The sequence below is a fragment of the Pseudomonas sp. S3E12 genome (genome assembly GCF_001702295.1).
Classification (GTDB): Bacteria; Pseudomonadota; Gammaproteobacteria; order Pseudomonadales; family Pseudomonadaceae; genus Aquipseudomonas; species Aquipseudomonas marginalis.
In genome coordinates this window covers 1-57,671 of record NZ_MBDT01000004.1, presented here as the reverse complement: position 1 = coordinate 57,671, position 57,671 = coordinate 1, and the positions used below count along the sequence as shown (strand labels likewise).

The following is a 57,671-nucleotide window of genomic DNA, read 5'->3' as shown; positions in this document are numbered from 1 at the left end:
TTCGAGCTGGCGAAAGACAAGATCATGATGGGCGCTGAGCGCAAATCCATGGTCATGTCCGAAAAAGAGAAGCAGAACACTGCTTACCACGAAGCCGGCCACGCCATTGTGGGGCGTGTCGTGCCTGAGCATGACCCGGTCTACAAAGTGTCGATCATTCCTCGTGGTCGCGCCTTGGGTGTCACCATGTTCCTGCCGGAAGAGGATCGTTACAGCCTCTCCAAGCGTGCGCTCATCAGTCAGATCTGCTCGCTGTACGGCGGTCGAATCGCTGAAGAGATGACCTTGGGCTTCGATGGTGTGACCACGGGGGCTTCCAACGACATCATGCGCGCCAGCCAGATTGCGCGGAACATGGTGACCAAGTGGGGTTTGTCGGAAAAACTCGGTCCTTTGATGTACGCCGAGGAAGAAGGTGAAGTATTCCTGGGTCGTGGCGGCGGTGGTCAAAACGCCAGTTTCTCCGGTGAGACAGCCAAGCTGATCGATTCTGAGGTGCGCAGTATCATTGACCAGTGCTATGGCACTGCCAAGCAGATCCTGACCGATAATCGCGACAAGCTTGATGCAATGGCTGATGCATTGATGAAGTACGAGACCATCGATGCAGACCAGATCGACGACATTATGGCCGGTCGGGCGCCTCGTGAGCCTCGTGATTGGGAAGGTGGTTCTGGTACTTCGGGCACCCCGCCTGTGGTTCAGAACGAGCGCCCTGAAACCCCAATCGGCGGCCCGGCAGCTGATCATTAAGGTTTGAGATGACTTTTGCTCCGTCCTCCCCCCGGTTGCCTTGCGGCAACCGGGTTCTTGATTTGGCCCATACGCATGTCATGGGCATTCTTAATGTAACCCCTGACTCCTTTTCCGATGGTGGCCGCTTCAGCCAGCTTGATGCTGCATTGCGTCACGCAGAAGCCATGGTGGCGGCCGGCGCGACCTTGATTGATGTCGGTGGTGAATCGACTCGGCCTGGTGCTCGCGCAGTTTCTCCTCTGGAGGAGTTGGAGCGCGTGGCGCCGATTGTCGAGCGCATCGCTCGAGAGTTGGATGTGATCATTTCGGTTGATACCTCCACCCCGGCCGTGATGCGTGAGACTGCGCGACTAGGTGCCGGCTTGATCAACGATGTGCGGTCCCTGCGGCGCGACGGCGCTCTGGATGCAGCTGCAGCTACCGGTTTGCCGGTGTGTTTGATGCATATGCTGGGTGAGCCCGGCAATATGCAGGACAGCCCGCACTATGATGACCTGGTTGGTGAAGTGAGTGGTTTTCTCTCCGAGCGCGTTGCCCAATGCGCTGCGGTAGGTATTGCGTCGGAAAGGATCATCCTTGATCCGGGGTTTGGTTTCGCCAAGACCCTGCAGCACAATTTGAGTTTGTTCAAACACATGGAGTCCTTGCATGCCCTTGGTCGGCCCCTGTTGGTCGGTGTTTCGCGCAAGAGCATGATAGGGCTGGCATTGAGCCGTCCGGTGGGTGAGCGGTTGTACGGCGGTCTTGCACTGGCGGCGCTCGCGGTGACCAAGGGTGCGCGCATCTTGCGTGTGCATGACGTTGCTGAGACCGTGGATGTGGTACGCATGATTGCAGCTGTGGAATCAGCCGAATAAGAATGATGGAGCACTTATGACTAAAAAATACTTTGGCACCGACGGTATCCGTGGTCGGGTCGGCGAGTTTCCGATTACTCCTGATTTCATGCTCAAGCTTGGATGGGCGGCGGGCATGGCGTTCCGCAGCATGGGGGCATGCCGCATCCTGGTGGGCAAGGACACCCGAATTTCGGGGTACATGTTTGAATCAGCGCTTGAGGCCGGCTTATCCGCCGCAGGCGCCGATGTGATGTTGCTGGGGCCAATGCCGACGCCCGCGATTGCATACCTGACGCGTACCTTTCACGCTGAGGCCGGTATTGTGATCAGTGCTTCGCACAACCCACATGACGACAACGGCATCAAGTTCTTCTCCGGTCAGGGCACCAAGTTGCCGGATGAGATTGAGCTGATGATCGAAGAACTGTTGGATGCGCCGATGACCGTGGTCGAGTCCAGCAAGCTGGGCAAGGTGTCGCGCATCAATGACGCGTCCGGTCGTTATATCGAGTTCTGCAAGAGCAGTGTGCCTACCAGTACCAATTTTGCTGGCCTGAAGGTTGTTGTCGACTGCGCCCATGGTGCGACCTATAAAGTCGCGCCAAGCGTATTCAGGGAGCTTGGCGCAGACGTGACAGTGCTGTCGGCTCAACCCAACGGATTGAACATCAACGAAAACTGCGGCTCCACCCATATGGAGCAGTTGCAGGCCGCTGTCCTGGCCGAGCACGCCGACCTCGGGATTGCCTTCGACGGTGACGGCGACCGCGTGCTGATGGTTGACCACACGGGTGCCGTGGTGGACGGCGATGATCTGTTGTTCATCATTGCCCGCGACCTGCACGAGCGTAACAAGCTGCAAGGCGGTGTCGTAGGTACGCTGATGAGCAACCTGGGGCTTGAGCTGGCGTTGGCAGACCTGGGTATTCCTTTTGTTCGTGCCAATGTCGGTGACCGGTATGTGATCGCCGAGCTGCTGGAGCGTAACTGGCAGGTAGGTGGTGAGAACTCCGGGCACGTGGTGTGCTTCCAGCACACCACCACCGGTGACGCGATTATTGCGGCGTTGCAGGTGTTATTGGCTTTGCGTCGCCGCGAAGAGAGCCTGGCCCAGGCGCGTCAGGCTTTGCGCAAATGTCCGCAAGTATTGCTGAACGTGCGTTTCGCAGGTGGGGAAAACCCGATCGAGCACCCTGCTGTCAAAGAGGCTTGCGAACGCGCGACCCTGGCAATGGCTGGTCGTGGACGGGTATTGCTACGCAAGTCCGGCACAGAGCCTTTGGTGCGCGTCATGGTCGAAGGTGACGACGAAATACAGGTTCGCGGTCATGCCGAGGACCTGGCAAAACTGGTAACTGAAGTTTGCGCCTGAATTCGGCTTGCCAGTGATGATGTGGTTGGGTAACATCTGCGCCCACTTTGACCGACGAGGTACAGCATGCGTCGCACTATGGTAGCTGGTAACTGGAAGATGCACGGTACCCGCGCCAGTGTCGCTGAGCTGATCAATGGCCTTCGTCACTTGGCCTTGCCTGGCGGTGTTGATATCGCGGTGTTCCCGCCTTGCTTGCATATCACCCAAGTGGTGGATGGCTTGAAAGGTAAGTCGATTCAGGTCGGCGCGCAGAACTCTGCGGTGGAAGCCATGCAAGGTGCGTTGACCGGTGAGATTGCACCGAGTCAGCTGGTTGATGCGGGTTGTTCCTATGTGCTCGTCGGGCACTCCGAGCGCCGTCAGATGATGGGCGAGCGTGATGGGACACTCAATCGCAAGTTCGCAGCAGCGCAGGCTTGTGGCTTGATTCCGGTGTTGTGTATTGGGGAGACCCTTGAGCAGCGTGAATCGGGCAAGACTCTTGAAGTTGTCTCGCGTCAGCTTGGCAGCATCATCGAGGAGCTGGGTGTTGGTGCGTTCGCAAAGGCGGTAATTGCTTACGAGCCGGTCTGGGCCATTGGTACCGGGCTGACTGCTACACCGCAACAGGCGCAGGATGTGCACGCAGCCATTCGCGCTCAGTTGGCGGCAGAGAATTCTGAAGTTGCACAAGGTGTGCGGCTTCTATACGGCGGCAGCGTGAAGGCGGCCAATGCGGTCGAACTGTTCGGCATGCCGGATATCGATGGGGGGCTCATTGGTGGAGCTTCCCTGAATGCAGATGAGTTCGGTGCGATTTGTCGCGCCGCGGGAAACTGAAAAAATGCTGGAAACAGTCGTAGTCGTTTTTCATCTGTTGGCTGCCCTGGGCGTAGTTGCCCTGGTTTTGTTGCAACAGGGTAAAGGTGCGGATGCTGGTGCGTCTTTCGGTGCAGGTGCTTCAAATACTGTGTTCGGAAGCCAAGGTTCCTCTACCTTTCTTAGTAAGTTTACTGCTATACTTGCCGCCGGTTTCTTCATAACCAGCTTAGGGTTAGGTTACTTTGCTAAAGAGAAAGCTCATGTGCTGACTCAAGTAGGTTTGCCAAATCCAGCAGTGTTGGAAGTTCCAAAAGCAAAACCGGCTTCTGATGATGTCCCGGTGCTTCAAGAGCAAAAGTCGGCTACTCCAGCGACTGACGTACCTCCAGCTCAAGAGCAGAAGTAAGAAGGGTTGTAAACGCTGTATTGCCGAGGTGGTGGAATTGGTAGACACGCAACCTTGAGGTGGTTGTGCCCATAGGGTGTAGGGGTTCGAGTCCCCTTCTCGGTACCAATTATCAGGAGAGCCCGCTGTTGCGGGCTTTCTTGTAGGTGGAAGGTTACATTGACCCTGTAAGGGATCGGTCGTATACTTCCGCCCCAGCTTTGTCGCGGGGTGGAGCAGTCTGGTAGCTCGTCGGGCTCATAACCCGAAGGTCGTCGGTTCAAATCCGGCCCCCGCAACCAGTTTTAGCGGAGCCCCTTTTAAGGGGCTTTTTGTTAGCTGGACACTTTCAACGCCGCTGTTCGACGGCGTTTCAAGGATGGGCGTTTCGCCCATTTTTTTATTTTGCACAGCATGCACATACATGCACGAGGGGGTTCAGGTGTCGAGCAAGCTAGAAGAGTTGCAGGCCTTGTTGGCCCCGGTGGTCGTGGCCCTAGGCTATGAATGCTGGGGTATTGAGTTTTCGGCTCAAGGTCGCCACTCAATGTTGCGCGTTTATATCGATAAAGAGGGCGGCGTGCTGGTGGACGATTGTGCCATTGTCAGCCGTCAGATCAGCGGTGTTCTGGATGTTGAAGATCCTATCTCCGTTGAGTACACCCTCGAAGTTTCCTCGCCAGGCATGGAACGCCCACTGTTCACTATTGATCAGTTTGCAAAATTTGCCGGTGAACAAGTGAAGATCAAGCTGCGATCCCCGTTCGAAGGGCGTCGCAACTTTCAGGGCCTTCTGCGCGGTGTAGAAGAACAGGATGTCGTGGTGCAGGTAGAAGACCATGAGTTCCTGTTGCCGATCGATATGATCGACAAGGCCAACATTATTCCCAGTTTTGACTGAGACGCGGATCCCGCGGATCCAATGGCTTGCGAAAGGCGAGGCGTACGATGAGCAAAGAAGTACTGCTGGTTGTTGAGTCGGTATCCAATGAAAAGGGCGTACCGGCAAACGTGATTTTTGAAGCGCTGGAGCTGGCCCTGGCCACTGCTACCAAAAAGCGTTTTGAAGACGAAGTTGATCTGCGTGTGGAAATCAACCGCCACACCGGTGCCTATGAGACTTTCCGTCGCTGGACGGTCGTCGAAGAAGCCGATCTTGATGATCCGGCCATCGAAACCTGGCCAAGCAAGGTTGCTGAAACGCACCCAGGCGCCCAGGTCGGTGATGTCGTTGAAGAAAAGATCGAGTCCATCGAGTTCGGCCGCATTGCTGCACAGACCGCCAAGCAGGTCATCGTGCAGAAGGTTCGCGAAGCCGAGCGCGCTCAAGTCGTTGATGCCTATCGCGAGCGTCTGGGGGAAATCATCTCCGGCACCGTGAAAAAAGTTACCCGCGACAATGTGATCGTCGACCTGGGCAACAACGCTGAAGCGTTGCTGGCCCGCGAAGACATCATCTCCCGCGAAACCTTCCGTGTTGGCGTGCGTTTGCGTGCGCTGCTCAAGGAAATCCGCACCGAGAACCGTGGCCCTCAGTTGATCCTGTCGCGTACTGCGCCGGAAATGCTGATTGAGCTGTTCCGTATCGAGGTGCCGGAAATTGCCGAAGGCCTGATCGAAGTCATGGCTGCGTCCCGCGACCCGGGTTCGCGTGCCAAGATCGCGGTCCGCTCCAAGGACAAACGCATCGACCCGCAAGGCGCTTGCATCGGTATGCGCGGTTCGCGCGTCCAGGCAGTGTCGGGCGAATTGGGTGGTGAGCGTGTGGACATCGTCCTCTGGGACGATAACCCGGCGCAGTTCGTGATCAATGCCATGTCGCCGGCTGAAGTGGCGGCAATTATCGTTGACGAAGATGCCCATGCAATGGACATCGCCGTTGGCGCAGACAATCTGGCCCAGGCCATTGGTCGTGGTGGTCAGAACGTGCGTCTGGCCAGCCAGTTGACCGGCTGGACCCTGAACGTAATGACCGAATCGGACATCCAGGCTAAGCAGCAAGCTGAAACCGGTGACATCCTGCGCAACTTCATCGACGAGTTGGAAGTCGACGAAGACCTGGCGCAGGTGCTGGTAGATGAAGGCTTCACCAGCCTGGAAGAGATTGCCTACGTACCGTTGGAAGAAATGCTCAACATCGACGGCTTTGACGAAGACACCGTCAACGAGCTTCGCGCTCGGGCCAAGGATCGTTTGTTGACTAAAGCCATCGCTACTGAGGAAAAGCTGGCAGACGCCCATCCGGCCGAAGACCTGCTCTCGCTTGAGGGTATGGACAAGGATTTGGCGATGGAACTGGCGGTGCGCGGCGTAATTACCCGCGAAGACCTGGCCGAGCAGTCTATTGACGATCTGCTCGACATCGACGGCATTGACGATGATCGTGCCGGCAAGTTGATCATGGCCGCCCGAGCCCATTGGTTCGAGTAATTAGGCGCGGCCTGAGGAGAGAAGTGCATGACGCAAGTCACGGTGAAACAACTGGCCGATGAGGTCAAAACACCGGTAGAGCGCCTGTTGCAGCAGATGCGTGAGGCAGGTCTGCCGCACACCGCCGCCGATGAAGGTGTGAGCGATAGTGAGAAGCAGTCTTTGCTGACTCACTTGAAGAGCAGCCACAAGGCGAAAGTGGAAGAACCGCGCAAGATTACATTGCAGCGCAAAACCACCAGCACCCTGCGGGTTGCGGGTAGCAAGAGCATCAGCGTTGAAGTGCGCAAGAAGAAAGTCTTCGTACAGCGCAGCCCGGAAGAAATCGAAGCCGAGCGCAAACGCGAACTGGAAGAACGTCGCGCAGTAGAAAATGCTGCACGTCAGAAGGCTGAAGAAGAAGCCAAGCGTCGCGCCGAAGAAGAAGCGCGTCGTCAGCCTGCTGCTGCGCAAACGGCTTCCACTGAAGCGGTAGCCGCGCCTGGCGCTCCTGCAGACGCTGTGCGTGAGGCCGCTCCGGTTGCCGCTGCACCAGCACCTGCTGCCGATGCCCGCAAGCGCGAGGAACCTCGTCGTCCGGATAAACCACGTGCCGACGATAACAATCGTCGCGGTGGTGGTGGCGATGGCGAGCGCAAAAACGCTCCCCATCGTGCTTCGGTCAAAGAGAAAGCGCCTGCTCCACGCGTTGCTCCACGGACTACCGACGAAGAAAGCGATGGCTTCCGTCGTGGTGGTCGCGGCAAGGCCAAGCTGAAGAAACGCAACGCCCACGGTTTCCAGAGCCCAACCGGCCCTGTCGTGCGTGATGTGCAGATCGGCGAGACCATCACGGTTGGCGATCTTGCCAACCAGATGTCGGTCAAGGCTGCTGAAATCATCAAGTTCATGTTCAAACTGGGTACTCCAGCGACCATCAACCAGGTGCTTGATCAGGAAACTGCTCAACTGGTAGCCGAAGAACTGGGCCACAAAGTGACCCTGGTCAGCGACACCGCCCTGGAAGACTCCCTGGCAGAGTCCCTGAAGTTTGAAGGCGAGACATTCTCCCGTGCGCCAGTCGTGACCGTAATGGGCCACGTTGACCATGGTAAGACTTCGCTGCTCGACTACATCCGTCGTGCCAAGGTAGCTGCTGGCGAAGCCGGTGGTATCACCCAGCACATCGGTGCGTACCACGTTGAAACCGAGCGCGGCATGGTCACCTTCCTCGACACCCCAGGTCACGCCGCGTTTACCGCAATGCGTGCCCGTGGTGCCAAGGCGACTGACATCGTGATCCTGGTCGTTGCAGCGGACGACGGCGTGATGCCGCAGACCATTGAAGCTGTCCAGCACGCTAAAGCCGCTGGTGTTCCTCTGGTTGTTGCCGTGAACAAGATCGACAAGCCGGGCGCCGATCTCGATCGCATCCGTAGCGAACTGTCGGTTCATGGCGTGACGTCTGAAGAGTGGGGCGGTGATACGCCATTCGTTTCGGTTTCGGCGAAAGTCGGTACTGGCGTGGACGAACTGCTCGAAGCTGTCCTGCTGCAAGCTGAAGTACTTGAACTGAAAGCAACCCCATCGGCCCCAGGTCGTGGTGTTGTGGTTGAGTCGCGTCTCGACAAAGGTCGTGGCCCGGTTGCAACCGTACTGGTTCAAGACGGTACCCTGCGTCAAGGCGACATGGTACTGGTCGGTTCGAACTATGGCCGTGTACGTGCCATGCTCGACGAGAACGGCAAGCCAATCAAGGAAGCCGGTCCTTCCATCCCTGTCGAGATCCTCGGCCTGGACGGTACTCCGGACGCTGGCGACGAGATGAGCGTGCTGTCTGACGAGAAGAAAGCCCGTGAAGTGGCTCTGTTCCGTCAAGGCAAGTTCCGTGAAGTCAAACTGGCTCGCGCGCATGCCGGCAAGCTGGAAAACATCTTCGAGAACATGGGCCAGGCCGAGAAGAAGACGCTTAACATCGTCCTCAAGTCTGACGTTCGTGGTTCCCTCGAAGCGTTGAACGGCGCCTTGAATGGCCTGGGTAACGACGAAGTGCAAGTGCGTGTTGTGGGTGGCGGTGTCGGTGGTATCACCGAGTCCGACGCCAACCTGGCACTGGCTTCCAACGCTGTACTGTTCGGCTTCAACGTGCGTGCCGATGCTGGTGCTCGCAAGATCGTCGAGCAGGAAGGCCTGGACATGCGTTACTACAACGTCATCTACGACATCATCGAGGACGTCAAGAAAGCCCTCACCGGCATGCTTGGCAGTGACGTCCGGGAGAATATCCTGGGTGTCGCCGAGGTTCGTGACGTGTTCCGCTCGCCGAAATTCGGTGCGATCGCCGGTTGCATGGTTATCGAAGGTACCGTGTACCGTAACCGTCCAATCCGTGTACTGCGTGAAGACATCGTTATCTTCGAAGGCGAGCTGGAATCCCTGCGCCGCTTCAAGGATGACGCTTCCGAAGTGCGTGCCGGCATGGAATGCGGTATCGGCGTCAAGAGCTACAACGACGTCAAGGCTGGTGACAAGATCGAAGTCTACGAGAAGGTTCAGGTTGCTCGCAGCCTCTAACTCGCGCACTTCAGGAGCCACGCCGCGTGTGGGCATGCAAATGCCCCGCGCAGCGTGCGGACTCTAAACGCAACGCCCGGTCTGGCTTTTGTCAGGCCGGGCGTTTGCCGCTTTCAGACCCCATGGGTTTCACCGTGTGGCAGTAACAGGTAACAAGACATGGCAAAAGAATACAGCCGTACCCAGCGTATCGGCGATCAGATGCAGCGTGAGCTGGCCCAACTGATCCGTCGCGAAGTCAAAGACCCCCGCGTTGGCCTGGTCACCATCACCGCTGTTGAAGTGAGCCGTGACGTGGGTCACGCGAAGATCTTCATCACCGTGATGGGGCAGGACAACAGCGAAGAAATCGCGCAAAGCATCAAGGTGCTCAACTCGGCGGCAGGTTTCCTGCGCATGCAGTTGGCCCGTGAAATGAAGCTGCGCAGCGTGCCCCAGTTGCACTTTCACTACGACGAAAGCGTCGTGCGTGGCGCGCATCTGTCGGCACTGATCGAGCGCGCCGTGGCTGAAGACAGCCAGCACCCATCCACACCTGAAGACGCCAAGGAGTAAGCGGTGGCTCAGGTCAAACGTATCCGTCGCAACGTCAGCGGCATCATTCTGCTCGACAAGCCGATTGGCTTCACCTCCAATGCCGCGTTGCAGAAGGTCCGCTGGTTGCTCAATGCCGAGAAGGCCGGACACACCGGCAGCCTCGATCCCCTGGCCACCGGTGTACTGCCGTTGTGCTTTGGCGAGGCCACCAAGTTCTCGCAATACCTGCTCGATTCCGACAAGGGTTACGAAACCCTGATGCAACTGGGCAAGACCACCACCACGGCAGACGCCGAAGGTGATGTTTTGCAGGTTCGCGACGTGACCGTTGGTCGTGCTGATATCGAAGCTGCTTTACCTGCTTTTCGTGGACAAATCAGTCAGATACCGCCGATGTACTCGGCGCTCAAGCGTGATGGGCAGCCCCTTTACAAGCTGGCACGTGCGGGCGAAGTAGTGGAGCGCGAACCGCGTTCTGTTACTATTGCGCGCTTGGAATTGCTCGCCTGTGAAGGTGACACCGCACGCTTGGCCGTAGACTGTAGCAAAGGCACTTATATCCGTACCCTGGTGGAAGATATTGGTGAACAGCTCGGTTGCGGCGCGTATGTAGCTGAACTGCGACGCACCCAGGCCGGACCTTTCAGCCTGGCCCAGACGGTCACGTTGGAAGAGTTGGAGGCGGTACACGCCGAAGGTGGCAACGAAGCGGTTGATCGCTTCCTGATGCCGTCGGACAGTGGTTTGCTGGATTGGCCATTACTGCACTTTTCGGAACATAGCGCGTTCTACTGGCTAAACGGCCAGCCGGTACGCGCCCCGGATGCCCCGAAGTTCGGCATGGTGCGGGTACAGGATCATAACGGTCGCTTTATCGGTATCGGTGAAGTGAGCGAAGACGGGCGCATCGCGCCACGTCGACTGATTCGGTCAGAATGACCGAACGAGTGTGGCTGTTAACAGGCACGGTCAACACTCATTTTTAGATACAGGGATTTGTCCCTGGCCTGTTGAAACTGCCCTTTGGGTGGTTTCCTGAAAAAAGGATTGCCTCATGGCTCTCGACGTTCAAGAAAAAGCACAAATCGTAGCTGACTACCAGCAAGCTGTTGGTGACACTGGTTCGCCAGAAGTGCAAGTTGCACTGCTGACCCACAACATCAACAAGCTGCAAGGTCACTTCAAGGCCAACGGTAAAGATCACCACTCCCGTCGTGGTCTGATCCGCATGGTAAACCAGCGCCGTAAGCTGCTGGACTACCTGAAAGGCAAGGATCTGGGTCGTTATCAGGCTCTGATCGGTCGCCTGGGTCTGCGTCGCTAATCAGCGATTGCGCTAGAGGTTGGTTGTCTGCCGTGTGTCAGTGGGATTCCCGCTGGCCCATGGTAGGCTCCCAGCCTCAAGTTTTATCTGGATACACGTTTTACCCCTGGACAAGGGTTGGGCCGATTCCCGACATTGCCCACGAATTTCGCAAGAAGACAAGTTCCCCAAGAGCCACAAAGAAGGTAGGACACCGTGAACCCGGTTATCAAAAAATTCCAGTTCGGTCAGTCGACCGTTACCCTCGAGACAGGCCGTATCGCCCGTCAAGCCTCCGGCGCAGTGCTGGTTACCGTTGATGACGACGTTACCGTATTGGTGACCGTTGTTGGCGCCAAGCACGCTGACCCAAGCAAAGGCTTCTTCCCTCTTTCCGTTCACTACCAGGAAAAGACTTACGCTGCAGGTAAGATCCCTGGCGGTTTCTTCAAGCGTGAAGGCCGTCCTTCCGAGAAAGAAACCCTGACTTCCCGACTGATCGACCGTCCGATCCGTCCGCTGTTCCCAGAAGGCTTCATGAACGAAGTGCAGGTTGTCTGCACCGTCGTTTCCACCAGCAAGAAAACCGATCCTGACGTCGCTGCGATGATCGGTACTTCGGCAGCCCTGGCCATCTCCGGTATTCCTTTCGATGGCCCGATCGGCGCAGCCCGCGTTGCTTTCCACGAAAGCACCGGTTACCTGCTGAACCCGACTTACGAGCAACTGAAAGCATCGAGCCTGGACATGGTCGTTGCCGGTACGTCGGAAGCCGTATTGATGGTTGAATCGGAAGCCAAAGAGCTGACCGAAGACCAGATGCTGGGTGCAGTACTGTTTGCTCACGACGAGTTCCAGGTTGTGATCAACGCTGTTAAAGAACTGGCTGCCGAAGCTGCCAAGCCGACCTGGGCCTGGGCTCCGCAAGCCGAAGCCACCGAACTGCTGGGCGCTATCCGCTCCGAGTTCGGCACTGCGATCTCCGACGCCTACACCATCACCGTCAAGGCCGACCGTTACGCTCGCCTGGGTGAGCTGAAGGACCAGGTTGTTGCCAAGCTGTCCGGCGAAGAAGGCCAGCCTTCTTCCAGCGAAGTCAAAGCAGCCTTCGGTGAAATCGAATACCGCACCGTTCGCGAAAACATCGTTAACGGCAAGCCACGTATCGACGGCCGCGACACCCGCACCGTTCGTCCGCTGAACATCGAAGTCGGTGTTCTGCCGAAGACTCACGGTTCGGCACTGTTCACCCGGGGTGAAACCCAGGCACTGGTCGTTGCGACCCTGGGTACTGCCCGTGACGCACAGCTGCTGGACACCCTGGAAGGCGAGAAAAAAGACCCCTTCATGCTGCACTACAACTTCCCGCCGTTCTCGGTGGGCGAGTGTGGTCGCATGGGTGGCGCTGGTCGTCGCGAAATCGGTCACGGCCGTCTGGCCCGTCGTTCGGTCCAGGCCATGCTGCCTGCTGCTGACGTGTTCCCGTACACCATCCGTGTGGTGTCGGAAATCACCGAGTCCAACGGTTCCAGCTCCATGGCTTCGGTCTGTGGTGCTTCCCTGGCGCTGATGGACGCGGGTGTGCCGATGAAGGCGCCGGTTGCCGGTATCGCCATGGGCCTGGTTAAAGAAGGCGAGAAGTTCGCCATCCTGACCGACATCCTGGGCGACGAAGACCACTTGGGCGACATGGACTTCAAAGTAGCCGGTACCGCCAAAGGTGTTACCGCGCTGCAGATGGACATCAAGATCAAGGGCATCACCGAAGAAATCATGGAAATCGCCCTGGGCCAAGCCCTGGAAGCGCGCCTGAACATCCTCGGTCAGATGAACCAGATCATTGGTCAGTCCCGTACCGAACTGTCGGAAAATGCTCCGACCATGATCGCGATGAAAATCGACACCGACAAAATCCGTGATGTTATCGGTAAAGGCGGCGCGACCATTCGTGCGATCTGTGAAGAGACCAAGGCTTCGATCGACATCGAAGACGACGGCTCGATCAAGATCTTCGGCGAAACCAAGGAAGCTGCAGAAGCTGCGCGTCAACGCGTCCTGGGCATCACCGCTGAAGCCGAGATCGGCAAGATCTACGTCGGTAAGGTTGAGCGCATCGTCGACTTCGGCGCATTCGTCAACATCCTGCCAGGCAAAGATGGTCTGGTTCACATCTCCATGCTGAGCGACGCTCGCGTTGAGAAAGTGACCGACATTCTGAAAGAAGGCCAGGAAGTGGAAGTGCTGGTACTGGACGTGGACAACCGCGGCCGTATCAAGCTGTCCATCAAGGACGTAGCAGCAGCCAAGGCTTCGGGCGTTTAATTACCCCAGGCTAACGCTGAAAAAAAGGACTCTTCGGAGTCCTTTTTTTACGCCTGAAGGAAAATGCCGAAAAATCAGACGCTTAGTAAATCGCAAAAGCCGCAACTTGCACGCAGGCACGATTGCGTTCATGCAAGTTGCACGATTCCGAAATTCGGGTGTTTTTATAAGTGTATGATTTTTAACGATTTAATCTTCCATGGCGACTTGGCACACTGCCTGCAATAACCCTGTTAACGCTGCAGCATCAAGGTTCACACACTGCAGACTTTTAATAAAACAGGAGTTACTCGTATGAAGAAGTTCGCTCTCGCTACTGCTACCGCTCTGACCCTGGCCATGGGTGCTAACGTGGCCTTTGCCCAGACTTCCCAAGCTCCAATGACCCTGGCGGCCGGTGAAGCCACCAAGGCAAAAGAAAGCGTTTCGGATACTTGGATCACCACCAAAGTTAAATCCGATCTGCTGACCGAAAAAGGCATTCCTGGTTCGGACATCAAGGTTGAGACCAACAAAGGTGTGGTTTCCCTGTCTTCGACCGTAGCCATTTCGGACGCGCAGAAAGAAACTGCCGTAGCGATCACCAAGAAAATCAAAGGTGTAACCGCAGTTTCTGCTGACGGCCTGTTGGCTGGCGGCGCTACCAAGGCAGACAACATCGACAAAACCAAAGGTGCAGCGGCTGACGCCAAAGGCGCAACCTCCGATACCTGGATCACCACCAAAGTCAAAGCTGACCTGGTCACCGAGAAAGGCATTCCTGGCACCGACATCAAAGTCGAAACCAACAAGGGTGTAGTTTCCCTGTCCTCTTCGGTCGCTGTGACCGAGGCACAGAAAACGACCGCGGTGAACATCACCAAGAAAATCAAAGGCGTTAAAGCTGTATCGGCCGATGGCCTGAAAGCAGAGTAACGCTCAAGCACTCGTCTGAACTAGCGGCGGCGGCGCGTGAGTTAGATATCCACTCAATGCACCTCTAAGTTTCATGCGACCGACCACACGGATGTGGTCATTACAGGCCCCGGCACTTCTGTGTCGGGGCCTGTTCTATTGGGGCGGGAAAGTAATGCGGTAGGGGCTTGCCGTGGACGCCTACTCGGCGTCCAGGTGCATCGGCGTTATCACTCGACCGTCTTTCTCTGCCTGGCCCAGTTGCGCGTCAATGAAGTAGACCCGGTCGTCCTCCAGTTGGGCTTTATCCACCAGGTAGTCCTTGATCGTGCTTGCACGGTCCTGGCCCAACTGGCGCAGCAGCACGTCACTGCCACTCCAGAACTTGATCACGCCCTCTTTCAACTTGGCCGAGCGGTCACTGCTGCTCAGGTCCTTCCATTCTGCCGGAGGCTGCTGTTTCAAGCGGGTGCGGTAAATACCTTCGAGCAAGGGGGCTTTTTCGCTCTCAGGGACTTCCAGCAAGGACGCCTGCGCCGGGACTTTATCGCCACGGCGCTGCAGCATTTTGTAGTAGTTGTATTGGTATTCCCGCTCCAGCCGCTGGGCCGCCAGGAATGGGCCGTCGCTGCTGGCTGCGGCCGTGCCTTCGATTTCCAGGCGTAGGGCAGGGCGTTCTTTCAAAGCTTTGGCCAAGGTGTTGAGAGCGCCTTCGGCGTCTTTGTTCAACTCGCTGGAGCCCGGCGCGAACGACACGCTGCCCAGGTCCTGCGCTCCGCCTCCGGTGACCAATCCGCCAATAAACTTGAACGGGGCAGTGGCCGCCCGCACCACCAGATTGCGCAGGGTTTGCCACACAATGGGCATCACGCTGAATTGCGGGTTATTCAGGTCACCGGATACCGGCAGTTCGATGGAAATCTTGCCGTCGCTGTCCTTGAGCAAGGCGATTGCCAGACGAATCGGCAGGTCCACGGCATCGGCGCTGTCGACTTTTTCGCCCAGTTGCAATTGCTCGACCACCACTTTGTTCTCTGCCTTCAACTGGCCCTTGGTGATCACGTAGTGCAGGTCCAGGTTGAGGCGGCCCTTGCGGATGCGGAAACCGGCGAACTTGCCCGAGTAAGGCGTCAGGGTGGTCAGCTCGACACGTTTGAAGCTGGTGGCGATGTCCAGCGCCGCCATCGGGTCAAACGGGTTCACGCTGCCTTTGATGGTGACCGGTGCATAACGGTCCACCTTGCCCTTGATGTCAACACTCGCCGGCTTGGCCTGGCGACTGTCGATGGTGCCGATCTGCCCATTGAGCTGCTGGATCGCCGTGGCGAAGTTGGGGGTGAGGCTGAAGTCGGCGAAGTTGGCCGAACCGTCGTTGATCGCAATTTGCCCGATATGGATGCCCAGGGGTTTTTCTTTGCTCGCGGCAGGTTTAGCTGACGATTTGGCGCCACTGTCGGCCGGCTGCGGGATCAGCAAGTCGTCGACGTTGGTGGTGCGGTCATCGTTGATCATGAACCGCGCATAGGGCTGCAGCAGGTTGACCTTGTCGATCGACAGGCTGTCGCCGTGTTGGTAGTTCACGCCTTCGAGCACCAGGCGCTGCCACTTGAGGAAGTCGCGGGTCTTGAGGGTGTCGAGGGTATGCAACTGGTCAACCTGCGCGCGGCCGGTGATCTGCAGCGCCAGAGGGTCGGTGCTTTTCAGGTTCACGTCGAGGTCGCTGCCAAGCATGCCGCTGCGCAGCTCCAGACGGATAAACGGGCTGATATAGGACTGGGCGACCCGCAGGTCGATGTCCTTGGTATTGACCTTCAACTTGGCGCTGACCGGGTTGAGGTTAACCGTGCCGGTTGCCTGGATCTTGCCCTGCTTGCCCAGGCCGGTGTCGACCTTCAGGGTAAAAGGGCTCTGGTTGAGGCTGTCGAAGTTCTGCACGTCGACGTTCAACGGGCCGAGCTCCAGCGCCACTGCAGGTTTGGCCTGGCGGTCGGCCAAGTGCACTTGGTAGTTGCGCAGCTGTACATCCTTGAGCAGCACTTGCCAGGGCTTGCTTGGGGCGACGGGCGCAGGCTTTGGCGAGTCGGCAGTGGCGGGTGCAGTAGCAGGCTCCGGCGCCTTGGCCGGTTTGGTCGGCTGGCCGGCGAACAGTTTTTGCCAGTCCAGTTGCCCATCCGCTTCACGAGCCGCCCAGGTCTCGAGTTTATTGCTGCGGATCTTGCCCACCACCACCTGCTGTTTGGCCAGGTCCACCGTGGTCTCGCTGACGTCCAAACGCTCCAGGCGCACCAACGGCCGGCCATCCGGGGCCTTGATCGCGAACGGTGCGATGCTGGCGGCGGTGTTGGTCAGGTTCAGCTCGGTCTCTTTGGCCAGGCTGAATCTGTATTCGGTACTGAAGTTGAGCACGCCGTCTTCAAGTACCAGGGGTAAGGCGTCACGTACATAAGGCCACCAGGCTTTCATTTTGCCGCCGGTGACTTTGAGCGTACCTTCGGACGTGATCGGCACCAGGCTGAAGTTGCCTTTCCAGTCGATCTGTCCGCCTTCAGGGCCGGCGGCGACCAAGGTCATGTCCGCATTGTCTTCCGGCAGGGTGCTGAGATTCTTCAGTTCGAAGTCGAGGGTGTCGTAGAGGAATTCGATGGGTTCGCTGGGGCGCAGGTCTTGGAAATGCAAATAACCGCCAGCCAGCTTGATGCTGTCGACACGCAGCGGGAACGGCTTGGCGTCAGGGTCTGCCGGGGTCGGCTCGCTCGGTGGCAGCTTGAACAACTGCGCCAGATTCAGCTGGCCTGACTTGTCGAACAACAACTCGGTCCTGGGCTTGTCCAGTTGCACATCCGCCAGGTGCAGGGCGCGGGTCCACAGGCTATCGGCCTGCAGGTTGGCGTAAAGCCGTTCGAAACCTACCTGTTCCTTACCCGGTTCGCCGATTTTCAAGCCCCAAACCGTGACTTCCAGGCTGAACGGGTTAAGTTCAATCCGCTCGATGCGTGCCGGCACCGTGGCGTAATTGGCTAACTGTTGGTTGGCAATACGAAGGGCGATGCCAGGCAAAATCAGAAAGCCCAACAAGCTGTACAACGCGAGGGCAGTCAACAAGGCGCCAGTGGCGCGAATCAATCCTTTGGGCATGGGGCGGCGCCATCTATGTCAAACAGGAGTGCCTTGGAGTATGGCACGGGATTTCGGTTCCGAAGCACCGAGGAACATGGGAAAAGTACTACAACTGCAGGATCAGGGTCTTCAACGGTGGCTGTTGATCCTGTGAAGGGAAGTCCGCGCCAGGCGTCATGATTTGCCAGTCGCGTACCGGACGCCCGGCTTTCTCGGCGCAGCGCAAAACCTGGTCACGCCAGTCTTCCATGCTGACTTTCGCCAGGTTGTTACAGCAGATCAGCACGCCATTGTCGGCGGTAGCGAGCAGTGCCGGCTTGAGCAGGCTCTGGTAGTCACGCAACAGGTCAACGGTACCGAAGGCACTCTTGGCCCAGGCCGGCGGGTCGAGCAACACCAGGTCATATTGACGCTGCTCGAGGCGCGGATAGCTCGGCAGTTTCTGCCCGCGACGCTGGGTGATCGGCAGCCCGGCCAGTTGGCGAATCGCCGGGAAGTAGTCCGATTGCACGAACTCCATGGTGGGAAGCTGTGGATTGAGCTGGCCGTTTTCTCGCCCCACCGCCAGGTTGCCCTCGGCGAAGTCCAGGTTGCATACCTCGCGCGCACCACCGGCAGCGGCGCTCAGGCCCACCCCACAGGTGTAGGCAAACAGGTTCAGTACGCTTTTGCCGGCGCTGTGGTCCTTGACCCAGCCGCGGGTATTGCGCAGGTCGAGGAACAGCAGTGGGTCCTGGCCGGCATGGCGCCCACGGACACGGTAATTGAGGCCCCATTCGTGGCCGACCAGGTCTTCCAGCGCGACAGGTTCGGCGCGGTAAACCGAATCTTCGCGATCGACTCGCGAGTTGCCGCGGGAGCGGTCGTTGTAGACCAGCAGCAACTCCAGGCCCATGTACTGGTTGATCAGTTGGTGCAGCTCCAGCAGGTCGGCGGTTTCCAGCGACTGATGGAAGCTTTGCACCAGTAACTGCGGGCCATAGCGGTCGATGGTCAGGCCGCCGGCGCCTTCCTGGCTGCCATGGAACAGCCGATAGCAGTCGGTGCCCTGAGCGTGCAGTTCGCTGATCAGATCCTGGCGATGATCGAGGGCGGCGCGCAGCGCCTGATTCAATGGAGACATGGAGCGCGCCTTGCTTAGGTAAATGGGGGAAATAAGGGCGCGGAGTTTAGCAGCTATGGCGCGTTGCCTACATCAACCCCATCCGCCGGTGTGCACGCTGCACCGAACCATTGCGCATCGCCCAGCGCAACAACGGCGCGCTGCGCTTGACCCCGGCGCGGATCATCCGGCGTTGCAGCGGGCTCTGGTGCTGATCGAGCAGGGTGCTGGCCCAGTCCGGCAGCAGGTCGATCCCGGCTTGCATCATCAAGGCACCAAAAGGCTTGGCCAACAGGCTGGGGGAGGGCGCGTTCAGCAACAGGCGCAGCACTTCGCGGCTGCGCTCGTCGCACAGCAATTGCGGGCGGATATTCTCAAGGTAATCGGAAATTTCCTGGCGTGAATGCGGCACATCCTGCGCGCCGAGCCGTTCTGCGACGACGGCGATCTCGCTGTAGTAACGGTCCTGATCAGGGCCGGAGAGGTGTGGGTTGCGGTAGCGCAAGTGGGCAGCAAGAAAGTTGCTCACCTCCGCCACATGCACCCAGGTCAGCAGCGCTGGATCGCTGGCCGCGTAAGGCCTCCCGTCCGGGGCATGGCCCACCACCTGCAGGTGAATGGTGCGCACTTTTTCGATCAGCCAGTCGGCGTCTTTGCGCGCGCCGAACGTGGTACCGGAAATAAACTGCGAGGTACGGCGCAGGCGCCCAAGCATGTCCTGGCGAAAATTCGAATGGTCCCACACGCCGGCCAGGGCCAATGGGTGCAAGGCTTGCAGCATCAAGGCGCTGATACCGCCGATAAGCATGCTGCTGAAGTCGCCATGGACTTGCCAACTGATCGAGTCCGGCCCGAACAGGCCCGGATCGCCCTTGGGGTTTTCCAGGTCCAGCTGGCCCAGTGACAAGCCGGTGAGGCTCATCAACTGGGTTTCGATACGGCTGCGGATAAATTCCATGGCGACTCGGGTTTCCTAGCGGTTCAGGCGTTTGTCGATCAGGCCGTCGACGACGCTGGGGTCGGCCAGGGTCGAGGTATCACCCAGGCTGTCCAGTTCGTTGCAGGCGATCTTGCGCAAAATCCGGCGCATGATCTTGCCGGATCGGGTTTTCGGCAAGGCCGGTGCCCATTGGATCAGTTCCGGCTTGGCAAAGCTGCCGATTTCCTTGCTGACCAGTTCCAGCAGGTGCTTTTTCAGGGCATCGCTGGGTTCGACGCCATTCATGGGGGTGACGAAGGCGTAGATGCCCTGGCCCTTGACGTCGTGGGGATAGCCCACCACGGCAGCCTCGGCCACCTGGTCATGCAGTACCAACGCACTTTCTACCTCGGCGGTGCCGATACGGTGGCCGGATACGTTGATCACATCGTCGATACGCCCGGTGATCCAGTAGTCACCGTCCTCATCGCGGCGCGCACCGTCACCGGTGAAATAGTAACCGGGGTAGGGTTTGAAATAGGTGTCGACCATGCGCTGCGGGTCGCCGTAGACGCTGCGAATCTGTCCCGGCCAACTGGCCTTGATCGCCAGTACGCCGCTGCCGGCTCCGCTGATGACCTTGCCTTGTTCGTCCAGCAGCACGGGCTGCACGCCAAACATCGGCTGGGTGGCGCAACCCGGTTTGATCCGCTGGGCGCTGACCAGCGGGCTGAGCATGATGCCGCCGGTCTCGGTCTGCCACCAGGTATCGACAATGGGGCAACGCTGTTCGCCCACCGCGTTGAAGTACCAGTCCCAGGCTTCCGGGTTGATCGGTTCGCCCACGCTGCCCAGCAGCCGCAGGCTGGCGCGGGAGGTCGTCTCCAGCGGGGCGTGACCCTCGCGCATCAACGCGCGCAAGGCGGTGGGGGCGGTATAGAAGATATTCACCTGGTGTTTATCGATGACCTGCCAGAAGCGCGAACTGTCCGGGTAGCTCGGCACACCTTCGAACATCAGCGAGGTCGCGCCATTGGCCAGCGGCCCGTACACGATGTAGCTATGACCGGTGACCCAACCCACGTCGGCGGTGCACCAGAACACCTCACCGTCGCGGTAATCGAGTACGTACTTGAAGGTCATTGCCGCCTGGAGCAGGTAGCCGCCCGTGGTGTGCAGCACGCCCTTGGGTTTGCCGGTGCTCCCGGAGGTGTAGAGGATAAACAGCGGGTCTTCGGCGTCCATCGGTTCGGGAGGGCAATCGTCGCTCGCTGCATCCAAGGCCTGTTGATACTTGAGGTCGCGGCCTTCGCTCCAGTTCACCGGGGCGCCGGTGCGCTGTACCACCAGCACCGTGCTGACGTCGGGGCAACTGGCCAGGGCTTTGTCGACATTCTGTTTCAACGCCACCGGCTTACCACCGCGCACGCCTTCATCGGCTGTGATCACGGTGCGGCAGTCGGCGTCCAGAATGCGGTCGCGCAGGGCGTCCGGTGAGAACCCGCCAAATACCACCGAGTGCACTGCGCCAATCCGCGTGCAGGCCAGCATGGCGTAGGCCGCTTCCGGGATCATCGGCATGTAGATACACACCCGGTCGCCTTTTTTCACGCCACGGCTTTTCAGCACATTGGCCAGGCGACAGACGTTTTGGTGCAGTTGGCGGTAGGTGATTTTGGACGATTTTGCAGGATCGTCACCTTCCCAGATGAAGGCCGGCTGATCGGCGCGTTGCGCCAGGTGACGGTCGATGCAGTTGTAGCTGACGTTCAACTGGCCACCGGCAAACCACTGGGCGGCACCGGTCTGGATGTCCGACTGCTGGACGGTGTGCCACGGTGTTATCCAGTCGAGAAAGCCCTTGGCCTGTTCGGCCCAGAACGTGTCCGGCTGTTCGATGGATTGGCGATAGAGGCGCTGGTAGTCCTCTTGACTGAGTTGCGCAGCCCGGCGGACGGCATCGGCGGTGGGAAACGTGCTGATATCGAACATGAGCGATCCTTATTCTTGTTTTTGCGACAAGTCATAAAGATGCACCCTGTATGGAGAGGGTTCAAGGCCAACGTCCAAACGGACGTTGGCCTTGCGGTGCCTGCATCAGCCGCGGTGACGGCCGCGGAAGTAGTTGATCAGGCCCTGGGTCGAAGCGTCTTCGGCCAAGGTTTCTTCGGCGCCGGTGAGGCGATTGTATACGCCCTTGCCCAGCTCCTTGCCCAGCTCCACGCCCCATTGGTCGAAGGCGTTGATGCCCCAGATCACGCTTTGCACGAACACTTTATGTTCATACATCGCAACCAGGGCGCCCAGGCGACGCGGGCTGATGCGTTCAACCACGAGCGTGTTGCTCGGACGGTTGCCCGGGATCACCTTGTGCGGTGCCAGCTTCTGCACGTCGTCTTCCGGGATGCCCTTGTCGCGCAGCTCGGCTTCGGCTTCGCTGCGGGTCTTGCCGAGCATCAGTGCCTGGCTTTGGGACAGGCAGTTGGCGTACAGCCATTGATGGTGGTCGGACACCGGGTTGAAGCTGACGATCGGCACGATGAAGTCGGCCGGGATCAGTTGGGTGCCCTGATGCAGCAATTGGTGATAAGCATGTTGGCCGTTGCAGCCGACGCCACCCCAGATCACTGGACCGGTGTCGGTGGACACCGGCTTGCCGTCCTGGCGCACGCTCTTGCCGTTGGATTCCATGTCCAGCTGTTGCAAGTGCTTGGTGATGTTACGCAGGTAGTGGTCGTACGGCAGGATCGCATGGCTCTGCGCACCCCAGAAGTTGCCGTACCACACGCCCAGCAGGCCCAGCAGCACCGGCATGTTTTGTTCGAAGGGAGCGTTCTGGAAATGCTGGTCCATGGTGTAGGCACCGGACAGCAGTTCCTTGAAGTTGGACATGCCGATGGCCAGGGCGATTGGCAGGCCGATGGCCGACCACAACGAATAACGGCCGCCCACCCAGTCCCACATCGGGAAGATGTTTTCTTCGCGGATACCGAAGGCCACGGCAGCCGCGTTGTTGCTCGACACGGCGATAAAGTGGCGGTACAGCTCGGCTTCCGAGCCGCCCTGGGCCAGGTACCAGGCGCGGGCGGCCTGGGCGTTTTTCAGGGTTTCCAGGGTGTTGAAGGATTTCGACGAGACGATAAACAGCGTGGTCTCGGCGCGCAGCTTCATGGTCAGCTCATGGAATTCGCTGCCATCGATGTTCGCCAGGTAGTGGCAGCGCACGCCTTTGTGGGCGTAGGACAACAGCGCTTCAGAGACCAGCTCCGGGCCAAGGAACGAGCCGCCGATGCCGATGTTCACCACGTCGGTGATCGGTTTCTCGGTGTAGCCACGCCACAGGCCGTCGTGGATGCGGCCGACCAGGTCGGTGATCTGGTTCAGCACCTTATGCACGTCCGGCATGATGTTCACGCCGTTGACCGACAGCTTGTCGCCCACCGGGCGGCGCAGGGCGGTGTGCAGGGCAGGGCGGCCTTCGGAGGAGTTGACCGGCTCGCCCGCATACAGCGAGTTGATTGCGTCTTTAAGGCCCACTTCGTTGGCAAGGCCCACCAGCAGGTCGCGGGTTTCGCCGGTGATCAGGTTTTTCGAGTAATCGAGGAAAAGTCCGCAGCTGCTCAAGGTGAACTGGGAAAAGCGCTGGGGATCGGCATTGAACGCTTCGCGCATGCTGAAATCCTGCATGGCTTGGCGATGTTGATTGAGCGCTTGCCAGGCGGGCAGAGCGGTAACGTCATGAGGGGTGCGGTAGTACGCCATCGCTGCGGGTTTCCTTTTATTACGGGGACTGCCTTTAGGACACTTCAAAGCCCGGAACATCCAGTCTTATCTCAAGGGTTGGGTTCCAGACAGCGCTAACCATAGCGCAGGGCGATTACATTAAACCTAGCGTGTCGATATGTCTTGGCTTTGTCTGCGCTGTGACCGGTACTTTTTTATACCGGCACAGCGATCAGGGCAATCGGCGGGGTGTTCAGAGGGGTCAGTCGAGGGTCAGATGCAGGTTGTCGATCAGGCGGGTCGTGCCTAGAAAGGCCGCCACCAGAATCACAATATCCCGATCCTCCGCCGTAGCGGCCCGCAGGTGCACGCCCTGGCGCACTTCGAGGTAATCCAGGCGCAACCCGGCAGCCTCGATCTGCTGCACCTGTTCGGCACGCAGTCTGGCGAAGTCGTGATCACCGCTTTTGATGGCTGCGGCAATCTGGCTGAGGCTGCGGTACAGCACCGGCGCGATCGCACGTTGTTCTTCGCTGAGAAAGCCGTTGCGCGAGGACAGCGCCAGGCCATCATCGGCGCGCACGGTGGGCTCGCCGATAATCTGGATCGGCATGTTCAGGTCATGGACCATGGCGCGAATCACGGCCAGTTGCTGGTAGTCCTTCTGGCCAAATACAGCCATGTCCGGCTGGACCATGTTGAACAATTTGCTGACCACGGTCGCCACGCCTTCGAAATGCCCGGGACGGCTGGCGCCGCACAAGCCTTCGGACAATTGCGGGACGCTGACGCGGGTCTGGCCGGTCATGCCGCCGGGGTACATCTCCTCGACGGTCGGCGCGAACAGCAGGTTGCAGCCGGCCTGCAGAAGCTTTTCCTGATCGGCGGCCAGGGTGCGAGGGTACTTGTCCAGGTCTTCGCCGGCGCCAAATTGCAGCGGGTTGACGAAAATACTCGCTACGACAAAGTCCGCCTGCTGCACAGCCTTGCTGACCAGGCTGGCATGGCCGCTGTGCAGGTTACCCATGGTGGGCACGAAGCCGATGCGTTTGCCGGCCTTGCGGGCGTGGGCGACGGCGGCTCTGAGTTCACGTACGGTTTTTACGGTGTTCATGCAGAGAATCCGTGTTCGGCGCCTGGGAAGGTCACGCCTTTGACTTCGGCGACGTAAGCACTCAATGCCGCGTGGATGCTGTCCTGGCCAGTCATGAAGTTCTTCACGAACTTTGGCACGCGGCCGGTAATCGACAGGCCGAGCATGTCGTGCAGCACCAGCACCTGGCCGTCGGTGGCCGAGCCCGCGCCAATACCGATCACCGGCACTTTAACGGCCTGGGTGATTTCTGCTGCGAGTTCGCTGGGCACGCATTCGAGCAGGATCATCGCAACGCCCGCCTGCTCCAGGGCAATGGCATCGGCACGCATCTGGCGCGCCTGGGCTTCGTTGCGGCCTTGGACCTTGTAGCCGCCGAGGATGTTCACGGACTGTGGCGTCAGGCCCATATGTGCACAGACCGGCACGCCGCGCTCAGCCAGCAGGCGAATCGACTCGGCGAGCCACACGGCGCCCTCCACCTTGATCATGTGTGCACCGGCACGCATCAGTTTGCCGGCGTTCAGGAAGGTCTGTTCGACGGTGGCGTAGTCCATGAACGGCAGGTCGGCGATGATGAATGCGCCGTCGTTCCCGCGCTTGACGCTGGCGGTGTGGTAGGCCAGTTCATCGGTGGTGACGGGCAGGGTGCTGTCATTCCCTTGAAGGACCATGCCCAGGGAGTCACCTACCAGTAACACTTCAACCCCGGCCTGGCAGCAGGCGTGGGCGAAGGTGGCGTCATAGCAGGTCAGCATGGTGATTTTTTCACCTTTGAGCTTGAGGCTCTGCAAGGTGGTCAGGGTAATGTCTGGCATGAAAAGGGTCCTCGTTCAGGCGCTTGGAAACAGCGAGTTACGCGCGTGAGTCTTCGTTATTCAGGCGCACCGTCTTGAGAGCAGTGCTTATAAGGCCTGGATTGCGCCCTTCAGCGCCGGGTTGGCGGCAGCGGGACGCCTATAGTCGTGAGGAGGACACGGGAAGTCAATTGGATGTGTTACCGCATTGTTACGATGGCGGTGTTACCGCTGTTACTGACGCGATTCAGCAATCGGGAGCCGTTCCAGGCCGACAAACGGGCAGGCTTCAAGCAGGGCACTGAGGCGCTTTCCATCCGGCAATTGCAATGCGGCAGGCGCCAGTTCGGCCAATGGATACAACACAAACGCACGCAGGTGCATCTGGTAATGGGGCACCTTCAGGCGCGGTTCGTCGATCAGGCGATCGCCAAACAGCAGAATGTCCAGGTCAAGGGTGCGAGGGCCCCAACGCTCCAGGCGCTCGCGGCCCTGGTCGTTTTCGATGGCTTGCAGCGCATCCAGCAGGTCAAGTGGCGCAAGGCGGCTGTCCAGGGCAGCAACCGCGTTGGTGTAGCGCGGCTGGCCCGGGAGCAGGGAGTCACTTTGGTAAAAGGCGGACACACCCGCGACGCAAGTGTCTGGCAATTGCGCCAGCGCTTCGATAGCGCTGCGCAATTGCTGGTCCGGGGCTGCCAGGTTGCTGCCCATGCCGATGTAGATGCGTTCCACGTTTATTCGCCCGCAGCGCCCGAGGCATCGGCAGCACTGCGTTTGCGCTTGGTGCCGCTGCGACGACGCTTCTTCGGCCCTGCGCCTTCGCCATCACCCTTGCTGCCGAGGTCGCGAATCATGTCGCGGCGTTGGCTGTCATTGGCATCCTGATAGTCGGTCCACCATTCGCCCAGGCCGTCGGTCTGCTCACCGGCGCTTTCGCGCAGCAGCAGGAAGTCGTAGCCGGCACGGAAGCGCGGGTTGTCCAGCAACAGGTCGGCGCGCTTGCCGCTGCGGCGCGGCAGGCGTTCCTGCATGTCCCAGATCTCGCGGATCGGCATCGTGAAACGTTTCGGGATAGCAATGCGCTGGCACTGTTCGGCGATCAGCTCGTGAGCGGCTTCCTGCATGGCCGGGATCGGCGGCATGCCACGCTCCTGCAGACGCAGTACGCGCTTGGGCAGGGCCGGCCACAACAGGGCGGCAAACAGGAACGCCGGCGTGACCGGTTTGTTCTGCTTGATGCGCAGGTCGGTATTGATCAAGGCTTCGCTGATCAGCGTGTGGGTATAAGTCGGGTTGTACTCCAGTGCTTCGGCGCTGGCCGGAAACAGTGGGTCGAACAACTGCAGGTCAACCAGCATTTCGAAGGTGTCGGCGGCGTAGCCCGAGAGGAACAGCTTGAGCACTTCTTCGAACAGACGCGCGGACGGGATTTCCCGCAGCATCGGTGCCAGCTCGCGTATCGGTGCGGCGGTATGCTTTTCGATGCCGAAGTTGAGCTTGGCGGCGAAGCGCACGGCCCGCAGCATGCGCACCGGGTCTTCCTGATAGCGCTGTGTCGGGTCGCCGATCAGGCGGATCAGGTTATTGCGGATGTCGTGTACGCCATTGGCGTAATCGAGGATGCGTTCGCTGACCGGATCGTAATAGAGGGCATTGATGGTGAAGTCGCGGCGCTGCGCGTCTTCTTCCAGGGTGCCGTAGACGTTGTCGCGCAGGATACGCCCGCTCTCGTTGCGGGAGGACTGATTGGTGTCTTCCTCTTCATCGTTTTGCGGGTGGCCGGCACGGAAGGTCGCGACCTCGATGATTTCGCGACCAAAGTGGATATGCACCAGCTTGAAGCGGCGACCGATGATTCGCGCATTGCGAAACTCGGCACGCACTTGCTCAGGCGTGGCACTGGTGGCGACGTCGAAATCCTTAGGCGTGATATTGAGCAGCATGTCGCGTACGCAGCCGCCTACCAGGTAGGCCTGGTAACCGGCGTTCTGCAACCGTTCGACGATATTCACCGCATAACGGCTGAATTGAGCGCGCTGCAACGAATGCTGGCTGCTGTTGAGCACTTCAGGCGTGCTGCGTTTGTGTTGCGTACGACGCAAGGGAGAACGGAATGACTGGAACAACTTCTTCAGCATGGGATGCACTGTTTGAAGGAATGTTCGGCCATAACGAAGAATGACCGCATGATGGGCGGGGATTCTAGCATTTAGTCAGGGGATGGTGTAGGAACAAGCTTCGGCGTTGCGCCATAAGCCTTAAATCGTCAAATCCCGGAAACTACAAGGGGAGCCGAAGCTCCCCCAGAAGTAGTTGCGTGCTCTATTTTTATTATTGATTTCGGGCTTCTTGTTTTTGTTGATCGCCCTCGCCATGAAGCTTCACCTTCATGACACTCCCAATCGGGAGTCAAGAGCAAACGGATTGCTTTGGTCGCTGTGTTGCTGATCTACGATCCAACCAGTTCAGGCTCTGCCTTAGGGCAGTTTTTGTTGTTCTCGGCCTGGTTGCGGGGCAAGCCCCAAATGCAACGCCTCTCCAAAAGAATCAGTTAGCTGCGCCTCCGCCGTGTTGTTTTTGTTATGCGTGAGTCGATTCGTCTTATTTTTATTGTCTTGTACAAAGCTTGTTATTGTTTTTGTACTAAGCATATAGCAGGGTGCGTGCCAACTTTTGCGTCGCCCAGCAAAACCGGGGGGTTGAGGTGGTTTTTGGTTTTTGACGGGCGAAAAAAAGCCGGGGCTTCGTTACCGTAAGCCCCGGCTTTTGTTACGCGAAATATCCGCGGTAACAGTTTTTTCACATCTGAGGGTGTTACCTGTGGAGGCGCACCCTCAGCTTTCGCTGGCCACCCCGGTCTTGCGCCGTGGAATGCCCAGGCGCTGGCGGCGTTCCCACAGGCACTTACGGCTCACGCCCAGCTTGCGTGCCAGCTCGGTCTCGGTCATGTGGTCCTGATGCTCAAGGACGAAATGCTGGAAGTAGTCTTCCAGTGACAAATCTTCCGTCGGCTCATGGCTGGTATTGCTACCGCCGCCCTGTGTCGGGACCAGGCCGATGAAATCGTCATCCTCCAAGTCACTGAGCTCAATGTCGATACCCAGCAGTTCGGCGGAAATTTCCGGGCTTTCCGACAGGATCACTGCACGCTCGACCGCATTCTCCAGTTCTCGCACGTTACCCGGCCACGAGTAATGCCGAATCGCCTGCTCGGCGTCCGGCGCGAACGTCAGGTCGGTACGGTTGATGCGTGCACTCTGGCGCAGCAGGAATGCGTTGGCGATCTCATTCACGTCGGCGCCCCGCTCACGCAGGGCAGGCAATTTGAGCGCGATCACGTGCAGGCGGTAATACAAGTCTTCACGGAACTGACCGATCTTGGCCAGGCTCTTGAGGTCGCGGTGGGTGGCCGCGATCAGGCGTACGTCAACCTTCTGCGATTGCACCGAGCCTACACGGCGAATCTCACCTTCCTGCAGCACACGCAGCAGTCGCGCCTGGGCCTCCAGCGGCAACTCACCGATTTCATCAAGGAACAGCGTCCCGCCGTCCGCCGCTTCCACCAGGCCCGCACGCCCAGCGCTGGCGCCGGTAAACGCGCCTTTCTCGTGGCCGAACAGTTCGGACTCGATCAGGGATTCTGGAATCGCCGCACAGTTCACCGAAATCATCGGCGCCTTGGCGCGTTTGGACAGGTTGTGCAGGGCGCGGGCCACCAGTTCTTTACCGGTGCCCGACTCGCCCTGGATCAATACATTGGAGTCGGTGGGCGCGACTTTACGGATCTTGCTGTACAAGTCCTGCATCGGTGGGCAGGAGCCGATGATGCCGATCTCGCCGTTACTGTTGTCGACGCCCGGTTTATCGGCGCCGTTGGTAGCCTTGCCGGCGGGGCGTTGTTCGGCAGGCGCGCTGCTGGCTGACTGGCGGTCGCGCAGGATGCGGGCCACGGCCTGGAGCATTTCATCGTGGTCAAACGGCTTGGCGATGTAGTCCACCGCACCCATCTTCATGGAATCAACCGCCGAGCGCAGGCTGGCATAGCTGGTCATGATCAGCACCGGGGTGCCCTGGCCAAGCTTGATCAACTCGGTGCCCGGTGCGCCGGGCAGCCGCAGGTCACTGACAATCAGGTCGAACGTGGGGATGCTGAAACGCTCTTGTGCTTCCTGTACCGAGCCGGCTTCGCTGACCTGGTACTGATTGCGCTCAAGCAGGCGACGCAAGGCAGAGCGGATAATGGTTTCGTCTTCGACGATCAAAATGTGCGGCATTGATTCAATTCTCTCGACGGTCTCAGTTCACAGCGGACGTCGCTTCGACATGACGCGGCAAGGTCACCCGAATACGGGTGCCGCGTTGGCTTTCGGTGTCAGCCGGGCTGTCGATGGTGATTTGTCCATAATGCTCTTCAACGATGGAATAGACCAGTGCAAGGCCCAGACCGGTACCTTCACCCGGGTCCTTGGTGGTGAAGAAGGGTTCGAACAATCGGTCCATGATGTTCTGTGGAATGCCGCTGCCTTCATCTTCGACGATCAGATCGACGGTATGTTCGAAAGCCTCGGTCTTGACGCGTACCGCACCACCGGCCGGGGTTGCGTCACGGGCGTTGGACAGCAGGTTGATCAGCACTTGGGCCAGGCGTTGTGAGTCGCCGTCGACCCAATGGTCGGGGTCGCACAAGTTGAAGAACTGTACTTCGAAATTGCGCCGGTTCAAGGCGAGCAGCCCAATGGCATCCTGGGCCACTTCGGCCAGGCACACGGCCTCATCCAGATTCTGATGGCCGCCGGCATGGGCAAAGCTCATCAGCGACTGCACGATGCGCGAGACGCGCTTGGTCTGTTCGAGGATCTGCCCGCTGATTTCGATGATTTCGCCGTCTTCTTCACGCTCTTCCCGCAGGTTTTGCGCGAGGCAGGCGATACCGGTGATCGGGTTGCCGATTTCGTGGGCTACGCCCGCTGCCAGGCGACCAATACTGGCCAGGCGCTCGGAGTGCACCAGCTTGTCTTCGAGCATCTGGGTTTCAGTCAGGTCTTCGACCAGCAGCACCAAGCCGCTGTTACCCGGGGCCAACGGTTCATCGATCGCGGCTTTGTGCAGGTTGAGCCAGCGGGTCTGGCCGTCGAGGGCCAGGTGCTGTTTGTGCAAATGCTCGTCAGGCAGGTTGATAAAGCCCTGGAGCAGTTCTTTCCACGGATCGCCCAGGGTATTCAGGCGCGAGCCCACCACCCGTTGCGCGGCGATGCCGGTGAGTTCTTCCATGGCCTTGTTCCACATCAGGATCTCCTGATCCTTGGCCAGGGAACACACGCCCATCGGCAGTTCCTGCAGGGTCTGGCGGTGGTAGCGGCGCAGGGCGTCGAGTTCGGCCGCCAGGCCGGTGAGGCGTGAGTGGTAATCCTCCAGCCGGCTTTCGATGAAATGGATGTCCTCGGTGACGTAGTTTTCGCCGCCGGCCTTGTAGGGCAGGAAGGTTTCCACCATGTCCTGGGACACGCTGGGGCCCATCAGGCCGGAGAGGTTGGCTTCGATGCGGTCGCGCAGGCGACGCAGCGCATACGGCCGGCGCTCGTCAAAGGGCAGGTACAGATCGCGCAGCGCCTGCTCGACTTCCTTCTGAGCCGCCTTGGCGCCGAGGGGCTTGGCCAGTTGCGTGGCGAATTCCTGGGGCGAGGCCGCGTGCAGTTCGCGGCGCTGCGGGCGACGCACATTATCCACCGCGCACGCCTCGGCGGCGCTGGTCTCTTCCGGGCTGGCATTGGTGAACAGTGAGATCAGGGTGAACATCAGTACGTTGGCGGCCAGTGAGGCAATTGCCGCCATGTGCCAGCTGGTGTCGTCCAGCACGTAGATCATGTTCAGCAGCGGAATGTAGAAACCTTGCAGGTTGCCGACCAACGGCAGCAGCATGGTGACGATCCATACCAGGATCCCGGCCAGCAGCCCGGCGATAAACCCACGGCGATTGGCGGTCGGCCAGTACAGCACCGACAGCACTCCCGGCAGGAACTGCAAGGTGGCGACAAACGCGACAATGCCCAGGTTGGCCAGGTCTTGCCCGGCGCCGAGCAACAGGTAGAACCCGTAGCCGGCCATGATGATCGCGACGATCAGCGCGCGGCGCGTCCATTTCAGCCAGCGGTAGATATTGCCTTCGGCGGGCGGCTGGTACAGCGGCAGCACCAGGTGATTGAGGGCCATGCCCGAAAGGGCCAGCGTCGTGACGATAATCAGCCCGCTGGCAGCAGACAAGCCGCCGACATACGCCAGCAGCGCCAACGCCGGGCTATTGGCGGCGATACCGATACCCAGGGTGAAATACTCGGGGTTGGTGGTGGCCCCCAGTTTCAGGCCGGCCCAGAGGATCAGCGGCACCGCAAGGCTCATTAACAGCAGGAACAGCGGCAAGCCCCAGCTGGCGCTGACCAGCGAGCGCGGGTTGAGGTTCTCGGTGAAGGTCATGTGGTACATGTGCGGCATTACGATCGCCGAGGCGAAGAACACCAGCAACAGCGTGCGCCATGGGCCTTCCTGCAGTGGAGTGTGCAGGGCGGCGAGGGCGGTCTGGTTTTGCAGCAGCCACAGCTCCAGCTGTTGCGGGCCGTCGAACACGCCATAGAGCGCGTAGAGGCCGACGCCGCCGATGGCGATCAGCTTGATCACCGATTCGAACGCAATCGCAAATACCAGCCCTTCGTGTTTCTCGCGGGTGGCGATGTGGCGTGAGCCGAAGAAAATCGTAAACAGGCTGATCAGCGCACAGAAGGCCAGGGCGACCCGGTGTTGCACCGGCTCGCGGGTCAGGATGCTGATGGAGTCGGCTACCGCCTGGATTTGCAGGGCCAGCAAGGGCAGCACGCCGATCAGCATGAACACCGTGGTCAATGCCCCGGCCCACGTGCTGCGGAAGCGGAAGGCGAACAGGTCGGCCAGGGACGACAACTGATAGGTGCGAGTAATTTTCAGGATCGGGTACAGCAGCACCGGTGCCAGCAGGAATGCACCGGACACCCCCAGGTAGCTGGAGAGAAAGCCGTAGCCGTATTGATAGGCCAGGCCGACGGTGCCATAGAACGCCCAGGCGCTGGCGTACACGCCGAGGGACAAGGTGTAGGTCAACGGATGGCGAATGATCGCCCGCGGAATCATTCCGCGCTCACTGATCCAGGCGACGCCGAACAGTGCCGCCAGGTAAGCGGCGCTGATCAGCAGCATCTGGGTGAGGCTAAAGCTCATCGGCATCTTTTTGGCTCTGCAGGATGAAGGTCACGACGATCAGGATCAGCCACAGCAGATAGGGGCGATACCAGGCGCCCGTGGCGTCGATCCACCAATCCATGATGGCGGGGGAAAACAGGTAGATCCCGACGACCAGCAGCAGGACCAATCGATAGATGTACATGTTGGCCTTTGATTGAGAGTGCGGTAATGCAACGGTTTTCTGTAGGAGCGAGCTTGCTCGCGAAGGGCGCTAACCTAAACGCGTACATCCTGGATAAACGTGTTGCCTCGGAATTTTTCGCGAGCAAGCTCGCTCCTACGCGATGGTAACGGATGGCTGGCAGGCTGCAAGCGCCTTCAGCGTAATTGCGCTTCGGCCAGGGTCAGTGTGCGCGGGATCCTGCTGGCATCCCAGTGCACAATGCCCCAATCCAGCAACTCCCGTGGGCTGGCATGAAGCAGTTCGTCGCCAGGCTGCTGGCCAAGGGCGCGCAGGGCTCTCAATAGCAGCGGCGTGGCCTGGTCGGGATGCAGCGGCGGGGAACGATAGGATTTGCCCAGCTTGTTACCGTCCGGCTGGACGATCAACGGTACGTGCAGATAGCGCGGCTGGCGCAGACCCAGCAACTCCTGCAGGTACAGCTGGCGTGGCGTGGAGTCGAGCAGGTCGGCGCCGCGCACGATATCGGTAACCCCTTGCCAGGCATCGTCGAGCACCACGGCCAGTTGGTAGGCGTAGAGGCCATCGCGGCGACGGATGACGAAGTCGCCGACATCACGGCCCAGGTGTTGTCGGAATTCTCCTTGTACGCGGTCAGTAAAGTGGTACTCCAGCTCCGGAACACGCAGGCGGATGGCGGCGTCCTGCTGGTCGTGACCGGCATTTCGGCACAGGCCTGGGTAAATCCCGTCGTAGGGCTCCAATTGTTTACGTGAACAGGTACAGGCGTAGGCCAGGCCGTGGTTGAACATGTCGTTCAGTACCTTGGCGTAGGCGTCATGCCGCTCGCTTTGTCGGACCAGTTCGCCATCCCACTCAAAGCCGTAGCTTTCCAGGGCATGCAGGATTGCCGCCTGGGCGCCAGGCTCTTCGCGGGGCGGATCGAGGTCTTCCATGCGCATCAGCCAGCGGCCGTGATTGGCGCGGGCGTCGAGGTAGGAGGCGAGGGCGGCGACCAGGGAACCAAAGTGCAGATGGCCGCTGGGCGTGGGGGCGAAACGCCCGATATAGGTAGAGGCAGTCATGGGCCGGATACTACTGGAAAATCGGTAAATCCCAGAAACAAAAACGGGGCGTTCGCACGCCCCATTCGTTCAGATCGGCTGGATCACTTGCCGACCTGTTTTTCCTTGATTTCAGCCAAGGTCTTGCAGTCTACGCAGAGGTCCGCAGTAGGGCGGGCTTCCAGGCGACGGATACCGATCTCGACACCGCAGGATTCGCACCAGCCGTATTCTTCGTCTTCGATCAGTTGCAACGTCTTGTCGATTTTCTTGATCAGCTTGCGCTCGCGATCGCGGGCGCGCAGTTCGAGGGCGAACTCTTCTTCCTGGCTGGCACGGTCTGCCGGGTCCGGGAAATTGGCGGCTTCATCCTTCATGTGGTCAACCGTGCGGTCGACTTCCTGCATCAAGTCCTGCTTCCACTGCTTCAGGATTTTGGAGAAGTGCTCGCGCATGGGCTTGCCCATGTATTCCTCACCCTTCGATTCAACGTAGGGTTGGAAGCCGCTGATGCTCTGTTGCTTTGCTTGGGTGGACATGAATAGACCGCCTCTCACTCTTCTAATCCATTGCGCAGGATTGCAACGTCACCGACACCTGCCGGCCCTGCGGCTGCAAGCGGGCGAACTTACCAGATAGATTCAGGGTGCGCCACTCCCGGTTGTCGACGCCCGTCATGCAGGGGTTGCAAACTGCAGCAGCCCGCTGTGGCTGGGTATGCATCGTCTCGAATGTTGATTTTAGTCGTTTTGCAAGCGCTTGCCGGGTTCATCTTGGACGGCCAGGCAGGCAATAGAGCATGTTTTACCGCGAGGGTTCGGTAGAATCCTGATTTTGTCCTCACCGTTAAGGAAGGCTAATGGCTCAGCCCTACAGTGCGCGCAGTCGCGCCATCGAACCTTTTCATGTCATGGCGTTACTGGCGCGAGCCAATGAGCTGCAAGCGGCCGGCCATGATGTGATCCACCTGGAGATCGGCGAGCCGGATTTCACCACGGCCGAGCCGATCATCCAGGCCGGCCAGGCGGCGCTGGTCAATGGCAAGACCCGCTATACCGCGGCCCGTGGCCTGCCGGAATTGCGTGAAGCCATCAGCGGTTTCTACCAGCAGCGCTACGGATTGAACGTCGATCCCGAGCGTATCCTGATCACTCCCGGGGGCTCCGGCGCACTGTTGTTGGCCAGCAGCCTGTTGGTGGACCCCGGCAAGCATTGGCTGCTGGCAGACCCGGGTTACCCGTGTAACCGGCACTTCCTGCGCCTGGTGGAAGGTGCCGCGCAACTGGTGCCGGTAGGCCCTGAAGTGCGTTATCAACTGACCGCTGACCTGGTGGCCAGACACTGGGATCAGGACAGCGTGGGCGCGTTGGTTGCCTCCCCGGCGAATCCCACCGGCACGATCCTCACGCGTGATGAATTAGCCGGGCTTTCCGACGCAATCAGGGCGCGTAACGGCCATCTGGTGGTGGATGAGATCTATCACGGCCTGACCTACGGCACTGACGCCGCCAGCGTGCTGGAGGTCGACGATGAGGCCTTCGTCCTGAATAGTTTTTCGAAGTATTTCGGCATGACCGGCTGGCGCCTGGGCTGGCTGGTGGCGCCGCCGGCTGCGGTCGGCGACCTGGAAAAACTGGCGCAAAATCTGTATATCAGCGCGCCCAGCATGGCCCAACATGCGGCGCTCGCCTGTTTTACCCCGCAGACCCTGAGCATTCTGGAGGAGCGCCGTGCCGAATTTGGCCGGCGTCGCGACTTCCTGCTGCCCGCCTTGCGCGAGTTGGGCTTCGGAATTGCCGTAGAGCCGGAAGGTGCGTTCTATTTGTATGCTGATATCAGTGCGTTCGGCGCAGATGCCTTCGCGTTTTGTCGTCATTTCCTTGAAACCGAGCATGTCGCCTTTACCCCCGGTCTGGATTTTGGTCGCTATCAAGCGGGCCATCATGTGCGTTTTGCCTACACGCAAAACCTTGATCGACTACAGGAGGCGGTGGAACGAATCCAGCGTGGCCTGCGGAGCTGGCAAGGCTGATGCGCTTTTATCCTCCCCTCGAAGAAGGCCGGCTGATTCGCCGTTATAAGCGCTTTCTCACCGATATCGAAACCGTTACCGGCGAGTTGTTGACTATTCACTGCCCAAATACCGGTTCGATGCTCAACTGCATGGTGGAAGGCGGGCAGGTCTGGTTCAGTCGCTCCAATGACCCCAAGCGCAAGTTGCCCGGTACCTGGGAAATTGCCGAAACGCCCCAGGGCCGCTTGGCGTGCGTTAACACGGCACGCGCCAATCCGTTGGTCGAGGAGGCATTGCGCGCTGGCGTGATCACTGAACTCAACGGTTTCACCGCGTTGAAGCGGGAAGTGCCTTACGGCCAGGAGAAAAGCTGCATCGACTTTCGTCTCGAATATCCCGACGGCGCGGCGTATGTGGAAGTTAAAAGTGTCACGCTGGGGTTTGATGGCACCCGGGTTGCCGCTTTCCCCGATGCGGTGACCCAGCGTGGCGCCAAGCACCTGCGGGAGCTGGCGCACCTGGCGCGTGAAGGTGTGCGGGCGGTGCAGTTGTATTGCGTCAACCTCTCGGGGATTGACGCGGTGCGCCCGGCGCTGGAAATCGATGCTGCCTACGGTGCGGCCTTGCGCGAGGCTAAAGCTGCCGGGGTGGAAGTGTTGGCGTATGGGGTGCGCGTGACGTCCGAGGAGATTTGCGTGGATCGTCGGTTAGAGGTGTTGCTCGACTAGAGATCCACCCACAGGCCCTGTGCGTCTTCGCGACCGCGCAGGGCCTTGAGGCTTTTACCTGCGCATGGGCCGGCAATGCACTCGCCGCTTTCGATCAGGAACAGCGCGCCGTGGGTGGCGCATTGGATCAGGCTGGCGCTGTCGTCAAGGAACCGGTCGGGTTGCCACTCCAGTGGAATGCCGCGATGAGGGCAGCGGTTGATATAGAAGTAGGCGATGCCGTCCCGGCGTACCGCCAGCAGCGGCGTGCCATCCATCGTAAAACCGAGGCTGCTGTTGGGCGCGAGCATGTCCGAGGGGCAGAGAAACTTCATTTCAATCCTTAAGTGCCTTGACGTTCAAATGCAAACAATTATCAAATGCCGGCTTCGCCCGTTAGCTGACTGGGTGCTCAGTTCGATGTCCGCCAGGGGTTATCTGTCACATCGATGAGTGCTCGAAAGGCCCTGCCCTTTGGAAGGAAACCCTGTTATGCGCCTGAGTGCCAGCGCTATTGCGCTTGTTGTCGGACTGCTGGTCAACCATGGGGCGCAAGCCTCTGAACTGCCACAACGCTGGGTGAGTGCCGGTGGGGCGCTGTCGGAATGGGTCACGGCGTTGGGCGGTGAGCCGAAGTTGGTCGGCGTGGACACCACCAGCCAGCATCCTGAATCGCTCAAGGCGTTGCCAAGTATCGGCTATCAGCGGCAATTGTCGGCCGAAGGCATTCTCAGCCTGCGCCCACAGGTGCTGGTGGGGACTGAAGAGATGGGGCCGCCGCCGGTGCTGGCGCAGATTCGCAGTGCAGGTGTCCAGGTCGAGATGTTCTCGGCGCAGCCGGATTTGCCGACCTTGAAGGGTAATCTTCAGCACCTGGGCAAGTTGCTGGGAGATGAGGCAAAGGCCAGTGCATTGTTTACCGGATATGAACGGGCCCTTGATCAGCAGAAAAGCTGGGTCGCCAAGGCGCAGGCCGCGCGGAAGGCACCTGGCGTGTTGCTGCTGATCGGTCATGCTGGCGGCAAGCCGCTGATTGCCGGTAAGGACACAGCGGGCGATTGGGTGGTGCAGCAGGCCGGCGGGCATAACCTGGCTACCCACAGCGGTTACAAGCCATTTTCGGTGGAGTCGTTGGCAGGGCTGAGCCCGGATGTGCTGGTGTTTGCCGATCGTGCCCTTACGGGAGACGCGGCGCGCGCGGCGTTGTTCAAGGAGAATCCGATCCTGGCTTCGACGCCGGCGGCCAAGCGTGGGCGTGTGTTCGAGCTGGACCCGACCTTGCTGGTGGGTGGGCTTGGACCGCGCCTGCCGCAAAGTCTGGTGAAACTCTCGGCCGGCTTTTACCCGTCACAGGCTAAACCCGCTCCATGACCACTCTGGTTAAACCGAAAGCGCTGTTCATCGGCCTGGCACTGTTATGCCTGTTGGCGACCTGGCTCTCGTTGGCATTGGGCCCGGTAAGCTTGCCGTTGCTGGATACGCTCAAGGCGGCATTGCGCTTGATGGGCGTGCCGATAGAGGCGCAAGGCCTGGAGCAGGCTGAGTTGATCCTGGGGCAGATCCGTTTGCCGCGTACGTTGCTCGGTTTGGCGGTCGGTGGCGTATTGGCATTGTCCGGCGTGGCCATGCAAGGGTTGTTTCGTAACCCGCTGGCCGATCCGGGGTTGGTCGGGGTTTCCAGCGGGGCGGCACTGGGGGCGGCAATCGCCATTGTCGGCGGTGCGTTTTTTGGTGGGTTACCGGAGGCATTCGGGCCTTATGTGCTGTCGCTGTGCGCGTTTCTAGGCGGGCTGGGCGTGACCGCGCTGGTTTATCGGCTGGGGCGCCGTAACGGTCAGACCAATGTGGCGACGATGCTGCTTGCCGGCATTGCCCTCACTGCACTGGCAAGCTCGGCAGTGGGCCTGTTCACCTACCTGGCGGACGACGCCACCCTGCGCACCCTGACGTTCTGGAACCTTGGCAGCCTCAACGGCGCGAGCTATTCGCGGTTATGGCCCTTATTGCTGGTCAGTGCCGGTGTGGCGCTCTGGTTGCCGCGCCGGGCCAAGGCGTTGAATGCGCTGTTGCTCGGCGAATCCGAGGCCAGTCACCTGGGAATTGATGTTGAAGGGCTCAAGCGCGAGTTGGTGTTCTGTACCGCATTAGGTGTAGGTGCTGCGGTGGCTGCGGCGGGCATGATTGGTTTTGTCGGGCTGGTGGTGCCACATCTGGTCAGGTTGCTGGCCGGGCCTGATCACCGCGTGCTGCTGCCGGCGTCGATATTGGCGGGCGCGAGTTTGTTGCTGTTTGCCGACTTGGTTGCGCGACTGGCCTTGGCGCCGGCTGAATTACCGATTGGTATCGTGACTGCGTTTATTGGCGCGCCGTTTTTTCTTTACCTGTTGTTACGGGGACGTGCCTGATGCTGCGTGTTGAAGACCTGCAGATCCGGCGTGGCCACAAGGTCGTGCTGGCGGATGTCACTCTGGAGTTGCTGCCGGGTGAAGTGATCGGTGTGCTGGGTCCCAATGGCGCGGGTAAGAGTACGTTGCTGGGGGCGTTGTGCGGCGAGTTGCACCCGGATCAGGGCAAGGTGTGGTTGGGGCAGCAGGCGTTGAAAGACTGGAGCGGACCGCTGCGCGCGCAGCGGCTGGCGGTGTTGCCACAAACCTCGACCCTGGACTTCGCGTTCCGTGTCGAAGAGGTGGTCGGCATGGGCCGTTTGCCCCATCAGGCGGGGCGTGTGCGCGATGATGAAATTATCCACGCAGCCTTGCTGGCGGCAGACGTCGCACACTTGAAAGGTCGTAGCTACTTGGCTCTGTCTGGTGGCGAGCGTCAACGCGTGCATTTGGCGCGGGTGTTGGCACAACTATGGCCGGGTGAGGCGGGGCAGACATTGCTGCTGGATGAGCCGACATCGATGCTGGACCCCCTGCATCAGCACACGACCCTTCAAGCGATCCGCCGCTTTGCCGATCGTGGTGCGGCAGTGCTGGTGATCCTCCATGACCTGAACCTGGCCGCGCGCTACTGTGATCGTATTTTGCTGCTGGAGCAGGGCCGTCCTCACGCGTTGGATACACCGGCGCAGGTGCTGCGGCCCGAGCCGCTTAAGGCCGTGTTTGGTTTGGAAGTATTGGTTCAGCCGCACCCGGAGCGGGGCCACCCGTTAATCATTGCTCGCTGAGGCGTGCTTTTTCGCAGGCAAAAAAAGACCCGGCAAAAGCCGGGTCAAATAACCGTGATTAGCCTGATGAGGAGATAATCTGAGAGTCCGAACCAATGGTCTTTCAGTTATCGGCTGATCTCGCGACCAGTTGTGATAATCATAACGATTCTCATTTGAGAGTCAACAGTTGTTTTTGAAGGATCTGCGGTTTTCCTCAAACGTCCGTTCGAAGTGCGCATAAACATTGGGCCTTGCTGACGACCTAGCTCTTCTGACGCGCTGAAATGGCATCCAGCTGGCGGTTCAACGCCTCCTTACGCTCGACCGGAATGTCATTCCAGTGCACGTCCATCAGGGCCCCTTCGATCGCATAGAGCAACACTTTTGATGCGCGAAATCCGCGAGTCCTGACGGCTCGATACGCATCGACCGCTCCCAGGCGACGCAAGTCGGATGCACTGTGGATGCCCACCGCATGCAGCCACTGCGCTGACGTCTTGCCGAGGTTTTTCAGGTGTTGCAGCTCATCGTTCATCAAGCCTCCTTGCGACGGCCGAATGGTGCGGTGGGTATCGTGACCAGGCAGGCCTGAACAGCAGTGTAGCGCTCAGTAGGAAAAGCGTAGTTCTTTGGTCCGAAACGGCCAAAAAGCTTATAAGAATGGCGCGGGGATTTTGACGCCGGGCAGGCGTGAAGCACCCGCTACGCGTTGCGCGTAGTCGGGCTTGGATCGAATCTTACTTGGTGCGGTAGCGCAGGCGAGTGCCGAAATTGACCGACATGAGGATCTCATCGGCAGTCAATTCAGGCGGGAAGTAGGTGCCCGAAATCTGCGCATGGGCCAGGCTGGCGCCTTCCAGCGAGCAGTCGCGCAAATCCAGGCCGCGCAAGTCGGCGGAGCGGAAATACGCGTCGGTGAAGTCCACGCCGGTGGCGTTCAGGTCGCGCAAGTCCAGCCCACGGAAGTCGCCGCCGCGCATGTCGATAATGCCGCCTGCCGGGCGTGCCTGATTGAAGCCACGAATATCGTCTTTATGCAGGAGTGCGTAGAGCGGTGTATCTAGAAGCTTGGGCTGACTCATGAAAACGACTCCTGTTGGATTTATGACGCCATTATAGTGCCACTATTTCTTGGGCGTGCGTCCAAGTAGACGACACGCCCAAGAAATTTTTCTTACAGGCCTGGCAGGCGCTGGCGAATTTGTGTGACCAACGCATCGAGGGTTCCACTTTGGTTGGTCTCGACGCGTTTACTCAGCAACAGTTCTTCGGCGGTCAGTGGGTCACGGTTGGCCTGTTGTTCTTCGATAACGCTCAGGGTCGCGTCGGATGGATCGTTTTTGTCGGCCTGACGTTGCGCCAACCAACTGGTGATAACCGCCTGTGGCGCGTTGCAGTCCAGGATCAGGAACGGCGCCCCCGTGGCTTCGGCCACTTTGGCTGCGGCGTCGCGTTGTTCGCGTTTGAGGAAGGTGGCATCCAGTACTACCGGGAAGCCGGCGCGCAGCACGGTATCCGCGATGTCATTCAAGCGAGCGTAGGTCCTGGCGCTGGCGTCGGACGCATAGATGCCGGCCTGGGGTGTGTTTTCCACCTGCTGCTCGCCGAACATGCGCTTGCGCTCCACGTCCGAGCGCAGGCGTACAGCGCCCAATGCTTCCACCAGGCGCATGGCAACGTGGCTTTTGCCGACTGCCGAGACACCGTGGGTAATTGCCAGGAAGCGCGATGGAATGGTGCTGTAGCTTTCCGCCAGGTTGGCGTAGTTGCGGTATTGGCGCAGGGTCGTTGCGCGCTGCACCGGGCTTGCCTCGCTCGGCATGCTGAACAGCGACACCTTGGCACGCACCAGGGCGCGGTAGGCTTTGTAGAAGTTCAGCACTTCAAGGCCCTGATAGTCACCGGTCAGTTCCAGGTACTGGCTGATAAAGCGCCGCGCCAGGGACTTGAGGCCGCGATCTTCCAGGTCCATGGCCAGGAAAGCGGTGTCGGCGTACACATCGGTGAAGCGAAACGGCTCGTTGAACTCGATGCAGTCGAAGATCACCACGTTGCCGTCAATCAAGGTGGCGTTGCCGAGATGGATGTCACCGTGGCACTCGCGGGTGAAACCGTCGAGCTTGCGCTGTGCCAGCAGCGGTTTCAGGCGTTCGAAGCTGCTTTCGGCCCAGGCTTGCAGGGCTTCCAGTTGAATCAGGTCGGCTTTGTCGCTGAGGAATGGGCGGATCTGGTCGAAGTTCTGCCGTACCGGTGCCATCACTTCATCGGGGGTGCCGGCCGCGTGGTCCTGCGGCACTCTTGGTGCGGCGAGGTGAAAGCGTGCGATCTGCCTGGCCATTTCATCGATGTGCGTGGCGGTCAATTCGCCATTGGCCTGCAAGGTGCTGAGCAATTGGCTTTGCGGGAACTGACGCATCTTCAGGGCATATTCGATCACCGGGCCGTCGCCACCCAATTGCGGGGCTTCGGCTGTACCGGTAATCGGCAACACTTCCAGATACAGATCTGTGGTCAGGCGTTGGTTGAGGCGCAGTTCTTCGTTGCAGAAGTGCCCGCGTTTTTCCAGGTCGGTGAAGTCCAGGAACCCGAAGTTCATCGGTTTTTTCAATTTATAGGCGTAGGGGCCGGTCAGGACCACCCATGAAATATGCGTTTCGATGACCTGGAACGCTTCAACCGGATGAGGGTACAAAGCCGGGTTTTGCAGGGCTGCGATCAGTGACTGGCTCACGGGCGATCCTTCAGAGTCGGGGGGGAATCATGGCGCGCATTATGGCTGCTACGGGCGGTCGTGCAAACCGCTGTCCGGCTCATGTTGATCATCAATAAAGTGCGTATAATCCGCCGCCATGACTCGAACCCGATCTCCCCGTTCCCGTAAAAAACCTCCTTCCCGCGGCCTGCGCCCGTGGCTTGGCTGGGCGCTCAAGCTCGGCCTGGTAGGCCTTGTGGTGCTCGCTGGCTTTGCGGTGTACCTCGACGCTGTGGTCCAGGAGAAGTTCTCCGGCAAGCGCTGGACTATCCCGGCCAAGGTGTATGCACGCCCGCTGGAACTCTTTACCGGCCAGAAGCTGAGCAAGGATGACTTCCTCACCGAACTCGACGCCCTGGGCTATCGACGCGAACCCGTGAGCAATGGTCCAGGGGCGGCTGCAGTCAGCGGCAACACCGTCGACCTCAATACCCGCGGCTTCCAGTTCTATGAAGGCCTGGAGAAGGCCCAGCCTGTGCGCGTGCGCTTCTCCGGCGACTATGTGGCCGAACTGTCCTCCCTGAACGGCTCCAAGTTGCCGGTGGTACGCCTTGAACCGCTGATGATCGGCGGGATTTACCCGAAGAACCTTGAAGATCGCATCCTGATCAAGCTTGATCAGGTGCCGCCGTATCTACTGGAAACGTTAGTGGCTGTAGAGGACCGCGACTTTTATAGTCACTGGGGCGTTTCGCCGAAGTCGATTGCCCGTGCCGTCTGGGTGAATACTTCCGGCGGCAGGATGACCCAGGGCGGCAGTACGCTGACCCAGCAGTTGGTGAAGAACTTCTACCTGACCAACGAGCGCAGTCTGACCCGTAAGCTCACCGAAGCCATGATGGCGATGCTGCTTGAGTTGCACTACAGCAAGCAGGAGATCCTTGAGGCGTACCTCAACGAGGTATTCGTCGGCCAGGATGGTCAGCGCGCGGTGCACGGCTTCGGTTTGGCCAGCCAGTTCTTCTTTGGTCAACCGCTGTCCGAGTTGAAGTTGCATCAGGTTGCCTTGTTGGTGGGCATGGTCAAGGGGCCTTCCTACTACAACCCGCGTCGCAATCCGGAGCGTGCGCTTGAGCGCCGTAACCTGGTGCTCGATGTGCTTGAACAGCAAGGCGTTGCCACGGCGGAACAAGTGGCCGCGGCGAAAAAAATGCCACTGGGTGTGACAACCCGCGGGAAGTTGGCGGACAGTTCATTCCCAGGCTTTATCGATCTGGTAAAGCGCCAGTTGCGTGAAGACTATCGCGACGAAGACTTGACCGAAGAAGGCCTGCGGATCTTCACCAGCTTCGACCCGATCCTGCAGATGAAGGCAGAAGCGTCGGTCAACGACACCTTCAAGCGCCTGACGGGCCGTAAGGGCGCCGACGAAGTAGAAGCCGCCATGGTGGTGACCAACCCGGAAACCGGTGAAGTCCAGGCCATGATCGGCAGTCGCCAGGCCAGCTTTGCCGGTTTCAACCGCGCACTCGATGCCGTGCGGCCGATCGGCTCGCTGGTCAAGCCGGCGGTCTACCTGACGGCGTTGGAAAAACCGAGCAAATACACCCTTACCAGTTGGCTGTCGGATGATCCGCTGTCGGTCAAGGGGGGCGACGGCCAGGTCTGGACGCCGCAGAACTTTGATCGCCGCTCCCACGGCACGGTGTTCCTGTATCAGGGCTTGGCGCATTCCTACAACATTTCCACGTCCCGGCTCGGCTTGGAGGTTGGCGTGCCGAATGTCCTCAAGACACTGGCGCGCCTGGGCATCACCCGTGAATTCCCGGCCTTCCCATCGATTCTACTGGGGGCCGGTGCCATGACGCCGATTGAAGTGGCGACCATGTACCAGACCCTCGCCAACGGGGGCTTCAATACCCCGATGCGCGGGATCCGCAGTGTGCTGACGGCCGAGGGTGAGCCGCTCAAGCGCTATCCGTTCCAGATTCAGCAACGTTTCGATGCGGGCTCCATCTATCTGATCCAGAACGCCATGCAGCGTGTGATGCGTGAAGGCACCGGCAGCTCGGTCTATAAAGTCTTGCCTTCCAACCTGACACTGGCGGGCAAGACCGGTACCAGTAACGACTCCCGTGACAGCTGGTTCGCAGGTTTCGGTCAGGATGTGCTCGCAGTGGTGTGGCTGGGCCGTGACGATAATGGCAAGACACCATTCACCGGTGCCACTGGCGCGCTGCAGGTCTGGACCAGTTTCATGCGCAAGGCCGACCCGCTGCCGTTGAACATGCCGCAGCCGGATAACATCGTGCAGGCCTGGATTGATCCGCATACCGGCCAGGGCTCCGATGCCAACTGTCCGGGCGCGGTGCAGATGCCGTATATTCGCGGCAGCGAACCACCAGCCGGTGCTGCGTGCGGTGGCGGAGCCCCTGCAGATGCGGAATCGGTGATGGATTGGGTCAAGGGCTGGATGAATTAAGCAAAGAGGGTTTCAAGTGAACAAGTGGTGGATTCCAGCTATTACAGCTCTGGCTTTGCTCGGCGGTTGCTCCAGCGTGCAGCGCGGCTCTATTCCTGTGGTGGATTCGAGTACAGCTGTCTCCAATAATGACCGTATCTCGGCCAATGGCGGTTTCCGCCAAACCGTGACCAACCGTCCGGCCCAGGCCAGGCCTCAGGCCGTGCCGCAGGATTCGGGTGTGGTCGTGATGGTGCCGGGCGGCGGTGCTGCTGCCTCGGCGCCAATCAGTGCCGAGCCTTGGACGCCTGGGCCAAGCTCCTCCGGGCCGATCGATTCCGCGCCGATGCAGACCGCGCCGATCAACCAGGGTACCTACACCATGCCGTCGACGCCGAGCGGCATTCCATCGTCCTCCAGTGCTGGCGGCTTGTCAGCCGACGAGCAATTGGACGGTCCGGTGCTGGCGTTGCTGACCACCGCGCAGCAACAGCAGGCGGGTGGTGACTTGAATGGTGCGTCATCCAGCCTTGAGCGTGCGCAACGTGTTGCTCCGCGCGAGCCGCAAGTGCTGTATCGCCTTGCCCAGGTACGCATGGCCCAGGGCGATGCGCCCCAGGCCGAACAATTCGCTCGTCGTGGTCTCACGCTGGCCAACGGTCGTCCCGACCTGCAAGCCAGCCTGTGGGCGTTGATCGGCGATGCGCGTGCGGCACAAGGTGACGCTGCCGGCGCTGCCCAGGCTCGGCAAAAAGCCAAGGTCAACCTCTGATGGATGCACGGTTTCCCGCGATTGCCGAACAGTTATTGCTGATCGAGCGCGAATTGCGCGTGCAGGGCTGGTGGGATGAGGTGCGCCCCAGTGCCGAAGCGCTCAGCAGTGTCGAGCCCTTTTCGGTGGATACTCTGGACTTCCACCAGTGGTTGCAGTGGGTCTTCCTTGTGCGCATGAAGCAGATTCTCGAGCAGGATCTGCCCTTGCCCAATGCTTCCGGGATCATGGAGATGGCCGAGATGGTCTATGCCGACCGGCCGCTCGAGAGCCTTGGTTTGCGCAATGCGCTGAAAAAGTTCGACCAACTGATCGTCGACGCTCGTTAATTGCCTGGCTGCCGGTTTTTTCGGCAGTCTTGCGCACATTTCTACCGCTTGACGACATTCAGGCGAGTTTTATCCCTCCTCAAAGCCCTTTCTTCTACGTTCTCATGCGCTTAGTTGGAAAAAAGCGCAATTATTGCTTGACTTGAGAGGCCTGAAACAGAAGAATCCAAAGTCCGCTGTATCGGGACTGCCAGAAGCAGGCCCGCTCAGCAGATCATGAGGCGCACATCCGCGCCGACCTGTTACACCCGCAACGCGTTACCTCGCGCTGGGTGGGAAAAGCCCGCAACACTTGGGACGATCCCAATACTTGCTCAGTCAGTGCTGACGTAGTCGGCGACCACCGTCGCTCATGCTCTGTTGAGAAGTAAACCTATTAAGACCCGTCGGTTTTCAACGGACGGTATTCTGGCGTTTTAGAGGTGAACAACGTGGAGCTTTTATCTGGCGGTGAGATGCTCGTCCGCTTTTTGCGTGACGAAGGCGTCGACTATATCTACGGGTACCCAGGTGGTGCTCTGCTGCATGTTTACGACGCACTGTTCAAGGAACCGGCTGTTACCCACATCCTGGTTCGCCACGAACAGGCCGCGACCCATATGGCTGACGGTTATGCCCGTGCCACCGGTAAAGCCGGTGTGGTACTGGTAACCTCCGGCCCAGGCGCAACCAATGCCATTACCGGCATCGCGACTGCTTATATGGACTCCATTCCGATGGTGATCATTTCCGGCCAGGTGCCAAGCACCATGGTGGGGACCGATGCGTTCCAGGAAACCGACATGATCGGTATCTCCAGGCCGATCGTGAAACACAGCTTCATGATCAAGCATGCGTCGGAAATCCCGGACGTCATGAAAAAGGCCTTCTACCTCGCGCAGTCCGGTCGCCCGGGGCCTGTCGTGGTCGATATCCCGAAAGACATGACCAACCCGGCTGAAAAATTCGAATACGTTTTCCCGAAGAAAGCCAAGCTGCGTTCCTACAGCCCGGCCGTTCGCGGGCACTCGGGGCAAATCCGCAAGGCGGCAGAAATGCTCCTGGCGGCCAAGCGTCCCGTGCTGTACTCGGGTGGTGGCGTGATCCTGGGCGGCGGTTCTGCACCGTTGACCGAACTGGCCAAGCTGCTCAACCTGCCGGTAACCAACACCCTGATGGGCCTCGGCGCATTCCCGGGTACGGACCGTCAGTTCGTGGGTATGCTGGGCATGCACGGCAGCTACACCGCCAACCTGACCATGCACCACGCCGACGTGATCCTGGCAGTGGGCGCGCGTTTTGATGACCGCGTGATCAATGGCGCGAGCAAGTTCTGCCCGAATGCCAAGATCATCCATATCGACATCGACCCGGCGTCCATCTCCAAGACCATCAAGGCCGATGTGCCGATCGTAGGTCCGGTAGAAAGTGTATTGACCGAAATGGTCGCTGCACTCAAGGACATCGGCGAGACGCCGAACAAGGAATCCGTTGCCAGCTGGTGGAAGCAGATCGACGAATGGCGTGGTGACCGTGGCCTGTTCCCTTACGACAAGGGCGACGGCAGCATCATCAAGCCACAAACCGTGATCGAGACGCTCTGCGAAGTGACCAAGGGCGACGCCTTTGTGACCTCCGATGTGGGCCAGCACCAGATGTTCGCCGCGCAGTACTACAAGTTCGACAAGCCTAACCGCTGGATCAACTCCGGTGGCCTGGGCACGATGGGCTTTGGTTTCCCGGCAGCCATGGGCGTGAAACTGAGTTTCCCGGACTCTGACGTTGCCTGCGTCACCGGTGAAGGCAGCATTCAGATGAACATCCAGGAACTGTCGACGTGCCTGCAGTACGGTCTTCCTGTGAAGATTGTCTGCTTGAACAACGGCGTGCTGGGCATGGTTCGTCAGTGGCAGGACATGAGCTACGGTAGCCGTCACTCCCATTCCTACATGGAATCGTTGCCGGATTTCATCAAGTTGGTTGAAGCCTATGGCCACGTTGGCATTCGCATCACCGATCTGAAAGATCTGAAGCCGAAGATGGAAGAAGCGTTCGCCATGAAGGACCGCCTGGTGTTCATCGATATTCAGGTGGATACCAGTGAGCACGTCTACCCGATGCAGATCAAAGACGGCTCTATGCGCGACATGTGGCTGAACAAGACGGAGCGTACTTAATCATGCGGCACATTATCTCCCTGCTTCTGGAGAACGAACCCGGCGCTCTGTCTCGTGTTGTCGGCCTGTTTTCGCAACGCAACTACAACATCGAAAGCCTGACCGTGGCGCCGACCGAAGACCCGACTTTGTCGCGCCTGACGTTGACCACCGTGGGCCACGATGAGGTGATCGAGCAGATCACCAAGAACCTCAACAAGCTGATCGAAGTGGTCAAGCTGGTCGACCTGTCGGAAAGTGCCCACATTGAGCGCGAGCTGATGCTGGTCAAGGTCAAGGCAACGGGTGCCCAGCGTGCCGAGATCAAGCGCACTACCGATATTTATCGCGGGCAGATCGTCGATGTGAGCGCCAGTGTTTATACCGTTCAACTGACCGGTACGAGCGACAAGCTGGACAGCTTCATCCAGTCGATTGGCACGGCCTCGATTCTGGAAACGGTACGCAGTGGTGTCACCGGGATTGCCCGTGGCGACAAAGTACTCAGCATCTAACCCAAATTAGCGAATGGCCTTAAGGCCTGGATATATAGAGGAACCTCATGAAAGTTTATTACGATAAAGATTGTGACCTGTCGATCATCCAGGGCAAGAAAGTCGCCATCATCGGCTACGGCTCCCAGGGTCACGCGCAAGCCTGCAACCTGAAAGACTCCGGCGTTGACGTGACTGTTGGCCTGCGTAAAGGCTCGGCCACCGTTGCCAAGGCTGAAGCCCACGGCCTGAAAGTGACTGACGTTGCTTCCGCTGTTGCTGCCGCCGACCTGGTCATGATCCTGACCCCGGACGAGTTCCAGTCCGCGCTGTACAAGAACGAAATCGAGCCGAACATCAAGAAGGGCGCCACCCTGGCCTTCTCCCACGGCTTCGCGATCCACTACAACCAGGTTGTACCGCGCGCAGACCTCGACGTGATCATGATTGCGCCGAAGGCACCGGGCCACACCGTACGCTCCGAGTTCGTCAAAGGCGGTGGTATCCCTGACCTGATCGCGATCTACCAGGATGCTTCGGGCAACGCCAAGAACGTTGCGCTGTCTTACGCTGCTGGCGTGGGTGGCGGTCGTACCGGCATCATCGAAACCACCTTCAAGGACGAGACCGAAACCGACCTGTTCGGCGAGCAAGCCGTTCTGTGCGGCGGTACCGTTGAGCTGGTTAAAGCCGGTTTCGAAACCCTGGTTGAAGCTGGCTACGCGCCGGAAATGGCCTACTTCGAATGCCTGCACGAACTGAAGCTGATCGTTGACCTCATGTACGAAGGCGGTATCGCCAACATGAACTACTCGATCTCCAACAACGCCGAATACGGCGAGTACGTGACTGGCCCGGAAGTCATCAACGCCGAGTCCCGCCAAGCTATGCGCAACGCCCTGAAACGTATTCAGGACGGCGAGTATGCCAAAATGTTCATCAGCGAAGGTGCTACCGGCTACCCTTCGATGACCGCCAAGCGTCGTAACAACGCTGCTCACGGTATCGAAGTCATCGGCGAGCAACTGCGCTCCATGATGCCGTGGATCGGTGCCAACAAGATCGTCGACAAAGCCAAAAACTAAGTCGTACGTATCAACAGAAAACGCGGCTTAGGCCGCGTTTTTTCGTTTGGGGGGCGGGTTCTGGTATAAAGCTGCATCGTTTGCGGGCGAACACTCGCCGCAAGTATTGGTCGAATTTTTTTCACACCGTTGCAAGGTAAAGTCCATGAGCGAACGTCCCGAAGAGCCAAACCAGGCTTCTGACGCCGAAAGCCTGCTGCCGATCGATGAACATGTCGAAGAAGGGCATGACGCTGAAGGCCGCAAGGTCCGGCATCGTGGCATCTATTTGCTACCCAATCTGTTCACTACGGCAAACCTGTTTGCCGGGTTCTATTCCATCATCAACTCAATGAGTGCCCAAAGTGCCCTGGCGGCAGGTGATGCGGCGAGCGCCAGCAAGTATTTCGGCTTTGCTGCCATCGCGATTTTCGTGGCCATGGTGCTGGATGGCCTTGATGGTCGTGTGGCGCGCATGACCAATACCCAAAGCGCCTTCGGAGCCGAGTATGACTCGCTATCGGACATGGTTGCCTTTGGTGTTGCACCTGCACTGCTGGCCTTCGCCTGGGCGCTGGGTGATATGGGTAAGGTTGGCTGGATGGTCGCCTTCATCTATGTTGCGGGTGCGGCGTTGCGTCTGGCTCGCTTCAATACCCAGGTGGGGACTGCTGATAAACGTTACTTCATTGGTCTGGCCAGTCCGGCAGCGGCGGGCGTGGTGGCGGGTATTGTCTGGGCGTTCAGCGACTACGGCATCCAGGGTTCGAAAATGTCGTTCCTGGTGGCGTTGATGGTTGCTGCGGCCGGTATGCTGATGGTCAGCAATATCAAGTACAACAGCTTCAAGGAGCTTGACCTCAAGGGGCGTGTACCTTTCGTGGCGATCCTGGCAGTGGTACTGGTGTTTGCGGTGGTCTTCAGTGATCCTCCTCGGATTCTGCTATTGGCCTTCCTTGTCTACGCCGCTTCGGGGCCGATTCAGTACTTGCTGCATATGCGCCGGGACAAAACGTTGCCTTAATGTAATTTCCCCCATACTCCGCAGTCTATTGGTGCATCAGTTCTCCAATGCTGCGGAGTTGCCATGTTAATCAAATTGCCCAAAGCGTCCGATTGCCAAGAATCGGATGTCACGCCTGAGTCCTTCTACCTTTCTCGCCGTAGCTTGCTCGGTGGTGCGCTTGCCGGCATTGCTGCCAGCAGCCTGCCGCGTTGGGCCAGTGCTGACGAGGCCGCGCGTTATCCCGATGTTGAGCCTGGCAAGGCGCCCAATTGGTTTGCCGAAAAATTGCCGGCAACGAAATGGCAGGCGGTGACGGTCAAGGATGAGTCCATCACCCCCTTCAAGGACGCAACTCACTACAACAACTTCTATGAGTTCGGAACAGACAAGGGCGATCCTGCGAAAAATGCGGGATCACTCAAGACCGAGCCCTGGAGTGTGGTGATTGATGGTGAGGTTGCAAAGCCGGGGCGTTACTCCCTTGAAGACTTCATGAAGCCCTATCAATTAGAAGAGCGGATTTACCGTTTACGCTGTGTCGAGGCGTGGTCGATGGTCATCCCGTGGATGGGTTTTCCGATCTCTGCCTTACTCAAGAAGGTTGAGCCGACCTCCAAGGCCAAATACATCCGCTTTGAAACCCTTCAGGATGCCAAGAGCATGCCTGGGCAGCGCTCGAGTTTTGGCTTGATTGACTGGCCATATGTAGAAGGGCTGCGTCTGGATGAAGCGATGAATCCTTTGGCGATTCTTGCCGTTGGCATGTATGGGCGCGAGTTACCCAATCAGAACGGTGCACCGTTACGTCTGGTCGTGCCCTGGAAATACGGTTTCAAGAGCGTGAAATCCATTGTGCGTATCAGTCTTGTGAGCGAGCAGCCAAAAACCACTTGGCAGAGTATCGCTGCGGATGAGTATGGTTTCTATGCGAATGTGAACCCTACGGTGGATCATCCCCGCTGGACCCAGGCGCGGGAGCGTCGTCTGCCAAGCGGCCTGTTCAGTCCGAATGTGCGTGAGACGCAGATGTTCAATGGCTACTCGGATGAGGTCGCCTCTTTATATACAGGCCTCGATCTGCGGAAGAACTACTGATGCGTTACCCCATCTGGCGCGTTGGCGTTTTTATAGCTGCGGCAGTGTGGCCGTTATTATGGCTGTATGAGGCATGGAGTTTTGCCTTGGGGCCGGATCCGGGCAAGGTGCTGGTTGATCGGCTTGGCCTGGGTACCCTGATCCTCTTGCTGATTACCCTTGGAATGACGCCGCTGCAGAAGCTGAGCGGTTGGGCGGGGTGGATCGCGGTGCGCCGGCAGCTTGGATTGTGGTGCTTTGCTTATGTAGTGCTGCATTTGGCGGCTTATTGTGTGTTTGTTCTGGGGCTGGATTGGTCGCAATTGGGTGTGGAGCTGCGCAAACGGCCTTACATTATTGTGGGGGCGCTGGGATTCTTGTCTTTGTTTGTGTTGGCGGTGACGTCTAATCGCTATAGCCAACGCCGACTGGGTAGTCGCTGGAAGAAGCTGCATCGGCTGGTGTATGTGATTCTTGGGCTTGGTCTGTTGCACATGCTGTGGATCGTGCGGGCTGATCTGAAGGAATGGGCTATCTATGCTTCTATAGGTGCGTTGCTTCTGGTACTGCGTGTACCGCCAGTGGCGCGCCGAATCCCCCGACTTATTACTAAAAAAGCACCCACTGCAACAAAAGCGTAATTAACGCTTGACCGCAGGTTGTAGACGTCTATAATTCGCCCCACTTCCGGCGCAGTCGAAACGTAAAACTCCTTGATAAACAACGAGTTATGCAGAATAAGGCAGCGGATTGCTTCAGTTCATCGAAGCCCAGAAGAAGTTGGTAGGGTCGTGTTGTTTGACGCTATTAACGATTCGATCTTCTCGGTCGAAAGCGGAGGAAAAGAGGTGTTGACAGCAGCGTGTAACGCTGTAGAATTCGCCTCCCGCTAACGAGAGATCGCAAGCGCAAGTGGTTGAAGTTGTTGAAGAAATCTTCGAAAGCTTCTGAAAATAATCACTTGACAGCAAATGAGGCTGCTGTAGAATGCGCGCCTCGGTTGAGACGAAAGCTCTTAACCAACCGCTCTTTAACAACTGAATCAAGCAATTCGTGTGGGTGCTTGTGGAGTCAGACTGATAGTCAACAAGATTATCAGCATCACAAGTTACTCCGCGAGAAATCAAAGAATAACCAACGATTGCTGAGCCAAGTTTAGGGTTTCTTAAAAACCCAAAGATGTTTGAACTGAAGAGTTTGATCATGGCTCAGATTGAACGCTGGCGGCAGGCCTAACACATGCAAGTCGAGCGGTAGAGAGAAGCTTGCTTCTCTTGAGAGCGGCGGACGGGTGAGTAATGCCTAGGAATCTGCCTGGTAGTGGGGGATAACGTTCGGAAACGGACGCTAATACCGCATACGTCCTACGGGAGAAAGCAGGGGACCTTCGGGCCTTGCGCTATCAGATGAGCCTAGGTCGGATTAGCTAGTTGGTGGGGTAATGGCTCACCAAGGCGACGATCCGTAACTGGTCTGAGAGGATGATCAGTCACACTGGAACTGAGACACGGTCCAGACTCCTACGGGAGGCAGCAGTGGGGAATATTGGACAATGGGCGAAAGCCTGATCCAGCCATGCCGCGTGTGTGAAGAAGGTCTTCGGATTGTAAAGCACTTTAAGTTGGGAGGAAGGGCCATTACCTAATACGTGATGGTTTTGACGTTACCGACAGAATAAGCACCGGCTAACTCTGTGCCAGCAGCCGCGGTAATACAGAGGGTGCAAGCGTTAATCGGAATTACTGGGCGTAAAGCGCGCGTAGGTGGTTTGTTAAGTTGGATGTGAAATCCCCGGGCTCAACCTGGGAACTGCATTCAAAACTGACTGACTAGAGTATGGTAGAGGGTGGTGGAATTTCCTGTGTAGCGGTGAAATGCGTAGATATAGGAAGGAACACCAGTGGCGAAGGCGACCACCTGGACTGATACTGACACTGAGGTGCGAAAGCGTGGGGAGCAAACAGGATTAGATACCCTGGTAGTCCACGCCGTAAACGATGTCAACTAGCCGTTGGGAGCCTTGAGCTCTTAGTGGCGCAGCTAACGCATTAAGTTGACCGCCTGGGGAGTACGGCCGCAAGGTTAAAACTCAAATGAATTGACGGGGGCCCGCACAAGCGGTGGAGCATGTGGTTTAATTCGAAGCAACGCGAAGAACCTTACCAGGCCTTGACATCCAATGAACTTTCCAGAGATGGATTGGTGCCTTCGGGAACATTGAGACAGGTGCTGCATGGCTGTCGTCAGCTCGTGTCGTGAGATGTTGGGTTAAGTCCCGTAACGAGCGCAACCCTTGTCCTTAGTTACCAGCACGTCATGGTGGGCACTCTAAGGAGACTGCCGGTGACAAACCGGAGGAAGGTGGGGATGACGTCAAGTCATCATGGCCCTTACGGCCTGGGCTACACACGTGCTACAATGGTCGGTACAGAGGGTTGCCAAGCCGCGAGGTGGAGCTAATCCCAGAAAACCGATCGTAGTCCGGATCGCAGTCTGCAACTCGACTGCGTGAAGTCGGAATCGCTAGTAATCGCGAATCAGAATGTCGCGGTGAATACGTTCCCGGGCCTTGTACACACCGCCCGTCACACCATGGGAGTGGGTTGCACCAGAAGTAGCTAGTCTAACCTTCGGGAGGACGGTTACCACGGTGTGATTCATGACTGGGGTGAAGTCGTAACAAGGTAGCCGTAGGGGAACCTGCGGCTGGATCACCTCCTTAATCGACGACATCAGCTGCTCCATAAGTTCCCACACGAATTGCTTGATTCATTGAAGAAGACGATAAAGAAGCAGCCCGAAATTGGGTCTGTAGCTCAGTTGGTTAGAGCGCACCCCTGATAAGGGTGAGGTCGGCAGTTCGAATCTGCCCAGACCCACCAATTTTGTGTGGGAAACGCCTGTAGAAATACGGGGCCATAGCTCAGCTGGGAGAGCGCCTGCCTTGCACGCAGGAGGTCAACGGTTCGATCCCGTTTGGCTCCACCACTACTGCTTCTGCGTTATGAAAGCTTAGAAATGAGCATTCCATCAGTATGATGGTGAATGTTGATTTCTAGTCTTTGATTAGATCGTTCTTTAAAAATTTGGGTATGTGATAGAAAGATAGACTGAACGTTACTTTCACTGGTAACGGATCAGGCTAAGGTAAAATTTGTGAGTGGCTCTTAATTGAGTATGATCGAATTTTCGGCGAATGTCGTCTTCACAGTATAACCAGATTGCTTGGGGTTATATGGTCAAGTGAAGAAGCGCATACGGTGGATGCCTTGGCAGTCAGAGGCGATGAAAGACGTGGTAGCCTGCGAAAAGCTTCGGGGAGTCGGCAAACAGACTTTGATCCGGAGATGTCTGAATGGGGGAACCCAGCCATCATAAGATGGTTATCTTGTACTGAATACATAGGTGCAAGAGGCGAACCAGGGGAACTGAAACATCTAAGTACCCTGAGGAAAAGAAATCAACCGAGATTCCCTTAGTAGTGGCGAGCGAACGGGGACTAGCCCTTAAGTGGCTTTGAGATTAGCGGAACGCTCTGGAAAGTGCGGCCATAGTGGGTGATAGCCCTGTACGCGAAAATCTCTTAGTCATGAAATCGAGTAGGACGGAGCACGAGAAACTTTGTCTGAATATGGGGGGACCATCCTCCAAGGCTAAATACTACTGACTGACCGATAGTGAACTAGTACCGTGAGGGAAAGGCGAAAAGAACCCCGGAGAGGGGAGTGAAATAGATCCTGAAACCGTATGCGTACAAGCAGTGGGAGCCCACTTTGTTGGGTGACTGCGTACCTTTTGTATAATGGGTCAGCGACTTATTTTCAGTGGCGAGCTTAACCGAATAGGGGAGGCGTAGCGAAAGCGAGTCTTAATAGGGCGTCTAGTCGCTGGGAATAGACCCGAAACCGGGCGATCTATCCATGGGCAGGTTGAAGGTTGGGTAACACTAACTGGAGGACCGAACCGACTACCGTTGAAAAGTTAGCGGATGACCTGTGGATCGGAGTGAAAGGCTAATCAAGCTCGGAGATAGCTGGTTCTCCTCGAAAGCTATTTAGGTAGCGCCTCATGTATCACTGTAGGGGGTAGAGCACTGTTTCGGCTAGGGGGTCATCCCGACTTACCAAACCGATGCAAACTCCGAATACCTACAAGTGCCGAGCATGGGAGACACACGGCGGGTGCTAACGTCCGTCGTGAAAAGGGAAACAACCCAGACCGTCAGCTAAGGTCCCAAAGTTATGGTTAAGTGGGAAACGATGTGGGAAGGCTTAGACAGCTAGGAGGTTGGCTTAGAAGCAGCCACCCTTTAAAGAAAGCGTAATAGCTCACTAGTCGAGTCGGCCTGCGCGGAAGATGTAACGGGGCTCAAACCATACACCGAAGCTACGGGTATCACGTAAGTGATGCGGTAGAGGAGCGTTCTGTAAGCCTGTGAAGGTGAGTTGAGAAGCTTGCTGGAGGTATCAGAAGTGCGAATGCTGACATGAGTAACGATAATGGGTGTGAAAAACACCCACGCCGAAAGACCAAGGTTTCCTGCGCAACGTTAATCGACGCAGGGTTAGTCGGTCCCTAAGGCGAGGCTGAAAAGCGTAGTCGATGGAAAACAGGTTAATATTCCTGTACTTCTGGTTATTGCGATGGAGGGACGGAGAAGGCTAGGCCAGCTTGGCGTTGGTTGTCCAAGTTTAAGGTGGTAGGCTGGAATCTTAGGTAAATCCGGGATTCTAAGGCCGAGAGCTGATGACGAGTTAACTTTTAGTTAACGAAGTGGTTGATGCCATGCTTCCAAGAAAAGCTTCTAAGCTTCAGGTAACCAGGAACCGTACCCCAAACCGACACAGGTGGTTGGGTAGAGAATACCAAGGCGCTTGAGAGAACTCGGGTGAAGGAACTAGGCAAAATGGCACCGTAACTTCGGGAGAAGGTGCGCCGGTGAGGGTGAAGGACTTGCTCCGTAAGCCCATGCCGGTCGAAGATACCAGGCCGCTGCGACTGTTTATTAAAAACACAGCACTCTGCAAACACGAAAGTGGACGTATAGGGTGTGACGCCTGCCCGGTGCCGGAAGGTTAATTGATGGGGTTAGCTAACGCGAAGCTCTTGATCGAAGCCCCGGTAAACGGCGGCCGTAACTATAACGGTCCTAAGGTAGCGAAATTCCTTGTCGGGTAAGTTCCGACCTGCACGAATGGCGTAACGATGGCGGCGCTGTCTCCACCCGAGACTCAGTGAAATTGAAATCGCTGTGAAGATGCAGTGTATCCGCGGCTAGACGGAAAGACCCCGTGAACCTTTACTATAGCTTTGCACTGGACTTTGAATTTGCTTGTGTAGGATAGGTGGGAGGCTTTGAAGCGTGGACGCCAGTCTGCGTGGAGCCAACCTTGAAATACCACCCTGGCAACTTTGAGGTTCTAACTCAGGTCCGTTATCCGGATCGAGGACAGTGTATGGTGGGTAGTTTGACTGGGGCGGTCTCCTCCTAAAGAGTAACGGAGGAGTACGAAGGTGCGCTCAGACCGGTCGGAAATCGGTCGTAGAGTATAAAGGCAAAAGCGCGCTTGACTGCGAGACAGACACGTCGAGCAGGTACGAAAGTAGGTCTTAGTGATCCGGTGGTTCTGTATGGAAGGGCCATCGCTCAACGGATAAAAGGTACTCCGGGGATAACAGGCTGATACCGCCCAAGAGTTCATATCGACGGCGGTGTTTGGCACCTCGATGTCGGCTCATCACATCCTGGGGCTGAAGCCGGTCCCAAGGGTATGGCTGTTCGCCATTTAAAGTGGTACGCGAGCTGGGTTTAGAACGTCGTGAGACAGTTCGGTCCCTATCTGCCGTGGACGTTTGAGATTTGAGAGGGGCTGCTCCTAGTACGAGAGGACCGGAGTGGACGAACCTCTGGTGTTCCGGTTGTCACGCCAGTGGCATTGCCGGGTAGCTATGTTCGGAATAGATAACCGCTGAAAGCATCTAAGCGGGAAACTAGCCTCAAGATGAGATCTCACTGGGACCTTGAGTCCCCTGAAGGGCCGTCGAAGACTACGACGTTGATAGGTTGGGTGTGTAAGCGCTGTGAGGCGTTGAGCTAACCAATACTAATTGCCCGTGAGGCTTGACCATATAACACCCAAGCAATTTGCGTCGAAAGGCCAGATTGCGGTGTGTGAAGACGCAATGAACCGAAAGTTCGAGATTTCACAAAACACCGACAGCTGTCACATACCCAATTTGCTGAAGCGAGGCCCGCTGGCCACGACTCAGTACCCGAATTTCTTGACGACCATAGAGCATTGGAACCACCTGATCCCATCCCGAACTCAGCAGTGAAACGATGCATCGCCGATGGTAGTGTGGGGTTTC

45 protein-coding genes, 4 tRNA genes and 3 rRNA genes (1 of these 52 running past the window's edge) are annotated in these 57,671 nt (G+C 58.3%); 34 read left to right on the top strand and 18 right to left on the bottom strand.

Annotated features, from left to right (window positions below; genetic code table 11):
• From ftsH to BB029_RS03755, 15 genes are all read left to right on the top strand, one after another.
• A protein-coding gene (ftsH, locus tag BB029_RS03820; protein WP_027605365.1) for an ATP-dependent zinc metalloprotease FtsH crosses the window boundary here: on the top strand, window positions 1–753 show its end. Its footprint begins 1,158 nt before the window's first position; only the last 753 of its 1,911 coding nucleotides appear in the window; its start codon lies beyond the left edge, outside the window; the stop codon is at window positions 751–753.
• An 8-nt stretch (window positions 754–761) separates the two neighbouring features.
• The gene (gene folP, locus BB029_RS03815) at window positions 762–1,613 is read left to right on the top strand and encodes a dihydropteroate synthase (protein WP_065938279.1); all 852 of its coding nucleotides are present in this window, start codon (window positions 762–764) and stop codon (window positions 1,611–1,613) included.
• A gap of 16 nt (window positions 1,614–1,629) precedes the next feature.
• A complete protein-coding gene (glmM, locus tag BB029_RS03810; protein WP_027605367.1) occupies window positions 1,630–2,967 on the top strand; it encodes a phosphoglucosamine mutase in 1,338 nt (445 codons plus the stop codon).
• A gap of 66 nt (window positions 2,968–3,033) precedes the next feature.
• On the top strand, window positions 3,034–3,789 hold the full coding sequence (gene tpiA, locus BB029_RS03805; RefSeq protein WP_065938278.1) for a triose-phosphate isomerase: 756 nt from the start codon (window positions 3,034–3,036) through the stop codon (window positions 3,787–3,789).
• A 4-nt stretch (window positions 3,790–3,793) separates the two neighbouring features.
• The gene (secG, locus tag BB029_RS31800; protein ID WP_010206600.1) at window positions 3,794–4,177 is read left to right on the top strand and encodes a preprotein translocase subunit SecG; all 384 of its coding nucleotides are present in this window, start codon (window positions 3,794–3,796) and stop codon (window positions 4,175–4,177) included.
• Window positions 4,178–4,199: 22 nt separating this feature from the next.
• Window positions 4,200–4,285, top strand: a tRNA-Leu gene (locus BB029_RS03800).
• Window positions 4,286–4,381: 96 nt separating this feature from the next.
• A tRNA-Met gene (locus BB029_RS03795) sits at window positions 4,382–4,458 on the top strand.
• A gap of 140 nt (window positions 4,459–4,598) precedes the next feature.
• The gene (rimP, locus tag BB029_RS03790; RefSeq protein ID WP_003235029.1) at window positions 4,599–5,057 is read left to right on the top strand and encodes a ribosome maturation factor RimP; all 459 of its coding nucleotides are present in this window, start codon (window positions 4,599–4,601) and stop codon (window positions 5,055–5,057) included.
• Between the two features lie 47 nt (window positions 5,058–5,104).
• On the top strand, window positions 5,105–6,586 hold the full coding sequence (nusA, locus tag BB029_RS03785; RefSeq protein WP_003212187.1) for a transcription termination factor NusA: 1,482 nt from the start codon (window positions 5,105–5,107) through the stop codon (window positions 6,584–6,586).
• Window positions 6,587–6,613: 27 nt separating this feature from the next.
• Window positions 6,614–9,139, top strand: coding sequence for a translation initiation factor IF-2 (gene infB, locus BB029_RS03780; RefSeq protein WP_027605369.1), 2,526 nt, complete (start codon window positions 6,614–6,616; stop codon window positions 9,137–9,139).
• Window positions 9,140–9,298: 159 nt separating this feature from the next.
• Window positions 9,299–9,694, top strand: coding sequence for a 30S ribosome-binding factor RbfA (gene rbfA, locus BB029_RS03775; RefSeq protein ID WP_003176137.1), 396 nt, complete (start codon window positions 9,299–9,301; stop codon window positions 9,692–9,694).
• A gap of 3 nt (window positions 9,695–9,697) precedes the next feature.
• On the top strand, window positions 9,698–10,615 hold the full coding sequence (gene truB / locus BB029_RS03770) for a tRNA pseudouridine(55) synthase TruB (protein WP_027605370.1): 918 nt from the start codon (window positions 9,698–9,700) through the stop codon (window positions 10,613–10,615).
• Between the two features lie 115 nt (window positions 10,616–10,730).
• Window positions 10,731–11,000, top strand: coding sequence for a 30S ribosomal protein S15 (gene rpsO, locus BB029_RS03765; protein ID WP_003176135.1), 270 nt, complete (start codon window positions 10,731–10,733; stop codon window positions 10,998–11,000).
• Between the two features lie 195 nt (window positions 11,001–11,195).
• Window positions 11,196–13,301 (top strand): polyribonucleotide nucleotidyltransferase, encoded by a 2,106-nt coding sequence (gene pnp, locus BB029_RS03760; protein ID WP_027605371.1) that lies wholly within the window; start codon window positions 11,196–11,198, stop codon window positions 13,299–13,301.
• Between the two features lie 294 nt (window positions 13,302–13,595).
• Complete coding sequence (locus BB029_RS03755; protein ID WP_027605372.1) at window positions 13,596–14,216, top strand: BON domain-containing protein; 621 nt, start codon at window positions 13,596–13,598, stop codon at window positions 14,214–14,216.
• Between the two features lie 180 nt (window positions 14,217–14,396).
• Here the strand turns inward: BB029_RS03755 and BB029_RS03750 are convergent, their stop codons facing one another.
• The 14 genes from BB029_RS03750 to dksA all read right to left on the bottom strand — a co-directional run bounded on the left by BB029_RS03750 (window position 14,397) and on the right by dksA (window position 33,939).
• A complete protein-coding gene (locus BB029_RS03750) occupies window positions 14,397–17,330 on the bottom strand; it encodes a DUF748 domain-containing protein (protein ID WP_065938277.1) in 2,934 nt (977 codons plus the stop codon).
• A gap of 88 nt (window positions 17,331–17,418) precedes the next feature.
• Window positions 17,419–18,435: a class I SAM-dependent rRNA methyltransferase gene (locus tag BB029_RS03745; protein ID WP_065938276.1), complete on the bottom strand. Its 1,017-nt coding sequence runs from the start codon at window positions 18,433–18,435 to the stop codon at window positions 17,419–17,421.
• A gap of 67 nt (window positions 18,436–18,502) precedes the next feature.
• On the bottom strand, window positions 18,503–19,372 hold the full coding sequence (locus tag BB029_RS03740; protein ID WP_065938275.1) for an oxygenase MpaB family protein: 870 nt from the start codon (window positions 19,370–19,372) through the stop codon (window positions 18,503–18,505).
• A gap of 15 nt (window positions 19,373–19,387) precedes the next feature.
• Window positions 19,388–21,325, bottom strand: coding sequence for an acetate--CoA ligase (gene acs, locus BB029_RS03735; protein WP_065938274.1), 1,938 nt, complete (start codon window positions 21,323–21,325; stop codon window positions 19,388–19,390).
• 105 nt (window positions 21,326–21,430) lie between these two features.
• Window positions 21,431–23,095, bottom strand: coding sequence for a glucose-6-phosphate isomerase (pgi, locus tag BB029_RS03730; protein ID WP_027605377.1), 1,665 nt, complete (start codon window positions 23,093–23,095; stop codon window positions 21,431–21,433).
• A 223-nt stretch (window positions 23,096–23,318) separates the two neighbouring features.
• Complete coding sequence (gene panC / locus BB029_RS03725) at window positions 23,319–24,170, bottom strand: pantoate--beta-alanine ligase (RefSeq protein ID WP_027605378.1); 852 nt, start codon at window positions 24,168–24,170, stop codon at window positions 23,319–23,321.
• Window positions 24,167–24,967: a 3-methyl-2-oxobutanoate hydroxymethyltransferase gene (panB, locus tag BB029_RS03720; RefSeq protein WP_065938273.1), complete on the bottom strand. Its 801-nt coding sequence runs from the start codon at window positions 24,965–24,967 to the stop codon at window positions 24,167–24,169. Before panB ends, panC begins: the two co-directional genes overlap by 4 nt.
• Before the next feature lie 213 nt (window positions 24,968–25,180).
• The gene (gene folK / locus BB029_RS03715) at window positions 25,181–25,678 is read right to left on the bottom strand and encodes a 2-amino-4-hydroxy-6-hydroxymethyldihydropteridine diphosphokinase (RefSeq protein ID WP_065938272.1); all 498 of its coding nucleotides are present in this window, start codon (window positions 25,676–25,678) and stop codon (window positions 25,181–25,183) included.
• A 2-nt stretch (window positions 25,679–25,680) separates the two neighbouring features.
• Entirely contained in the window at window positions 25,681–27,084 is a 1,404-nt protein-coding gene (locus tag BB029_RS03710; RefSeq protein ID WP_027605381.1) for a polynucleotide adenylyltransferase PcnB, read from the bottom strand.
• A gap of 696 nt (window positions 27,085–27,780) precedes the next feature.
• A complete protein-coding gene (locus tag BB029_RS03705) occupies window positions 27,781–29,220 on the bottom strand; it encodes a sigma-54 dependent transcriptional regulator (protein ID WP_065938271.1) in 1,440 nt (479 codons plus the stop codon).
• 22 nt (window positions 29,221–29,242) lie between these two features.
• A complete protein-coding gene (locus BB029_RS03700; RefSeq protein ID WP_027605383.1) occupies window positions 29,243–32,197 on the bottom strand; it encodes a sensor histidine kinase in 2,955 nt (984 codons plus the stop codon).
• Window positions 32,181–32,357, bottom strand: a complete 177-nt coding sequence (locus tag BB029_RS32720; RefSeq protein WP_003176118.1) for a hypothetical protein — start codon at window positions 32,355–32,357, stop codon at window positions 32,181–32,183. The genes BB029_RS03700 and BB029_RS32720 overlap by 17 nt, the downstream gene beginning before the upstream one ends.
• 176 nt (window positions 32,358–32,533) lie before the next feature.
• On the bottom strand, window positions 32,534–33,421 hold the full coding sequence (gene gluQRS / locus BB029_RS03695) for a tRNA glutamyl-Q(34) synthetase GluQRS (RefSeq protein ID WP_065938270.1): 888 nt from the start codon (window positions 33,419–33,421) through the stop codon (window positions 32,534–32,536).
• Between the two features lie 83 nt (window positions 33,422–33,504).
• Window positions 33,505–33,939, bottom strand: coding sequence for an RNA polymerase-binding protein DksA (gene dksA / locus BB029_RS03690; RefSeq protein ID WP_005791430.1), 435 nt, complete (start codon window positions 33,937–33,939; stop codon window positions 33,505–33,507).
• 320 nt (window positions 33,940–34,259) lie between these two features.
• Here dksA and BB029_RS03685 point away from each other — a divergent pair, with 320 nt between their 5' ends.
• Together BB029_RS03685 and sfsA are read left to right on the top strand one after the other, a co-directional pair.
• Entirely contained in the window at window positions 34,260–35,432 is a 1,173-nt protein-coding gene (locus BB029_RS03685; protein WP_065938269.1) for a pyridoxal phosphate-dependent aminotransferase, read from the top strand.
• Window positions 35,432–36,142, top strand: a complete 711-nt coding sequence (gene sfsA, locus BB029_RS03680; RefSeq protein ID WP_065938268.1) for a DNA/RNA nuclease SfsA — start codon at window positions 35,432–35,434, stop codon at window positions 36,140–36,142. Before BB029_RS03685 ends, sfsA begins: the two co-directional genes overlap by 1 nt.
• Here the strand turns inward: sfsA and BB029_RS03675 are convergent.
• Complete coding sequence (locus BB029_RS03675; protein ID WP_065925298.1) at window positions 36,139–36,456, bottom strand: Rieske 2Fe-2S domain-containing protein; 318 nt, start codon at window positions 36,454–36,456, stop codon at window positions 36,139–36,141. The genes sfsA and BB029_RS03675 overlap by 4 nt on opposite strands.
• Before the next feature lie 157 nt (window positions 36,457–36,613).
• On the opposite strand from BB029_RS03675, the gene BB029_RS03670 reads away from it, so the two are divergent.
• From BB029_RS03670 to BB029_RS03660, 3 genes are read left to right on the top strand one after another with little or no spacing between them, the layout of a single operon-like run.
• Entirely contained in the window at window positions 36,614–37,492 is an 879-nt protein-coding gene (locus tag BB029_RS03670; RefSeq protein WP_065938267.1) for a hemin ABC transporter substrate-binding protein, read from the top strand.
• A gap of 50 nt (window positions 37,493–37,542) precedes the next feature.
• Window positions 37,543–38,526: an iron ABC transporter permease gene (locus BB029_RS03665; RefSeq protein ID WP_168166795.1), complete on the top strand. Its 984-nt coding sequence runs from the start codon at window positions 37,543–37,545 to the stop codon at window positions 38,524–38,526.
• A complete protein-coding gene (locus tag BB029_RS03660) occupies window positions 38,526–39,293 on the top strand; it encodes a heme ABC transporter ATP-binding protein (protein WP_065938265.1) in 768 nt (255 codons plus the stop codon). The genes BB029_RS03665 and BB029_RS03660 overlap by 1 nt, the downstream gene beginning before the upstream one ends.
• Window positions 39,294–39,537: 244 nt before the next feature.
• Here BB029_RS03660 and BB029_RS03655 read toward each other — a convergent pair whose 3' ends face one another.
• The 3 genes from BB029_RS03655 to BB029_RS03645 all read right to left on the bottom strand — a co-directional run bounded on the left by BB029_RS03655 (window position 39,538) and on the right by BB029_RS03645 (window position 42,006).
• Window positions 39,538–39,810 carry a TfoX/Sxy family protein gene (locus BB029_RS03655; protein WP_027605391.1) on the bottom strand — a complete coding sequence of 91 codons (273 nt, stop codon included), beginning with the start codon at window positions 39,808–39,810 and terminating at the stop codon, window positions 39,538–39,540.
• A 202-nt stretch (window positions 39,811–40,012) separates the two neighbouring features.
• A complete protein-coding gene (locus BB029_RS03650; protein WP_065938264.1) occupies window positions 40,013–40,357 on the bottom strand; it encodes a pentapeptide repeat-containing protein in 345 nt (114 codons plus the stop codon).
• A gap of 92 nt (window positions 40,358–40,449) precedes the next feature.
• Window positions 40,450–42,006, bottom strand: coding sequence for a bifunctional aminoglycoside phosphotransferase/ATP-binding protein (locus BB029_RS03645; protein ID WP_065938263.1), 1,557 nt, complete (start codon window positions 42,004–42,006; stop codon window positions 40,450–40,452).
• Window positions 42,007–42,124: 118 nt separating this feature from the next.
• Here BB029_RS03645 and mrcB point away from each other — a divergent pair, with 118 nt between their 5' ends.
• From mrcB to rrf, 14 genes are all read left to right on the top strand, one after another.
• Window positions 42,125–44,449, top strand: coding sequence for a penicillin-binding protein 1B (mrcB, locus tag BB029_RS03640; RefSeq protein ID WP_065938262.1), 2,325 nt, complete (start codon window positions 42,125–42,127; stop codon window positions 44,447–44,449).
• A gap of 16 nt (window positions 44,450–44,465) precedes the next feature.
• Window positions 44,466–45,200 (top strand): M48 family metallopeptidase, encoded by a 735-nt coding sequence (locus tag BB029_RS03635; RefSeq protein WP_065938261.1) that lies wholly within the window; start codon window positions 44,466–44,468, stop codon window positions 45,198–45,200.
• Window positions 45,200–45,529, top strand: coding sequence for a YqcC family protein (locus BB029_RS03630; RefSeq protein WP_065938260.1), 330 nt, complete (start codon window positions 45,200–45,202; stop codon window positions 45,527–45,529). Before BB029_RS03635 ends, BB029_RS03630 begins: the two co-directional genes overlap by 1 nt.
• A gap of 431 nt (window positions 45,530–45,960) precedes the next feature.
• On the top strand, window positions 45,961–47,685 hold the full coding sequence (locus BB029_RS03625) for an acetolactate synthase 3 large subunit (protein ID WP_027605397.1): 1,725 nt from the start codon (window positions 45,961–45,963) through the stop codon (window positions 47,683–47,685).
• 2 nt (window positions 47,686–47,687) lie between these two features.
• Window positions 47,688–48,179, top strand: coding sequence for an acetolactate synthase small subunit (gene ilvN / locus BB029_RS03620; protein ID WP_003176102.1), 492 nt, complete (start codon window positions 47,688–47,690; stop codon window positions 48,177–48,179).
• A 47-nt stretch (window positions 48,180–48,226) separates the two neighbouring features.
• On the top strand, window positions 48,227–49,243 hold the full coding sequence (gene ilvC, locus BB029_RS03615) for a ketol-acid reductoisomerase (RefSeq protein WP_003176099.1): 1,017 nt from the start codon (window positions 48,227–48,229) through the stop codon (window positions 49,241–49,243).
• A 145-nt stretch (window positions 49,244–49,388) separates the two neighbouring features.
• Window positions 49,389–50,246, top strand: a complete 858-nt coding sequence (pssA, locus tag BB029_RS03610; RefSeq protein ID WP_053137711.1) for a CDP-diacylglycerol--serine O-phosphatidyltransferase — start codon at window positions 49,389–49,391, stop codon at window positions 50,244–50,246.
• A 63-nt stretch (window positions 50,247–50,309) separates the two neighbouring features.
• A complete protein-coding gene (gene msrP, locus BB029_RS03605) occupies window positions 50,310–51,323 on the top strand; it encodes a protein-methionine-sulfoxide reductase catalytic subunit MsrP (protein WP_065938259.1) in 1,014 nt (337 codons plus the stop codon).
• Window positions 51,323–51,943 (top strand): protein-methionine-sulfoxide reductase heme-binding subunit MsrQ, encoded by a 621-nt coding sequence (msrQ, locus tag BB029_RS03600; protein WP_065938258.1) that lies wholly within the window; start codon window positions 51,323–51,325, stop codon window positions 51,941–51,943. The genes msrP and msrQ overlap by 1 nt, the downstream gene beginning before the upstream one ends.
• Before the next feature lie 544 nt (window positions 51,944–52,487).
• A 16S ribosomal RNA gene (locus BB029_RS03595) occupies window positions 52,488–54,024 on the top strand.
• A gap of 83 nt (window positions 54,025–54,107) precedes the next feature.
• Window positions 54,108–54,184, top strand: a tRNA-Ile gene (locus BB029_RS03590).
• Between the two features lie 30 nt (window positions 54,185–54,214).
• A tRNA-Ala gene (locus tag BB029_RS03585) sits at window positions 54,215–54,290 on the top strand.
• Between the two features lie 249 nt (window positions 54,291–54,539).
• A 23S ribosomal RNA gene (locus tag BB029_RS03580) occupies window positions 54,540–57,431 on the top strand.
• A 152-nt stretch (window positions 57,432–57,583) separates the two neighbouring features.
• Window positions 57,584–57,671 (top strand): 5S ribosomal RNA (rrf, locus tag BB029_RS03575); the annotation flags it as partial.

Coding starts and splice junctions, on each gene's coding strand:
- folP (WP_065938279.1), top strand. CDS start 762: ATGACTTTTGCTCCGTCCTCCCCCCGGTTGCCTTGCGGCAACCGGGTT.
- glmM (WP_027605367.1), top strand. CDS start 1,630: ATGACTAAAAAATACTTTGGCACCGACGGTATCCGTGGTCGGGTCGGC.
- tpiA (WP_065938278.1), top strand. CDS start 3,034: ATGCGTCGCACTATGGTAGCTGGTAACTGGAAGATGCACGGTACCCGC.
- secG (WP_010206600.1), top strand. CDS start 3,794: ATGCTGGAAACAGTCGTAGTCGTTTTTCATCTGTTGGCTGCCCTGGGC.
- nusA (WP_003212187.1), top strand. CDS start 5,105: ATGAGCAAAGAAGTACTGCTGGTTGTTGAGTCGGTATCCAATGAAAAG.
- infB (WP_027605369.1), top strand. CDS start 6,614: ATGACGCAAGTCACGGTGAAACAACTGGCCGATGAGGTCAAAACACCG.
- rbfA (WP_003176137.1), top strand. CDS start 9,299: ATGGCAAAAGAATACAGCCGTACCCAGCGTATCGGCGATCAGATGCAG.
- rpsO (WP_003176135.1), top strand. CDS start 10,731: ATGGCTCTCGACGTTCAAGAAAAAGCACAAATCGTAGCTGACTACCAG.
- BB029_RS03755 (WP_027605372.1), top strand. CDS start 13,596: ATGAAGAAGTTCGCTCTCGCTACTGCTACCGCTCTGACCCTGGCCATG.
- BB029_RS03750 (WP_065938277.1), bottom strand. CDS start 17,330: ATGCCCAAAGGATTGATTCGCGCCACTGGCGCCTTGTTGACTGCCCTC.
- BB029_RS03745 (WP_065938276.1), bottom strand. CDS start 18,435: ATGTCTCCATTGAATCAGGCGCTGCGCGCCGCCCTCGATCATCGCCAG.
- BB029_RS03740 (WP_065938275.1), bottom strand. CDS start 19,372: ATGGAATTTATCCGCAGCCGTATCGAAACCCAGTTGATGAGCCTCACC.
- acs (WP_065938274.1), bottom strand. CDS start 21,325: ATGTTCGATATCAGCACGTTTCCCACCGCCGATGCCGTCCGCCGGGCT.
- pgi (WP_027605377.1), bottom strand. CDS start 23,095: ATGGCGTACTACCGCACCCCTCATGACGTTACCGCTCTGCCCGCCTGG.
- panC (WP_027605378.1), bottom strand. CDS start 24,170: ATGAACACCGTAAAAACCGTACGTGAACTCAGAGCCGCCGTCGCCCAC.
- panB (WP_065938273.1), bottom strand. CDS start 24,967: ATGCCAGACATTACCCTGACCACCTTGCAGAGCCTCAAGCTCAAAGGT.
- BB029_RS03710 (WP_027605381.1), bottom strand. CDS start 27,084: ATGCTGAAGAAGTTGTTCCAGTCATTCCGTTCTCCCTTGCGTCGTACG.
- BB029_RS03705 (WP_065938271.1), bottom strand. CDS start 29,220: ATGCCGCACATTTTGATCGTCGAAGACGAAACCATTATCCGCTCTGCC.
- BB029_RS03700 (WP_027605383.1), bottom strand. CDS start 32,197: ATGCCGATGAGCTTTAGCCTCACCCAGATGCTGCTGATCAGCGCCGCT.
- BB029_RS32720 (WP_003176118.1), bottom strand. CDS start 32,357: ATGTACATCTATCGATTGGTCCTGCTGCTGGTCGTCGGGATCTACCTG.
- gluQRS (WP_065938270.1), bottom strand. CDS start 33,421: ATGACTGCCTCTACCTATATCGGGCGTTTCGCCCCCACGCCCAGCGGC.
- dksA (WP_005791430.1), bottom strand. CDS start 33,939: ATGTCCACCCAAGCAAAGCAACAGAGCATCAGCGGCTTCCAACCCTAC.
- BB029_RS03685 (WP_065938269.1), top strand. CDS start 34,260: ATGGCTCAGCCCTACAGTGCGCGCAGTCGCGCCATCGAACCTTTTCAT.
- sfsA (WP_065938268.1), top strand. CDS start 35,432: ATGCGCTTTTATCCTCCCCTCGAAGAAGGCCGGCTGATTCGCCGTTAT.
- BB029_RS03675 (WP_065925298.1), bottom strand. CDS start 36,456: ATGAAGTTTCTCTGCCCCTCGGACATGCTCGCGCCCAACAGCAGCCTC.
- BB029_RS03670 (WP_065938267.1), top strand. CDS start 36,614: ATGCGCCTGAGTGCCAGCGCTATTGCGCTTGTTGTCGGACTGCTGGTC.
- BB029_RS03660 (WP_065938265.1), top strand. CDS start 38,526: ATGCTGCGTGTTGAAGACCTGCAGATCCGGCGTGGCCACAAGGTCGTG.
- BB029_RS03655 (WP_027605391.1), bottom strand. CDS start 39,810: ATGAACGATGAGCTGCAACACCTGAAAAACCTCGGCAAGACGTCAGCG.
- BB029_RS03650 (WP_065938264.1), bottom strand. CDS start 40,357: ATGAGTCAGCCCAAGCTTCTAGATACACCGCTCTACGCACTCCTGCAT.
- mrcB (WP_065938262.1), top strand. CDS start 42,125: ATGACTCGAACCCGATCTCCCCGTTCCCGTAAAAAACCTCCTTCCCGC.
- BB029_RS03630 (WP_065938260.1), top strand. CDS start 45,200: ATGGATGCACGGTTTCCCGCGATTGCCGAACAGTTATTGCTGATCGAG.
- ilvN (WP_003176102.1), top strand. CDS start 47,688: ATGCGGCACATTATCTCCCTGCTTCTGGAGAACGAACCCGGCGCTCTG.
- ilvC (WP_003176099.1), top strand. CDS start 48,227: ATGAAAGTTTATTACGATAAAGATTGTGACCTGTCGATCATCCAGGGC.
- pssA (WP_053137711.1), top strand. CDS start 49,389: ATGAGCGAACGTCCCGAAGAGCCAAACCAGGCTTCTGACGCCGAAAGC.
- msrP (WP_065938259.1), top strand. CDS start 50,310: ATGTTAATCAAATTGCCCAAAGCGTCCGATTGCCAAGAATCGGATGTC.
- msrQ (WP_065938258.1), top strand. CDS start 51,323: ATGCGTTACCCCATCTGGCGCGTTGGCGTTTTTATAGCTGCGGCAGTG.